This is a genomic window from Serratia sp. BNK-12 (assembly GCF_047456085.1).
Classification (GTDB): domain Bacteria; phylum Pseudomonadota; class Gammaproteobacteria; order Enterobacterales; family Enterobacteriaceae; genus Serratia; species Serratia liquefaciens.
In genome coordinates this window covers 2,010,388-2,068,058 of the sequence record NZ_CP179896.1, presented here as the reverse complement: position 1 = coordinate 2,068,058, position 57,671 = coordinate 2,010,388, and the positions used below count along the sequence as shown (strand labels likewise).

The 57,671-nt window shown below is 57.3% G+C and carries 48 protein-coding genes and 1 pseudogene (2 of these 49 only partly in view); 13 read left to right on the top strand and 36 right to left on the bottom strand.

Annotated elements, in window-relative coordinates; translation table 11 throughout:
• The 6 genes from ACMGG1_RS09445 to ACMGG1_RS09420 form a co-directional block, all read right to left on the bottom strand.
• A protein-coding gene (locus ACMGG1_RS09445) for an ABC transporter ATP-binding protein (RefSeq protein WP_048760175.1) crosses the window boundary here: on the bottom strand, window positions 1-864 show its 5' portion. 105 nt of this gene lie to the left of the window's left edge; only the first 864 of its 969 coding nucleotides appear in the window; it begins with the start codon at window positions 862-864; the stop codon falls past the left edge of the window.
• Complete coding sequence (locus tag ACMGG1_RS09440; RefSeq protein ID WP_020827417.1) at window positions 854-1,840, bottom strand: ABC transporter ATP-binding protein; 987 nt, start codon at window positions 1,838-1,840, stop codon at window positions 854-856. Before ACMGG1_RS09440 ends, ACMGG1_RS09445 begins: the two co-directional genes overlap by 11 nt.
• Window positions 1,837-2,787 carry an oligopeptide ABC transporter permease gene (opp4C, locus tag ACMGG1_RS09435; protein WP_122079649.1) on the bottom strand — a complete coding sequence of 317 codons (951 nt, stop codon included), beginning with the start codon at window positions 2,785-2,787 and terminating at the stop codon, window positions 1,837-1,839. Before opp4C ends, ACMGG1_RS09440 begins: the two co-directional genes overlap by 4 nt.
• A gap of 2 nt (window positions 2,788-2,789) precedes the next feature.
• Window positions 2,790-3,746, bottom strand: a complete 957-nt coding sequence (locus ACMGG1_RS09430) for an ABC transporter permease (protein WP_020827419.1) — start codon at window positions 3,744-3,746, stop codon at window positions 2,790-2,792.
• 48 nt (window positions 3,747-3,794) lie between these two features.
• Window positions 3,795-5,483 carry an ABC transporter substrate-binding protein gene (locus ACMGG1_RS09425; protein WP_129940748.1) on the bottom strand — a complete coding sequence of 563 codons (1,689 nt, stop codon included), beginning with the start codon at window positions 5,481-5,483 and terminating at the stop codon, window positions 3,795-3,797.
• Window positions 5,484-5,636: 153 nt separating this feature from the next.
• Entirely contained in the window at window positions 5,637-7,055 is a 1,419-nt protein-coding gene (locus ACMGG1_RS09420; RefSeq protein ID WP_046373304.1) for a PLP-dependent aminotransferase family protein, read from the bottom strand.
• Window positions 7,056-7,199: 144 nt separating this feature from the next.
• Between ACMGG1_RS09420 and ACMGG1_RS09415 the strand changes: the two genes are divergently transcribed.
• The 3 genes from ACMGG1_RS09415 to ACMGG1_RS09405 are packed head-to-tail and all read left to right on the top strand — an operon-like array spanning window position 7,200 to window position 9,774.
• Window positions 7,200-8,600, top strand: coding sequence for a cytochrome ubiquinol oxidase subunit I (locus ACMGG1_RS09415; protein ID WP_020827422.1), 1,401 nt, complete (start codon window positions 7,200-7,202; stop codon window positions 8,598-8,600).
• A 2-nt stretch (window positions 8,601-8,602) separates the two neighbouring features.
• Window positions 8,603-9,610 carry a cytochrome d ubiquinol oxidase subunit II gene (gene cydB, locus ACMGG1_RS09410; RefSeq protein WP_020827423.1) on the top strand — a complete coding sequence of 336 codons (1,008 nt, stop codon included), beginning with the start codon at window positions 8,603-8,605 and terminating at the stop codon, window positions 9,608-9,610.
• A gap of 14 nt (window positions 9,611-9,624) precedes the next feature.
• On the top strand, window positions 9,625-9,774 hold the full coding sequence (locus ACMGG1_RS09405) for a DUF2474 domain-containing protein (RefSeq protein ID WP_071844604.1): 150 nt from the start codon (window positions 9,625-9,627) through the stop codon (window positions 9,772-9,774).
• A gap of 8 nt (window positions 9,775-9,782) precedes the next feature.
• Here ACMGG1_RS09405 and ACMGG1_RS09400 read toward each other — a convergent pair whose 3' ends face one another.
• From ACMGG1_RS09400 to ACMGG1_RS09355, 10 genes are all read right to left on the bottom strand, one after another.
• The gene (locus ACMGG1_RS09400; protein ID WP_414161323.1) at window positions 9,783-10,049 is read right to left on the bottom strand and encodes a hypothetical protein; all 267 of its coding nucleotides are present in this window, start codon (window positions 10,047-10,049) and stop codon (window positions 9,783-9,785) included.
• A complete protein-coding gene (locus ACMGG1_RS09395) occupies window positions 10,046-10,270 on the bottom strand; it encodes a hypothetical protein (RefSeq protein WP_020827426.1) in 225 nt (74 codons plus the stop codon). Before ACMGG1_RS09395 ends, ACMGG1_RS09400 begins: the two co-directional genes overlap by 4 nt.
• 125 nt (window positions 10,271-10,395) lie before the next feature.
• A complete protein-coding gene (locus tag ACMGG1_RS09390) occupies window positions 10,396-11,490 on the bottom strand; it encodes a fatty acid desaturase family protein (RefSeq protein WP_174574535.1) in 1,095 nt (364 codons plus the stop codon).
• A gap of 2 nt (window positions 11,491-11,492) precedes the next feature.
• Entirely contained in the window at window positions 11,493-12,584 is a 1,092-nt protein-coding gene (locus tag ACMGG1_RS09385) for a fatty acid desaturase family protein (protein ID WP_201896295.1), read from the bottom strand.
• Window positions 12,577-13,695 carry a sterol desaturase family protein gene (locus ACMGG1_RS09380; RefSeq protein WP_414161322.1) on the bottom strand — a complete coding sequence of 373 codons (1,119 nt, stop codon included), beginning with the start codon at window positions 13,693-13,695 and terminating at the stop codon, window positions 12,577-12,579. The genes ACMGG1_RS09385 and ACMGG1_RS09380 overlap by 8 nt, the downstream gene beginning before the upstream one ends.
• Window positions 13,692-14,309 carry a phosphatase PAP2 family protein gene (locus ACMGG1_RS09375; RefSeq protein WP_115058621.1) on the bottom strand — a complete coding sequence of 206 codons (618 nt, stop codon included), beginning with the start codon at window positions 14,307-14,309 and terminating at the stop codon, window positions 13,692-13,694. The genes ACMGG1_RS09380 and ACMGG1_RS09375 overlap by 4 nt, the downstream gene beginning before the upstream one ends.
• Complete coding sequence (locus ACMGG1_RS09370; protein ID WP_414161321.1) at window positions 14,306-15,592, bottom strand: F390 synthetase-related protein; 1,287 nt, start codon at window positions 15,590-15,592, stop codon at window positions 14,306-14,308. The genes ACMGG1_RS09375 and ACMGG1_RS09370 overlap by 4 nt, the downstream gene beginning before the upstream one ends.
• The gene (locus ACMGG1_RS09365) at window positions 15,589-16,395 is read right to left on the bottom strand and encodes an MBL fold metallo-hydrolase (RefSeq protein ID WP_217331354.1); all 807 of its coding nucleotides are present in this window, start codon (window positions 16,393-16,395) and stop codon (window positions 15,589-15,591) included. The genes ACMGG1_RS09370 and ACMGG1_RS09365 overlap by 4 nt, the downstream gene beginning before the upstream one ends.
• Window positions 16,388-17,404 (bottom strand): NAD-dependent epimerase/dehydratase family protein, encoded by a 1,017-nt coding sequence (locus ACMGG1_RS09360; RefSeq protein WP_414161320.1) that lies wholly within the window; start codon window positions 17,402-17,404, stop codon window positions 16,388-16,390. Before ACMGG1_RS09360 ends, ACMGG1_RS09365 begins: the two co-directional genes overlap by 8 nt.
• Window positions 17,401-18,408, bottom strand: coding sequence for a 3-oxoacyl-[acyl-carrier-protein] synthase III C-terminal domain-containing protein (locus ACMGG1_RS09355; RefSeq protein ID WP_262255556.1), 1,008 nt, complete (start codon window positions 18,406-18,408; stop codon window positions 17,401-17,403). The genes ACMGG1_RS09360 and ACMGG1_RS09355 overlap by 4 nt, the downstream gene beginning before the upstream one ends.
• Window positions 18,409-18,852: 444 nt before the next feature.
• Between ACMGG1_RS09355 and ACMGG1_RS09350 the strand changes: the two genes are divergently transcribed.
• From ACMGG1_RS09350 to ACMGG1_RS09320, 7 genes are all read left to right on the top strand, one after another.
• Complete coding sequence (locus ACMGG1_RS09350) at window positions 18,853-19,464, top strand: tyrosine-type DNA invertase (RefSeq protein WP_262244060.1); 612 nt, start codon at window positions 18,853-18,855, stop codon at window positions 19,462-19,464.
• Window positions 19,465-19,893: 429 nt separating this feature from the next.
• On the top strand, window positions 19,894-20,436 hold the full coding sequence (locus tag ACMGG1_RS09345) for a fimbrial protein (RefSeq protein ID WP_259217589.1): 543 nt from the start codon (window positions 19,894-19,896) through the stop codon (window positions 20,434-20,436).
• A gap of 62 nt (window positions 20,437-20,498) precedes the next feature.
• The gene (locus tag ACMGG1_RS09340) at window positions 20,499-21,173 is read left to right on the top strand and encodes a molecular chaperone (protein ID WP_259217590.1); all 675 of its coding nucleotides are present in this window, start codon (window positions 20,499-20,501) and stop codon (window positions 21,171-21,173) included.
• Between the two features lie 57 nt (window positions 21,174-21,230).
• Window positions 21,231-23,756: a fimbria/pilus outer membrane usher protein gene (locus ACMGG1_RS09335; protein ID WP_259217591.1), complete on the top strand. Its 2,526-nt coding sequence runs from the start codon at window positions 21,231-21,233 to the stop codon at window positions 23,754-23,756.
• Complete coding sequence (locus ACMGG1_RS09330; RefSeq protein WP_414161319.1) at window positions 23,753-24,778, top strand: fimbrial protein; 1,026 nt, start codon at window positions 23,753-23,755, stop codon at window positions 24,776-24,778. Before ACMGG1_RS09335 ends, ACMGG1_RS09330 begins: the two co-directional genes overlap by 4 nt.
• Before the next feature lie 36 nt (window positions 24,779-24,814).
• Window positions 24,815-25,330 (top strand): fimbrial protein, encoded by a 516-nt coding sequence (locus tag ACMGG1_RS09325; protein ID WP_414161318.1) that lies wholly within the window; start codon window positions 24,815-24,817, stop codon window positions 25,328-25,330.
• A 22-nt stretch (window positions 25,331-25,352) separates the two neighbouring features.
• Window positions 25,353-25,853 (top strand): fimbrial protein, encoded by a 501-nt coding sequence (locus tag ACMGG1_RS09320; protein WP_262244059.1) that lies wholly within the window; start codon window positions 25,353-25,355, stop codon window positions 25,851-25,853.
• 74 nt (window positions 25,854-25,927) lie between these two features.
• On the opposite strand, the gene narI is transcribed toward ACMGG1_RS09320, so the two are convergent.
• The 19 genes and pseudogenes from narI to ACMGG1_RS09225 all read right to left on the bottom strand — a co-directional run bounded on the left by narI (window position 25,928) and on the right by ACMGG1_RS09225 (window position 52,244).
• Window positions 25,928-26,605 (bottom strand): respiratory nitrate reductase subunit gamma, encoded by a 678-nt coding sequence (narI, locus tag ACMGG1_RS09315; RefSeq protein ID WP_217331357.1) that lies wholly within the window; start codon window positions 26,603-26,605, stop codon window positions 25,928-25,930.
• Window positions 26,606-26,607: 2 nt separating this feature from the next.
• On the bottom strand, window positions 26,608-27,345 hold the full coding sequence (gene narJ, locus ACMGG1_RS09310) for a nitrate reductase molybdenum cofactor assembly chaperone (RefSeq protein WP_414161317.1): 738 nt from the start codon (window positions 27,343-27,345) through the stop codon (window positions 26,608-26,610).
• A complete protein-coding gene (gene narH / locus ACMGG1_RS09305; protein WP_176983429.1) occupies window positions 27,342-28,886 on the bottom strand; it encodes a nitrate reductase subunit beta in 1,545 nt (514 codons plus the stop codon). The genes narJ and narH overlap by 4 nt, the downstream gene beginning before the upstream one ends.
• Entirely contained in the window at window positions 28,883-32,659 is a 3,777-nt protein-coding gene (locus tag ACMGG1_RS09300; RefSeq protein ID WP_414161316.1) for a nitrate reductase subunit alpha, read from the bottom strand. Before ACMGG1_RS09300 ends, narH begins: the two co-directional genes overlap by 4 nt.
• 575 nt (window positions 32,660-33,234) lie before the next feature.
• Window positions 33,235-34,488 carry a hypothetical protein gene (locus tag ACMGG1_RS09295; protein WP_273854422.1) on the bottom strand — a complete coding sequence of 418 codons (1,254 nt, stop codon included), beginning with the start codon at window positions 34,486-34,488 and terminating at the stop codon, window positions 33,235-33,237.
• A 56-nt stretch (window positions 34,489-34,544) separates the two neighbouring features.
• On the bottom strand, window positions 34,545-35,447 hold the full coding sequence (locus ACMGG1_RS09290) for a glycosyltransferase family 2 protein (protein ID WP_273854421.1): 903 nt from the start codon (window positions 35,445-35,447) through the stop codon (window positions 34,545-34,547).
• 103 nt (window positions 35,448-35,550) lie between these two features.
• Window positions 35,551-36,537: a glycosyltransferase family 2 protein gene (locus ACMGG1_RS09285; protein ID WP_046373291.1), complete on the bottom strand. Its 987-nt coding sequence runs from the start codon at window positions 36,535-36,537 to the stop codon at window positions 35,551-35,553.
• A gap of 6 nt (window positions 36,538-36,543) precedes the next feature.
• Window positions 36,544-38,429: pseudogene (locus tag ACMGG1_RS09280) on the bottom strand (carbohydrate-binding protein CenC).
• The gene (locus tag ACMGG1_RS09275; RefSeq protein WP_044551994.1) at window positions 38,426-39,169 is read right to left on the bottom strand and encodes a glycosyltransferase family 2 protein; all 744 of its coding nucleotides are present in this window, start codon (window positions 39,167-39,169) and stop codon (window positions 38,426-38,428) included. Before ACMGG1_RS09275 ends, ACMGG1_RS09280 begins: the two are co-directional and overlap by 4 nt.
• A 1-nt stretch (window position 39,170) precedes the next feature.
• Window positions 39,171-40,232, bottom strand: a complete 1,062-nt coding sequence (locus ACMGG1_RS09270) for a glycosyltransferase family 4 protein (RefSeq protein ID WP_414161315.1) — start codon at window positions 40,230-40,232, stop codon at window positions 39,171-39,173.
• A gap of 1 nt (window position 40,233) precedes the next feature.
• Window positions 40,234-41,139 (bottom strand): glycosyltransferase family 2 protein, encoded by a 906-nt coding sequence (locus ACMGG1_RS09265; RefSeq protein WP_122079671.1) that lies wholly within the window; start codon window positions 41,137-41,139, stop codon window positions 40,234-40,236.
• A 139-nt stretch (window positions 41,140-41,278) separates the two neighbouring features.
• A complete protein-coding gene (locus tag ACMGG1_RS09260) occupies window positions 41,279-42,127 on the bottom strand; it encodes an ATP-grasp fold amidoligase family protein (protein ID WP_122079672.1) in 849 nt (282 codons plus the stop codon).
• Window positions 42,117-43,406, bottom strand: a complete 1,290-nt coding sequence (locus ACMGG1_RS09255) for a flippase (RefSeq protein WP_122079673.1) — start codon at window positions 43,404-43,406, stop codon at window positions 42,117-42,119. Before ACMGG1_RS09255 ends, ACMGG1_RS09260 begins: the two co-directional genes overlap by 11 nt.
• A gap of 4 nt (window positions 43,407-43,410) precedes the next feature.
• Entirely contained in the window at window positions 43,411-45,591 is a 2,181-nt protein-coding gene (locus ACMGG1_RS09250; protein WP_142815060.1) for a polysaccharide biosynthesis tyrosine autokinase, read from the bottom strand.
• Window positions 45,592-45,619: 28 nt separating this feature from the next.
• A complete protein-coding gene (locus tag ACMGG1_RS09245; protein WP_122079675.1) occupies window positions 45,620-46,753 on the bottom strand; it encodes a polysaccharide export protein in 1,134 nt (377 codons plus the stop codon).
• Window positions 46,754-46,798: 45 nt separating this feature from the next.
• Complete coding sequence (gene wecA / locus ACMGG1_RS09240) at window positions 46,799-47,848, bottom strand: UDP-N-acetylglucosamine--undecaprenyl-phosphate N-acetylglucosaminephosphotransferase (protein WP_122079676.1); 1,050 nt, start codon at window positions 47,846-47,848, stop codon at window positions 46,799-46,801.
• Between the two features lie 180 nt (window positions 47,849-48,028).
• Entirely contained in the window at window positions 48,029-48,985 is a 957-nt protein-coding gene (locus tag ACMGG1_RS09235; protein ID WP_122079677.1) for an NAD-dependent epimerase/dehydratase family protein, read from the bottom strand.
• Between the two features lie 183 nt (window positions 48,986-49,168).
• Window positions 49,169-50,068 (bottom strand): winged helix-turn-helix domain-containing protein, encoded by a 900-nt coding sequence (locus tag ACMGG1_RS09230; protein ID WP_122079678.1) that lies wholly within the window; start codon window positions 50,066-50,068, stop codon window positions 49,169-49,171.
• A 781-nt stretch (window positions 50,069-50,849) separates the two neighbouring features.
• A complete protein-coding gene (locus ACMGG1_RS09225; RefSeq protein WP_122079679.1) occupies window positions 50,850-52,244 on the bottom strand; it encodes a NarK family nitrate/nitrite MFS transporter in 1,395 nt (464 codons plus the stop codon).
• A 363-nt stretch (window positions 52,245-52,607) separates the two neighbouring features.
• Between ACMGG1_RS09225 and narX the strand changes: the two genes are divergently transcribed.
• Both narX and narL read left to right on the top strand, forming a co-directional pair.
• A complete protein-coding gene (gene narX / locus ACMGG1_RS09220) occupies window positions 52,608-54,392 on the top strand; it encodes a nitrate/nitrite two-component system sensor histidine kinase NarX (protein WP_410528789.1) in 1,785 nt (594 codons plus the stop codon).
• Between the two features lie 11 nt (window positions 54,393-54,403).
• A complete protein-coding gene (gene narL, locus ACMGG1_RS09215; protein WP_020827456.1) occupies window positions 54,404-55,054 on the top strand; it encodes a two-component system response regulator NarL in 651 nt (216 codons plus the stop codon).
• Here the strand turns inward: narL and ACMGG1_RS09210 are convergent.
• The gene (locus tag ACMGG1_RS09210) at window positions 55,051-56,556 is read right to left on the bottom strand and encodes a YchO/YchP family invasin (RefSeq protein WP_128864754.1); all 1,506 of its coding nucleotides are present in this window, start codon (window positions 56,554-56,556) and stop codon (window positions 55,051-55,053) included. The two genes, narL and ACMGG1_RS09210, sit on opposite strands and share 4 nt — an antisense overlap.
• Window positions 56,557-57,168: 612 nt before the next feature.
• On the opposite strand from ACMGG1_RS09210, the gene ACMGG1_RS09205 reads away from it, so the two are divergent.
• Window positions 57,169-57,671, top strand: the 5' portion of a protein-coding gene (locus tag ACMGG1_RS09205; protein WP_232807797.1) for a prepilin peptidase. It continues 127 nt past the right edge of the window; 503 of the gene's 630 nt are visible here — the first part of the coding sequence; it begins with the start codon at window positions 57,169-57,171; its stop codon lies off the right edge, out of view.

Sequence of the window (57,671 nt, the reverse complement as noted above, 5' to 3'; positions counted from 1 at the left end):
GCGACAGCCCTGCGGCGGTTGGGCAGGGTCAGGTAATTCCCCCCGGGCCATCGCCTGCGGCTGACGGTGCGGGTCCAAACTGGGTACCGCGGCCAACAGTGCCTGAGTGTAAGGGTGCAGCGGCCGACGAAACAGCGCATCGCGATCGGCGCTTTCGACAATCTGTCCGAGGTACATTACCGCTACGTCCTGACACAGATGCTCCACCACCCCAAGATCGTGCGAAATAAACAGGAAAGTCACCCCCTGCTGTTCCTGAAGATCGGAAAACAGGTTGATGATCTGCGCCTGAATAGAGACGTCCAGCGCCGAAATCGGTTCGTCGGCGACGATAAACTCCGGCTGCAGGATCAGCGCACGGGCTACGCCGATGCGCTGGCGCTGGCCGCCGGAAAACTCGTGCGGGAAGCGCCCGTAATGCTGTGCCGACAACCCGCAGATTTCCAGCGTGTCTATCACCCGATCTCGCAGCTCGCTCTTTTGCGCCAAACCGTGCTGCAGCAGCGCTTCGCCAATCGCATCGCCTACCCGCATTCTCGGATTCAGAGAGCTGTACGGGTCTTGAAACACCAGTTGCATCTTCGGGCGCATTGCGCGCCGCTCGCGGGCGCTGAGCGCATCTAACGCCTGTCCTTTGAACAGTACCTCACCGGCGGTCTTTTCATGCAGCCCCAGCAGGGTTCGGCCTACGGTGGTTTTACCACTGCCGGACTCCCCCACCAGGCCAAAAACCGTTCCCCGGCGAATGCTGAAGCTGACATCATCCACCGCCCGCAGTTGCCCGGTGGTCTGACCGAATAGTCCTTCACGCAGCGGGAAATATTTCTTCAGCCCTTTTACCTCCACCAAGGGTTCAGCCAACATGAATACGCCCCCCGGCATTCAGGAAACAGGCGGATTGCCGCCGCCGATCGCCATACAATGGCGGGATACCGTCACGGCAGCGGGCGCTCGCTTTGTCACAGCGTTCGGCAAAGGCGCAGTAGTCCGGCAAACTGGCCAGATCGGGCACCTGACCGGGGATCGAATACAACCGCCGCCGCCGCTGCCCCGCCACCGGCCGCGAGGCCATCAATCCCTGAGTGTAAGGGTGCTGCGGGTTGGCCAGCACTTCATGCGTGGCACCCTGCTCGACAATACGCCCGGCGTACATCACCACCAGCCGATCCGCCATCTGGGCAATCACCCCGAGATCGTGAGTAATCAGCATCATCGCCATATTGTGCTTACGCGCCTGCTCGCGCAGCAGCGCCAGAATTTGCGCCTGCACGGTGACATCCAACGCGGTAGTGGGTTCGTCGGCAATCAGCAACGCCGGCCGGCAACTGATAGCCATGGCGATCATGATGCGCTGCAGCATGCCACCGGAAAGCTGGTGCGGATAGCTGGTCATCAGCTGTTCGGCGCGTGCCAGTCCGACCTCGGTAATCAGCGCCGTGGCCTCCCGCCAGGCCGCTTTTGGCGCAGTCCCCCGATGGCGGATTAGCGGCTCAACCAACTGCTCGCCGATGGTCAGCACCGGGTTCAGCGCGCTCATCGGCTCCTGAAAGATCATCGCCAAACGGTTACCGCGTAAATCGGCCATCTGTTGCGGCCGCAGTTTCAGCAAGTCCTGGCCGTCGAAATGGATTTCACCGCCGTCGATTTGCGCCAGCGGTTGCGGCAACAGCCCCATCAGCGCCATCGCGGTCACGCTTTTACCGCAGCCGGACTCACCGACGACCCCCAGCGTTTGTCCGGCATAAAGGTCAAAACTCACCTGTTGCACCGCACGCACCCGCCCTTGTTCGCCCTGGAAGGCTACCGACAGTTGATTAAAGGCCACCAGCGGTTGGCTCATCGTCTTACCCCGTTCATTTTTGGATCAAGCGCGTCTCGCAGGCCGTCGCCGAGAATATTAATCGCCACCACGGTGATGAAAATCGCCAACCCCGGCGGCATCCACAGCCAGGGGCGGCGTTGAAAATCGATCAGGCTGTTGGCGGCGTCCATCATGTTGCCCCACGACGGCATTGGCGGCACCACGCCCAACCCCAGATAGCTCAGGGCCGATTCACTGAGAATGGCATTAGCGACGCCCATGGTGGCCACCACCACCAGGATCGGAATGGTATTGGGCAGCAGGTGGCCGAAGATACGCCGCCGGGTGGATAACCCCAGCACCTCAGTGGCCAGCATGAAGTCACGCTCGCGCAACGACAAAATTTGCCCGCGCACCAGCCGCGCCAGCGACGGCCAACCCAGCAGGCTGAGCATGATCATCACCATGTAAATACGGTAGTCCGGCGAAACGTCCAGCTCCGACAGCATCGCTCCCATGATGATCAGCAGCGGCAGGCTGGGAATGGTCATCAACAGATCGGCAAAGCGCATAATCAGCTTATCCACCACGCCGCCAAGATAGCCGGACAGCGCTCCCAGCAGGTAGCCGAGCGTGACCGACAACAGCATCGACACCAGGCCAATGGTCAGCGAAATACGCCCCGCCAGCAGCAGGCGGGTATAAATATCGCGACCGAGAAAATCGGTGCCCAGCCAGTGTTGTGCGCCGGGTGCCTGATTGATATTCAACGCATCGCCGGCATCGTCCTGCCAGGGCGACAGCATCGGGCCGAACAGGCACAGCACCGCCATCAACACCAACAGCAGCAGTGAAATCATCGCCAGGCGGTGACGCCGCAGCCGCTGCCAGGCCTGGGCGGTCGGCGGTGGTGATAGCTGCGCCAGCGCCGGGAGTTGCGCTTGCCGCCAACGGCGACGACGCCCGAAAAACAAGGATGCCAACATAGTTACCTCAAACGAATGCGCGGGTCGGCATAGGCGTACAAAATGTCCGCCAGCAGATTGCCTAAAATGGTCAATACCGCCAGAAACAGCGTAAAGCCCATCAAGACCGGGTAGTCGCGCGCCGCCAGCGAATCGAGATGGATGTGCCCGGCGCCCGGCCAGTTGAAGATTTTTTCGGTGATCAGCGCACCGGAAAACAGCGCGGGTAGCTCAAAACCCAACAAGGTGATGATCGGCAACAGCGCATTCCGCAGCGCATGCCGCAGGATCACCGTCTTTTCCTTCAGCCCCTTGGCGCGTGCGGTACGGATATAATCCATGCGGATCACGTCCAGCATGCTGGCGCGGAAATAGCGCGTCAGGGTGCCGGCCTGCAGCATCACCAACGCCAGCACCGGCAGCAACAGGTGCGCCGCCACGTCCAGTGCCCACGCCAATCCGCTGGCTTCGCTACCGGTGCGCAGCATGCCACCCGCAGGCAGCCAGTGCAGATCGACGGCGAACCATTTGATCAGCAACAGACACAGGAAAAAGGTGGGAAACGACATGGCACCGAACACCGCCACGGTCACCAGATGATCGAACAGCGAATAGGGTTTCATCGCCGAGGCGACACCTACCGCCAGCGCAATGCCCCAGTACAGCACCAGCGCCACCGACGCCAGCAGGAAGGAGTTCCAGATGTACTGATTCAACAAGGTACTGACCGGGATCTGGTATTGCAGCGAGAAACCGAGATCGCCCTGCAGCAGTTGACCGAGCCAGTGCAGATAACGGCTGAACAACGGCTGATCCAGCCCGTAAAGCGCCCGCAGCTCAGCCGCGCGCTGCGGCGTCAGGTTGATGTTGCCGTCGATAAAGTCACCGGGGGTCAGCGCGAAAATAAAGAAAATCAGCAGCGATGCCAGCAGCATCATCGGAAGGGTTTGCAGCAAGCGGCGCAGGATAAAATTTCTCATGGTGTTTTCCGTCACCGCTGCCCAAACCGGCGCAGCGGTGCCTTACCGTTACTGAGCGATCTTGACGTCCGGCAGGCTGCCGGTCAGGCCGTTGTATACGTCCGGTTTAAAGCCGGTGACGCGTGCGCTGCTGGCGCTGAGCACTTTACGGTTCCCCAACAGGATCACCGGCGGATCTTCAGCCAGCACCTGATACAGATGGTGATACAGCGGCTTACGCTGCTCGATGTCCAGCGTGGCGTTAGCCTCGCCAATCAGCTTGTCCACCTGCGGATTGCTATAGCCGGTTTCACTGACCTGACTGATGAAATCGCGTACCCCGTCGTGCGGATCATTCAGCCCGCTGGTACTGAGCGACGCCAGATCGTAATTACCGGCCTTGCGTTGCGCCAGCAGCGCATTGAAATCCAGCACCTGCGGCTTCAACAGCACGCCAATCTGCCGATAGTTATCTTTGGCAATCGGCACCAGCGCGTCGTTAATCAGCTTTTTGGTCACCAACAGCGTCAGCTCCAGCTTTTTACCGTCCTTCTGGCGAATGCCGTCCGCTCCCGGTTTCCAACCGGCCTGATCCAGCAGTTGCTTGGCTTTGTTGACATCGTAAGCATAGGGGTTGATCCCCTTGGGATCATAAGCCCAGGAAACGGGTGAGATCGGCTGATTGGCGACCGAACCGTAACCCTGGTAGACCACGGTGATCAGCTTTTGCCGATCCAGCCCGTAAATCAGCGCCTGACGCACACGCGCATCCTGCAGTGCCGGGCGTTTAAAGTTGAAATCCACCCGGCTGTAGTCGCTCGAGCTGTACAAATTGATATTGGCGAAGCCGAGCAGCTTCAGCTGTTCAATATCATCCGGTTTGGAAGTAAAGGCATCGTAGTCGGTTTCACCGGTCTGGAACAGCTGGAAGTTGGTAGAAGGGTTGGTCACGCGGTAAATAAAACGCGCCACCGCTGGCTTACCGAGATAGAAGTTCGGGTTGGCGTGAAAACGGATCTCCTGACCCGGCACGTATTTGTCGTAAATATAAGGGCCATTGCCTAACGGCTTGCCGTTCAGCGCACGCACGCTGTCCAGCTTACCGCGCTGATACTCCTTGCCGTAATAGGCTTTCGACAGCACCGGCCCGCCGATCAACTGCAGCGTAGTCGCCCCCGGCTGGGTGGTGGTGATTTGAAGCGTACGATCGTCGATCACCTTTAGCCCGCTGATGCTGGGGGCAGTTCCGTTCTTGTACTCCGCCCCGCCCTGAATGTGCGCCGGAGTAATGTCGGTCTCTCCGTCATAGGCCGGGTCATGCAGCAGCGTCAGGGTAAAGGCAATATCTTCGGCCTTGATTGGCGAGCCGTCGCTGTTGACCAGATTAGGCCGCAGTTTAATGGTGTAGACCCGGTTGTCCGGGCTGACCTGCCAGGACTCTGCCAGCCGCGCCACAGGCTTGCCCTGGCTGTCCAGACCAATCAGCCGGGTAAAGATCACGTCGGTGACGTTCTCATCCCAGCCATTGCTGAACAGATAGGGATTGAAGTTACCCTGAGGTTCAAGAATACCGGCCACCACGGTGTCTTTACGCAACTTGGCCGCCGCCGGCACCAGGCTGGCATCGCTGGCCGGGGTAATACCTTCCGCCAAGGTTTCCGCCTGCACGCTAAATGCCAGCCCCACGGCACAGGCGATCGCCAGCGTAACCAGCCGCTTTTGTAAAGGTTTGATTGCCTTGTTTTTTATTTTTCTCACCCACTGCCCCTCGTTTACCCGTTGATAAATGTGACAAAATTTATCGCAGAGTAATCGGCGGCCGGGAGGCTGTCTAACAACGAAACCGGCATTCTATTGCCGGAAATCGCAATATGAATTTTTCTATTGCGATAGCCGGCCGTTGGGTGGAGTTTAGCCTGCCGGCTCGAGCTGCCGGATAAGTTTGGCTAAGGTCTGGATAGCCGCTTCATGCTTGTCGCTCCAGTCGAAAGAGGCGTTCAGTCGGAAGCAGTGGTTGAAATGGTTGCCGGTGGTGAACATCCTGCCCGGCGCGATACTCACCCCCAGCGCCAGCGCGCGCTGATACAGCTCCATCGACGACAACGCCGGATCCAGCTCTACCCACAAAAAGTAACCGCCATCTGGCTGGCTGACCTTCACGGTCGGAGGGAAGTGGTGAGCAATCGCCTGACGCATCATGCTCTGACGCTGAGCCAGCAGCCGACGCAAGCGCCGCAGATGGGTATCGTAGCCACCATGCAACAGATAATCAGCGATCGCCAGCTGGGTGGGCACGCTGGTGGATACCGTGCTCATCAGTTGCAAACGCTGGATCTGCTGTGCGTAGCGCCCGGCAGCCACCCAGCCCACGCGAAAGCCCGGCGCCAGACATTTGGAAAACGACGAACAGTGCAAAATCTGTCCGCCCTGGTCTAATGCCTTGGCCGGCTGAGGGCGCTCAGCGCTGAAGTACAGTTCACCGTAAACATCGTCCTCAATCAGCGATATCTGCCGCTCGCGCAGCATGCCCACCAGCCGCTGTTTATTCTCTGCCGGCATCGAGGCGCCCAATGGATTCTGGAAGTAGGTCATCAGCCAGCAGGCCTTGATCGGGTACTGTTCCAAGGCATGTTCCAACGCATCCAGATCGATGCCGTCCTGCGGATGGGTCGCGATCGCCACCGCCTTTAACCGCAGCCGCTCCAGTGCCTGCAACGCCCCGTAAAAGGCCGGGGACTCGATCGCCACGTAATCCCCCGGCTGCGTCACCGCCTGCAGGCTAAGGCTCAGCGACTCCATGGCTCCGGCGGTAATCACGATTTCATCCGGGGCCACCTGCATGCCGCTTAAAGCATAACGCTGGGCAATGTTGCGGCGCAGCGCGTCGTTGCCGGGCGGCAGGTTAGCCAGTGAACTGTGCGGGGTAAATTTGCGCGCTACGCTGCTCAGCGCCCGCGCCAGCTTCGGCTGAGCAAACAGCGTGGCATCGGGAAAGGCCGAACCGAACGGGACAATGCCTGGGTCTTTGCACGCCTGCAGCACGTCGAAAACAAAGGTGTTGATGTCTACCTGCTCGCTCAGCAGCAGTTTCTCCCCGCGTGCCGGCTGCGGCAGCGGCTGCGGACGCGCCGCCACGTAATAACCGGACTGCGGGCGCGCAACGATCCAGCCCTGGCTCTCCAGCAGTTGATACGACTGCACCACCGTCATCAGACTCAGGCCTGCGCGTTTACCGCTTTCCCGCAGCGAAGGCAGCTTGTCCCCCGCCCGCCATACCCGGTTCTGGATCTGTTCACGAATTTGTTGTGCAAGCTGCTCGTATCTGGTCATAGGCCTTAACTGTTATATGAAAAAGTGAAATAACTGTCACTATTATAGTCACTGTACTCCGTGCTTAACTTGACGCCAAGCTTTCCACAAAAAAATTACAGCTATACTGAAGAGGTTATTTTATGTCCAACCCAAGGAGGCGCCATGCTGGGTCTTGATGCACTGGAACTTGCCAGAATACAGTTCGCCTTCACCGTTTCTTTCCATATTATTTTTCCCGCAATCACCATAGGTTTGGCCAGTTATCTGGCGGTGCTGGAAGGGTTATGGCTGAAAACGCGCAATGAAGCCTATCGCGATTTGTACCATTTCTGGTCAAAAATTTTCGCCGTCAACTTCGGCATGGGCGTGGTTTCCGGGCTGGTAATGGCCTATCAGTTCGGTACCAACTGGAGCTTCTTCTCTGAGTTTGCCGGCAGTATTACCGGCCCGTTGCTGACCTATGAAGTGCTGACCGCCTTCTTCCTCGAAGCCGGTTTCCTTGGGGTGATGCTGTTCGGTTGGAACCGCGTCGGGCCAGGGTTGCACTTCTTCGCGACCTGCATGGTGGCGCTGGGCACCCTGATTTCCACCTTCTGGATCCTGGCTTCCAACAGCTGGATGCAAACGCCGCAGGGCCACGAAATCATCAACGGCCAGGTGGTACCGGTCGACTGGCTGAAAGTGATATTCAACCCGTCATTCCCCTACCGTCTGTTGCACATGTCGACCGCCGCCTTCCTGTCTTCGGCCTTCTTCGTGGGCGCTTCCGCCGCCTGGCACCTGCTGCGCGGGCGTGATACGCCGGCAATGCGCAAAATGCTGTCAATGGCGATGTGGATGGCGCTGATCGTCGCGCCGGTACAAGCCCTGATTGGTGATGCGCACGGCCTGAATACGCTGAAGTACCAACCGGCGAAGATTGCCGCCATTGAAGGCCACTGGGAAAACCCGCCGGGAGAGGCCACGCCGCTGATCCTGTTCGGTTGGCCGGACATGGAGCGTGAAGAGACTCGCTTCAAGCTGGAAGTGCCCTATCTTGGCAGCCTGATCCTGACTCACAGCCTGACCGAACAGGTCCCGGCGCTGAAATCCTTCCCGCCGGAAGATCGCCCCAACTCCACCGTGGTGTTCTGGTCGTTCCGCATCATGGTGGCGCTCGGCATGCTGATGATCCTCGCGGGGGTGTGGAGCCTGTGGCTGCGCTGGCGCGGCGGGCTGTACCAGTCGCGTCCCTTCCTGTACTTCATCCTGTGGATGGGGCCATCGGGGCTGCTGGCGCTGCTGGCGGGTTGGTTCACCACCGAAATCGGCCGACAGCCGTGGGTGGTCTATGGCCTGCTGCGTACCAAAGATGCGGTCTCTGCGCACGGTGATTTGCACATGAGCATCAGCCTGCTGGCGTTTATCATCGTTTACTGTTCGGTGTTCGGCGTGGGGTACTCCTACATGATGCGCCTGATCCGTAAGGGACCGCAGCAGCATGAAAGCCATGAAGACGACACGGACGGCAGACCGGCTCGCCCGCTGTCTGCGGTAAAAGAAACTCTGGATGACAGGAGCTGAGCATGGGCATTGATCTTCCGTTGATTTGGTTTGTGATCATCGTGTTCAGCACCATGATGTACGTGGTAATGGACGGCTTTGATTTGGGTATCGGTATCCTGTTCCCCTGGGTCAAGGACAGCGGTGACCGCGATGTGATGATGAACACCGTCGCACCGGTGTGGGACGGTAACGAAACCTGGCTGGTGCTGGGCGGTGCGGCGCTGTTTGGCGCCTTCCCGTTGGCCTACGCGGTGATCCTCGATGCGCTGGCCATCCCGCTCACCCTGATGCTGTTCGGGTTGATCTTCCGCGGCGTGGCCTTTGAATTCCGCTTCAAGGCCAAGGAAGAAAAGCGGCATATCTGGGATAAGGCGTTTATCTGGGGCTCTCTCTTCGCCACCTTCAGTCAGGGGGTGGTGGTGGGCGCCATCATCAACGGCTTCCCGGTCAACGGCCGCAGCTATGCCGGTGGTGCTTTAGACTGGCTGACGCCGTTCGCGCTGTTTTGCGGGTTGGGGCTGGTGGTGACCTATGCACTGCTGGGCTGTACCTGGCTGGTGATGAAGACCGCCGGGGATCTGCAGGCACGCATGTATCGGTTGGCGACGCCGCTGCTGATCACTTTGCTGCTGGTGTTGGCGGTGGTCAGTATCTGGACGCCGATTGCCCATCCCGAGATCGCCAGCCGCTGGTTTACGCTGCCAAACCTGTTCTGGCTGCTGCCGGTACCGGTATTGGTGTTGCTCAGCGCCTGGGGCATCCAGCGCGGCGTGAAAAACGCGGCGCACTATTCGCCGTTCTTGCTGACCCTGCTGCTGGTGTTCCTCGGCCTGAGCGGCTTGGGCATCAGCATCTGGCCGCTGTTGATCCCACCGTCCATCACCCTGTGGGACGCCGCTGCCCCACCGCAAAGCCTGGGCTTTATGCTGGTCGGCGCGCTGTTTATCATCCCGATTATCTTGGTCTACACCTTCTGGAGCTACTACGTGTTCCGCGGCAAGGTCAGCCATGAACAGGGTTACCACTGATGAGGGAAGACATTATGCAAAATAAAACCGCATCCGCTCCGGCCCCCTGGTGGAAGCGCGTTGGCTGGCTGGTGATTATCTGGAGCGCCAGCGTACTGGGGCTGTTCCTGGTCGCCTCGATGTTCCGCCTGCTGATGACCGCCGCGGGCATGAAATCGGAATAAGTTGAGCGCTATCTGGCCGAAGTATTGGGGAAGTAGAAGGAAATAACCAGCGTTACCAAGGGTAGCGCACCAATTTTCAACAGCTTGAACACTTGCCTGATAGGCTCGCTTTGCTCCCAATAAGCGTGGGCGGTAAAAACGCCCACGCTTATCACGAAGATCCCGCACAGCACCTGACGCGCCAAGCGCAAACGTTCCATTTCATCGAAGACCAATATCTCCTTCAGGTACCCCCTGGCGGCCTCATCGTGCAGGTTTGCATTTTCGGTGCTCATGGGAAGATCCCCACGACTCGCCCCACGGCCTCCAACTCTTTGCCATTCTCCCGCACGATGCCAAGGGACGTTCCGTTCTGTTTCATCCAGTGCTTATCGGCTATGGCTATCAACGCAAAGGCCATCTTGATCACCTCGGTTTTCTCCATCCCATGGCGCCGGGCTATATCATTCAGATCGTCATCAATCTTATTGGATAAACGGATCGGCAAACTGCGCATACTCCACCTCCTGTGGCTGGCTGTCAGTGAGATAGAGTTTACGTGAGCCGCACGGCCTGTTCAATTAGTGAACTGCGTAACGTCTCGCAAATTCAATATGTTGCAAGACTTGCGTTTAGCAACGATCAGCTGGGCTTACGCCCCATAGCGCTGAGAAAACGTTGCTGTAACCGCAGCAGCTCCCTCAGTTCAAGGACCCGATAATCAATGCCAAAACGCGGGGCAACCTCTTCAATGATGCGACTCAATGCCGGGTAGTGGCGGTGATTCCAATGGGGAAACAGGTGGTGCGTCAGGTGCAGGTTAGCCCCGCCAAGCCAATACCCCAGCCACGCCGGTGAAGCTTGCCAGTCAAAGGTGGTGGCAAAAACGTGCTGATACCAACCGTGCGCCAACCTTCCCTGTTCGGGGGCCTGATAAAAGTTGGCTTTGGCCCAGTGAGTGCCGACAATCAGCATCACAAACACCAGCGACGACAGCATCTGGCTGAGCAGATAGGTCAGTAACACCGTGCCGACACCGATCGTCGCCGGCGTGAGCCACAGCGGAATGGCCAGCGCCAGGGAAAAATGCGCCAGCTTGCCCAACAGGAAAATCCCCCACCCCTTCCGGCCCTGGAACATCATCTTTGGCGTCATGCGGGTTTTACCGGCGCGATCCAACCAGTCGAACAACCAGATGTAATAAGGGAAAGTCAGCGCCGCGACGATCGGCCAATAATAAGGCTGAAGGCGCATAAACGCCTTGCGGCGCTGGAACGGCGTTTGCCGCAACACCCCGTTGGGTTCAATGTCCGGATCGTAACCTTCGATGTTGTTATAGGCGTGGTGGAAAATGACATGCCGCACTCGCCAGCAGTCGGCATCCAGCCCCAGGGGCATACTGACAAAGAAGTTAAGCCAGTGATTTAACCGTGCGCGTTTGAAAACGGCATTATGCGAGGCGTCGTGTACTACATTCACCGTTAGCATCATGGCGGAAAAAATAAAGCCGACGTAACAGCCGAAATAGGCCCAGAAATGTTGCTGCTGCAGGCTCAGCGCGTAAAAACCGGCGCACAGCAGTATTAGCGCCAACAGCTTGGCGAACATTCTGCCGTCGGCAAAACGGTGATCGCCGCGCGTCGCCAGGTAGGCCTGGCTGGCCCGCATCAGCTCCTGATGGATCTCACTCGCCTCTCGCTGGAACGCCAAAGGCGGCAGCGGTGTGGTATCCGGCATTTTCATTGTGGTGGCTGCCCCATAGCACGTAAAAAACGTTGCTGCTGTCGCAACAATTCACGATAACCGATACAGCGATAATCCATGCCGTGTCGCGCCGCCGTCTCAGCCAATATGGCAGCCAGCGCCGGATAATGGCGATGATTCCAGCCTGGGAACAAATGGTGAGTAAGATGATAATTCAACCCGCCGGTCAGATGGTGCAAGCTCTTCGGCGAAGTTTCCCAGTCGCAGGCGGTGGCGAAGTTATGCCGATACCAGCCCTGCGGCATCTGGCTGCCTGCCGGCACCGCATAAAATTCGGCTTGCGCCCAGTGCGTGCCCAACAGCAAAAAAACCACCAGTAACGAGGCCAGCATTTGGCTAATCAAATAGGCAATCAGTACCGTTTGCCAGCCGATGCCATTTTGTTGTGCCACCACCAACGGGATCACCAGCACCAGCAACAGGTGACACAATTTCCCGGCAATGAACATTGCCCAGCCCTTACGGCCCGGCAATACGCCCTTGGTCGCCAACGGTGTTTTGCCCAAGCGATCCGACCAATCGAACACCAGCGCAATGTACGGCAGCGACAGCGCGGCAATCAGCGGCCAGTAAAGATGTTGATAGCGCATATAAGCCCGCCAACGTTGGAACGGGGTTTGGCGGAAAAAGCCGTTCTCTTCCGTATCCAGATCGTAATGTTCGACGTTGGCATACACATGGTGATAGCTGACGTGCCGGGTTCGCCAGTAATCCGGATCGACGCCCAGCGGCAAAGTCACCAGCCGCCCGGCCAGACGATTGACCCACGGCGTGCGGGCGAAGGCGTTGTGTGAAGCATCGTGATTGACGTTGACGTTCAGCAACATGCCCATCATGACAAAAGCGAAGTAACTCAGCATAAAGGCCAGAGCCTGGTGCTGCATCAAACTGAGCAGGTAGAAGCCCACGCAAAGCAGCAGCAAAATCGTGGCCTTGGCCCAACGGGCCGCATCGGCAAACCGGTGATCGTCGCGAGCGCTCAGATAAGCATGCGCCCGTCGTTTCAATTCCCGATGAAACGCCTGTTCCCCCGCAGCGGGGAAACTCAGCGGCGGCAAATCAGCCATACGCGGCCTCCTTTTGGCGTCCCCAACCGACCGCGACAGCGCAACCGTGCAACACCATGCCACCGGCTACGCCCCACCAGAGAGCAGACTGCCCATCGGGCACGCTCAATAACCACAGGGAGAATGCCAACGTCACCAACAGCCAAACGCCTACGCCCCAGCGGCGACCTTCAGCCATCCCACCCAAGGCTATCGCCCCGGCCGCCAACAGCACAAACAACGCCGCCTGCTCGGCGGTCACCCCGCCATACCCGTAACCAAAACGATAAACATAACCCAACACCAGAGCGAACAGTAGCATCGCCCCGCTTACCAGGCAGCCGGCGGAACAGCGGAAATGCCCGCCCTTTCTCGAAGGCTGGAAAGGCAGCTTGAAGTAGCGCATAAACGGCAGGTTACTGGCCCAAAACGGGTTGGCGGAAGATTTGTCGCCACGCACGCCATAGGTAAAGGGCTCCGTCGGCAGCGCCGGGCAAAAGGTGCCAAACAGCTTGTCCCAGAAGATAAAGCTGCCGCCGAAATTCCGGTTGGAATAGGCCAAATCTTTAACGTGGTGCACCCGATGATGCGCCGGTGTCACCAGGATGTGCTCCAGAAAACCGAGTTTGGGGGTCACCGAATTATGGTTAAACAGCTGAATACTGTAATGCAGGATAGAAACGGTGATGAACACCGACAGCGGGACGCCCGCCAATGCCAACAGCATAAAGAACGGGATCGAAGTCAGTGACGAATACCACGAGTTGCGCACGCCCAGCGACAGATTGAAATGCTCGCCCTGGTGATGCACCACATGCACCGCCCACAGCAGGCGGAAACGGTGGTGTAACCGGTGCAGCCAGTAAAAGCCGAAATCCCACGCCAGTATCGCAAACAGCCACATCAGCACCGGCGGCCAACCGTCCAGCCAGCCTTGATTAAAATGTGTGGCCACGTAGCCGTAGCAGGCTATCTCCAAACCGCGAAACAGCCACAGCATGATATGTCCGGAGTTGAGGTTGAAAATCACGTCATGCCAATCCACGCTGCCCTTGCGCCGCCACTGTAGCCACAGGGCTTCCCCCAGCACCACCAACAGCATAAACACGATAGGTATCACCAGATCGATCATGACTCTTCCCCCTGCCGTACGCCCCAGCCAATCCCTTGAACTCGCCGGCAGACGTAGCCCACGCCCCATGCCAACGCCGCCCCACTGAGCAAATCCACAAACAGGTGCCGACGCAGTTGCAAGATAGAAAAGGCAATCGCCAGCCCCCAGACGATCAGCAACGCGCTGCGCAGTTTTTTGCGGCTTTCCGCCGCTGCCCACACCGCCAATACCGTCAGGGCGATATGCAGCGAAGGCAGGCAGTTTTGCGACGAATCGACGCTGATCAACCTCGCCAGTAAATCGCCGCTCACCGAATCGGACGGAACGATCGGATAGTTCATCGTCGTCGGCCACAGCAGATAAATGGCTCCCGCCAGCAAGGCGCTGAGCTGCATGGTACTTCTGAGCCATTTTAGCCGGTTTAACGGGCAAAGCAGATAGCACAGCGGGATAATCAGGAAAAACGACAGATACAGCCAGATGGCGTGCGGGCTGAACGGGATCGCCCGGTCGACCCAACCTGGCGTCAGCAGGTGGCCGGCACCTTGCCAGCGATCGCTACCGTGGTAGATGACCCCGACAAATCCCCACCCCAACAGCATCTGCCATAGGCGATAAACAACGAGTTTCATCCGGCCTCCGGCATGCGAACAATGCGGCGACGCTTGGCATCAAACTGCGGCATGATCGCCTGCGCTTGCAGGCGCCACGTCAGTTGCTCCGTGGCAATACCTTGCTGTTCGAACAGCGCGATCAATTGCCGTTGGCAATTCGCCAACGCCTCCGGGCTGCAATCGGCCATCAGATGCAGCTCGCTGTCGCCCCGTTGCGTCAGCCGATAATCCGCCACCGCCGGCAACGCATTGGCTATCACGCGGCGACACAGGTCGGCGAAGACCCGCTGCATTGCGCCCTGCCTGGCCGGTAACAGCAGTTGGTCATCGCAGCGCCCTTCGATACGATCCAATGCCATGGTCGCCAGCCCGCAGGAACAGGGCTGTTCGCGCATCACCAGAATATCGTCCAGCCGATAACGCACTATCGGTTGGGTACGGCGGGTAAAATCGGTAATCAACGGGATAAAACGCCGCTCGTCGATCCACTGCGGTTCGACATGAATAAACTCTTCGTTCAGATGCAAAGTGCCGTGGCTGCAGGTCGCGGCCAAAAAACCTTCGGTGGCTTGATACACTTCCCCCACCTGCGCAAACGCCCGCTGCAGGCGCTGGCGATCCTGCGGTTCCAGCACTTCGGCCACTGAAATCACTTTTTTGACGCTGAGCTTGAGTTCGCCGCGTTCAACGGCATCAGCCAGGGCGCACAATACCTGGGCCGGGGCCACGATAATCGTCGGCTGTTCACGTTCAATCTGCGGCAAATGTTCGGCAAAGGGAGCGAACAGATCGTAAAACGACAGGCTCAGCCAACGGTTATTGACGCTGTGGTACAGGTTGTTGTCGGCCCGTAGGAACAGCGCGACCTTCTCCCCGGCAAACACCCCCTGCGGCAACATTTTTGCCAGCATGCCCCCGGCCCAAATCTGCTGCTCTTGCGGGCTGACGACGAACACGCCGCGCCGCCCAGAGGTACCGGTAGATAAACCGACGCTGTAGTTGCCCACTTTAGGGCTGAAATCGCGATCGCTTTCGCTGCGCCGGGCACAGGCCAAAAGCGCCTCCAATCGCAGACCGGCGGTGTTCATCCGATCGAAATTGGCCATCATCACCGCCTTGTCCATCGTTGGCCACGCGGTCAGAGGCAATGAACTATAGGGCTGAAAATAGGGACTGTTCGCCAATACGCGCTGGGCAAACCGCTTCAGCTGGCGCGCCTGATAGGCCTCCAGCGCCGCCCGTTGGGTAAAGCGCAGTCGCCGCGCGCGCAGGTAGTGCCATAGCGTCATCAGCGGGATCATAAATCCCCCTCATGACACAGGCGGATCTCCGCAGCGCCGCCAAGATAGAGCTGGTTGAGCGCGCCCAGGGTGTCGTAATAGCTGCGCGGATTGTCCATGATCAGGTTAGCCAACCGCGAAGGGCCACGCAGTTGCTGATAGTTCAGCGGCGACCAGGCGGCATCGCTGGCCAGCAGCGTCCAACCGGCATCGGTCAGGACAAAGGCCCCAAGGTGCCCGGCGGCGTGCCCCGGTAGCGGCACGATAACAATTTCTCCACCGCTGCCCGGCAGCACATAGCCCTGTTGGAAGGGGGCCAATGCGGCAGGCAGGCTTTGCTGCGGAAATGCCTCGACGAACTGCAGCACAGATTCAAAACCTTCCGGGATCAATCCTGGCACAAACGCCCTTTTCAATGCGGCAAAACCGCGCAGCTCTCGGGTTTGCTGCCACCCTTCGCCGGAGCAAATCATCTTCAGGCTGCTGAAGTCTCGCAGACCGGCAATGTGGTCCGCATGAAAGTGCGAAATGATCACCGCCTCGATATCGCCTGGGTTCAGCCCCAGACTGCCCAACTGTTCCAACAGTGCCTGCTGCGGACTGAAATAAACCGGCGTCACCTGGCGATAAAGCCGAAAAATGCCGCTGGCGGTGTAATGTTCAAAATGGCTGGCATAACCGGTATCCCACAGCCAGCGGCGCTCGCCGACTTCCAGCAGATAGGCCCGGGAAGGAAATTTACAGGTGCGCATCGCCGAACCGCGCAGCGCCATGCAGCCCAGATGAGTGCAATAACCGATTTCAAAGGTCGTGATATTAGCCATCTGCGCTCATCCCCTGCTGCTTTAACCATTGCGCCGTCAGTTCGATCCCCTGCTCCAGGCTGTAGCGTGGCCGGTAACCCAGCACCTCTATCGCCTGGGTGTTATCCAGCGTCATGTCGAAATAGGCTGCCGCAACGCTATAGCGGGTCAGCATCGGTTCTTTACGCGTGACGTGCGCCAACAGCTCCATCCCCGCCGCAACGCCCGACAATAAGGGATAAGGCACCGCTTTGACGGCGTATTGCCAGCCCAGCTGCCGGTTGAGCAACTGGTGCAACATATCGGCCAGCCGCTGCGGCTGTTGGTTGGTGATATTGAAAATGCTGCCGGACGGCAAACCCGGTTGACGGCTGGCGAGATCCATCGCATGCACCACGTTGAGCACAAAGGTAAGGTCCAGATAAGCCGAACCCCCGTCCGGCAAACGCAGCAGGCCTTTATCGCCCTGCAGCTGCGCCAGTATCCTGGGCACAATCACCCGGTCATGGGGTCCGAACAGGCCGCGAGGGCGCAAGATCAGGTAGGTGGTTTGCGGATAATCAGGCAGCAGCGCCGCAATACGTTGCTCGGCAGCAAACTTGCTGGCGGCATAGTGATTGGCAAAGCGGGGGGAAACATCCGCTTCGGTCACGTTATGACGGTGGCTGAAATCGAAATAAACCGCCGGCGTCGAAATATGAATGAACCGCTGCACTGCGCAACGTCCGGCGGCATGGGCCAGTTTTTCCGTCACGCGGGTATTGGCTTGATAAAATGCCTGGCGACTCCCCCAGGGAGAAGATTTTGCGGCGCAGTGCCAGACAATATCGTAGCCCGCCATTAACTGCTCACACTGCCCGTCGTCGGCGAGGGTCAGATCCAGCGCGGTAAACTTGGCGCCCCGTGCCGCCAACTGCCGCCCCACGGCGATATCACGCCCGGTGGCATGCACCTGATGCCCGGCGTCCAACAGCCACTCGGCGGCGTTGCGCCCCAGCCCGCTGGTCGCTCCGGTGATCAACACTCTCATGGCAGCAGTACCATGCCGCCCAGCGTTAAACCGGCGGCGGTGCCGATCAGCATCACCGGACGTCCGGGGTACAGCCTGCCGGTGATCGCCGCTTGGTGCAGGGTCGAAGGGATCGAAGCCGCCACCTGATTGCCCCGGTACCGATAGATATCCACCAGGGCCTGCGGGGAAACGTGCAGCCGCTTGCGCATATGTTCCAAAGAGAGATGGCTGGCCTGATGCGGTACCACGGTGGCGATTTGCGCCAGGTTTAGCCCCGCAGCCGACAACAAGCGGCCAAGGAAACTTTCGATCAGCGCCGACGCCTGGCGGAACAGCTGTTTGCCCTTCATATGGAACAGAAAGTCACTGTCGTTCATGCCGGCACGCGGATTACAGCGCGTCCCCCCAGCCCTGATTTCACACAGATCGCTGCCTTCCGGGTGGGTTTCCATCAGGTAGGACAAAATACCGCTACGCCCGTCACCGCGTTCGACAATGGCACAGGCCGCGCCATCACCGAAGATCAATGAAGACTCTTCGTCCTCCCAGTCGATACCGCGCGAAGCAATATCGGCAGAGACAATGGCAATACGCCGATAAACGCCGGTATTGAGTAACCCCGCCGCCACCTGCAATGCGGAAATAAAGCTCACGCAGCTGGTGTTGATATCAAAACCTGCAATACCCGGCCGCAGTCGTGCCAGTTTAAGAATATGGGCGGCGCTGAAAGGCAATGCCTGCACCGCGATGGCCGAGGCAGAGATCAGCAGATCGATGGAATCTCGCGGGATCGCATGGCGGGCAAGAGCATCATCCAGCGCGGCAACGGCCAGTTCGGCCTGGCTGGCATCATTGTCGGCATGGAAACGATGAATAATGCCCGAACGTTTTTCTACGTAACCGGCCGACTTGTTCAAGCGACGATCCAGCGCCGAGGATTCGACGCACTGCGGCGGCAACGCCGCGCCAGTCGCAATAATTTTAAGAGGCAATAAGCTTTGGGAAAGGCTATTTAGGGTCATTATCGTTGTTCAGCCTGTGGTCCATTATTCCGTTGGCCGACTCTCAAGCGCGGTTAATGATTCAAACCCCGCTATCCTCAGCCACACCCTTGTTTGACATCAGTATAAAGAAAAACCTAAGTGGCATTCTTACTGATTGATTCCGTTCATTTAACTGAGCCGATAAATCACGTCTGTTTATCCGGCCACAGCCTAGAGCAAGGTCGAACGGAGATCTACAGGAACTCACTCAGGGGGCGATGAATTAAGAATAGGTGGAAAACAACCGGGGAGCCCAAAAGCGGATAAGACATCGTAAAAATCGTTAAAAACAGGGAGTTTCAGCGCATCCCCGATAGCCTCCGTTGACTCAACTTGCACTATACTCCCTGCGCATCATCTGTTATTAACTGGCCTCGCCAGGGGCCGGCCTCTTGCTCGTCCCTGTCTTTTGGAGAACACACCGTGCAAAAAAACCACGCTCACCGTAAACACCTGACCCGCACCGAGGTCGACCGCCTGTTGCAACAGGCCGCCCTTGGCCGCGCGCCCGAACGTGACAGCTGCCTGATTTGGATGGGTTTCATCCACGGCTGCCGCGTCAGCGAACTTAATAGCCTGCGCATCAACGACCTGGACATGGACAGCGGCAGCCTCTACATGAACCGCCTTAAAAACGGCCTTTCCACCATCCACCCGCTGGAAGCCATCGAGAAAACCCTGCTGGTCCGCTGGCTGGAAAAACGTCAGTCGTACCGCAACCTGGAGGACCAGGAGTGGCTGTTCCTGTCGCAAAAGGGCTACCGCCTGTCACGCCAGCGCATTTACCGCATGCTGCAGGCCTACGGCAAGCAGGCCGGGCTGAGCGTCGCCGCCCATCCCCATATGCTGCGCCATGCCTGTGGCTATGCCCTGGCCGATAACGGCGCCGACACGCGGGTGATTCAAGACTATCTGGGCCACCGCAATATTCAGCATACGGTGCTGTATACCGCCGCCAATGCCGGACGATTTAAACATTTGTGGCCGGAGGAAAAACCAGAGGAAAAACCGGGGAAAAACGAGGAAAAAATGTAACTTTTTGAACCAAACTGACACATAAGCTATTCATCCCCTGAAAAAAAGTCAATATCTGTTTTCCCTTCCTGTGAGTCATACCCTCAAATTACCCAGTATCAATCAGTTACCATGATATTTACCACTCATTCAATTCCCCTAATGAATATTTAAGCACCAGCCCCTGCTGCCTCTTATGTCGACACCACCCCGCCCCCATAGTCAAGACCCGGCCATCTATGCCAAATATTCGACGTTAGTGGTGTTTCATGCTGTCCGTTGAGTGTAATGACGCCACTTACCACATGAAACACTTAATGCAACACTTTGGTTCAAAATGTCTCCTTTTTATCAGGGAAAAACAGGTCGGCCAAACGACAAAAAAGGGAACCCGGTCAATGGGTTAATGGAAACGCTGTGCTGAGTCACAGGCATTAAGGAATTATGCTCATGAAAAAAACATTGTTGGTCACCACCCTGGCTGCTACCACCTTCCTGTCCGCCTCTGCGGCCTTCGCCGCCGACGGCGTCATCAACTTCACCGGCTCCATCACCGCTACCGCCTGCGTGGTCGACATGGGCGGTGCCGCCCTGACGGTGCCGCTGGGTAAAATCAGCGCCACATCCTTCAGCGCCGCCGGCACCACCGCCCCGGCCACCAAATTCACCCTGAAGGTCAAATCCTGCCCGTCAGCCCTGAGCGCCAGCGTCAACTTCGACGGTATCCCCAGCAGCGGCGATGACAAGGTGCTGGCCCTGACCGCCGGCGCCACGGCCACCGGGGTCGGGATCCAAATCTCTGACAAGGACGGCAAAGCGGTGCCTATTCGCGGCCTGTCCGGCAGCTATGCCCTGGCCAAGGGCGACTCAGCGGATGTCACTAAAGACATCACCAACAATCTGGACTTCACCGCCCGCTATATCTCCACCGCCGCCACCGTCGGTCCGGGTACGGCCGACGCCACCACCAACTTCACCATCGTTTACAACTGATTGTTCTGCCAGGGCGGCCCCGGCCGTCCTGGCTTGACCTTCCCCCTTCTGGAGACTCCAGCATGAAATACCGGTTTGCCGCGCTGTGCAGCGGCGTGATGATGGTCAGCAGCCTGGCGCAGGCCGGCGTGGTGGTCGGTGCCACCCGGCTGGTGTACGAGGGGGACAAGAAAGAGTCCTCCCTCAGCGTCAATAACCCGGATGCGATGCCGTACCTCATCCAGTCCTGGGTCGAGCCGCCGGCGGGCCGCACGGAAAAGGCCCCCTTTATCCTCACCCCGCCGCTGTTCCGCCTGGATGCGGGCCGCCAGAACGTGCTGCGCGTGGTGCGCGTCGGCGGGGCCCTGCCCGAGGACCGCGAAAGCCTGTACTGGCTGAATGTCAAAACCATCCCCTCCACCGAGCGGCGCGACAATACCCTGCAAATTGCCGTCAAGACCCGCATCAAGCTGATTTACCGCCCGGCCGGCCTGAAGGGCGTGCCGGAAAGCCAGGCCGACCAGCTGACCTGGCGTCGCCAGGGCACCGGGCTGGCGGTCAACAACCCCACGCCGTTTTACATGAACTTCCAGAGCCTCAAGGTCAACGGCCAGGAGGTGAAGGACGCCACCTATGTCGCGCCGTACAGCACCGCCACCTTCACCCTGCCGGCGGCGGCGGGCAGCGCCGTGAGCTGGCGGGTCATCAATGACTTTGGCGGCCCCGGCACGCTGAAACAGGGCCGGCTGCAAGGGTAAGCGACCGGGAGACCTCACCCACGGGGCGCAGCAGGGCCCAATTAACAAGGAAGTGACGTGAGCAGACAACATCAACGGAATAAACGGAAGGCGGCTGTCCCCCGCCGGCTGGCGCTGCTGATAGCGCTGGCGCTGGCCGGGGTGCTGCCGGCACAGGCCCGGGACTACTTCAACCCGGCGCTGCTGGAGCTGGACGGCCCGCAGCGGGACGTCAGCAGCCTGGCGGCCTTCGAAGAGCACGGCAAACAGCTGCCGGGCGACTATCAGGTCGATATCCTGGTGAACGACCGGCAGGTCGACAGCCGGATGCTGACCTTTACCGCCGGGGCCGACGGCCAGGGGCTGCAACCCTGCCTGAGCCTGGCCGACCTGGCCCACTACGGCGTGCGGGTGGCCCAGTTTCCGGCCCTCGGAGCCCCCGGGGCGGCCTGCACCAACCTGGCGGCCATCCCCCAAGCCGGGGCCCAACTGCGGTTCGACAGCCAGCAGCTGATGCTGAGCATTCCCCAGGCGGCCCTGGCCCAGCCGCCGCGCGGCTACGTGCCACCGTCACAGTGGGACGAGGGCATTCCCGCGCTGATACTCAACTACAGCCTCAGCGGTGACAACAACAATACCCACCACGGCAGCCGTAACAGCCAATACGCCAACCTGCGCCCCGGCCTGAATGCCGGCCCCTGGCGGCTGCGCAACTACACCACCTGGCGCCGCAGCAGCGACGGCCAGGACCGCTGGGATACGGTATACACCTATGCCCAGCGCAACCTGATTGGCCTGCGCAGCCAGCTGACCCTGGGGGACAGCACCGCCCCGGCCGAGGTGTTTGACGGGGTGCCATTTCGCGGCGTGCAGCTGGCCTCCGATGACGAGATGCTGCCCGACAGCCTGCGCGGCTACGCGCCGGTGGTGCGCGGTATCGCCCGCACCAACGCCCAGGTGGTGGTGCGCCAGAACGGCTATGAAATCTACCGCACCTTTGTCGCCCCCGGGGCCTTTGTCATCAACGACATGTACCCCACCGGCGGCAGCGGTGACCTGCAGGTGACCATCAAAGAGGCCGACGGCAGCGAACAGCACCTGGTGGTGCCCTTCGCCTCCCTGCCGGTACTCCAGCGTGAAGGCCGGCTGAAATACAGCCTGACCGGCGGGCAATACCGCAGCTATGACCGCAGCGTGGCGAAAAGCGCCCTGGTGCAGGGCACCGCCATCTACGGCCTGCCGTGGAACACCACCCTGTATGGCGGGGTGCAGGCGGCACAACATTATCAGTCGGCGGCGCTGGGGGTGGGCAACAACCTCGGCGACTGGGGCGCGCTCTCGCTGGATATCACCCAGTCACGCGGCCAGCCCAAGGGCAAGGCCAGTGCCAGCGGCCAGTCCTGGCGGGTGCGCTACAGCAAGAACCTGGTGCAAACCGGCACCAACTTTGCCATCGCCGGGTACCGCTACTCCACCGCCGGGTTTTATTCCCTGAGCGAAGTCCTGGACGGCTGGCGCAGCGGGGCCGCGCCGCTGTGGATGAACGAACGGCGGCGCAACCGGGCCGAGCTGAGCATGAACCAGCAGCTGGGGCAAAACGGCGGCACCCTGTCGTTCAGCGCGGTGCGCGAAGACTACTGGAACAGCGAACGCAGCCTGGCGTCGCTGGGGTTGGGGTACAGCAACGGCTGGCGCGGCATCAGCTACGGCATCAACTGGAGCTATAACCGCAATACCCAGGGGACGACCCGCAGCAACGACCAGCAAATCAGCCTAAACCTCAACGTGCCGCTCAGCCTGTTTGACAACAACAGCGCCTGGGTCAACTACAGCCTGAACAACACCCGGGGCGGGGCCAGCAGCCACAACCTGGGGGTCAGCGGCATGGCGCTGGCGGACAACAACCTGAGCTGGGGCCTGCAGCAAACCTATGGCACGCGCGAGCAGGGTTATGGCGGCAACGCCACTGTCAATTATCGCGGCACCTACGGTGAAATGACCAGCGGTTACGGCTATGACAAAAACACTCGCCGGCTGAATTACGGCCTGAGCGGCAGCCTCGTGGCACACGCCAACGGCATCACGCTGGGCCAACCGCTGGGGGAAACCGCCGTCCTGGTGGCGGCACCGGGGGCGGCGGGGGCGAGAGTCACCAACCAAACCGGGGTGCGCACCGACTGGCGCGGCTATGCGCTGGTGCCGTACCTGTCCGCCTACCGGCGCAGCGAAGTGGCACTCAGCCCGGAGACGCTGCCGGACGAGGTGGACCTGCCGCAGAGCAGCCAGCGGGTGACGCCAACGCGCGGTGCGCTGGTGCGGGCGGACTTCCGGCCACGGGTCGGCGCGCGGGCGTTGATAACCCTGCTGCGGACCAACGGGCAGCCGGTGCCGTTCGGTGCCACGGTGAGCGATGCCGAACCCAACGCAACGCAGGGCAGCATCGTCGGCGACGGCGGCCAGGTGTACCTGAGCGGCCTGAGTCCGCAGGGCCGCCTGCAGGTGAAATGGGGCAATGGCAGTGCTGAACAGTGCCGGGTGGATTACCGGTTGCCCAGCGCACCGCAACCGGGCGGGGTAGTGCAAACCAATGGAGTATGCCAATGAGAGGAAAAATGAAAACGTTACCTGGGAAAAACGGGGCAAAACAAAAAAGGGGGCCAGTCCCGTCCTTGTTAATTCTCTGCATACTGGGGTTAGGGGGAATGAGCAGTACCCGAGTGACAGCCTGCAGCCCGGTTAATGGCTGGAAAGACAAGCAGCAAACCGTCAGTTTTGGCGATGTCATCATCCAACGAGACACGCCTTTAGGCACTGTGCTCGCCAGTAAAATGGTGGCTATCAATACTTCAAGGGAAAATGTAACGGATGGCTATTGTCAGGGGTCAATATTCTCAGTCAATTATACCAATGGCTGGATCCCGCTCAACGGCATTGCCGCCACCAATGTTGCGGGCATCGGAGTCCGGCTCAGTTTTCGGCAAACTCCGCCCCTCACTGACTTGGTGTACATAGCCAACCAAACAGCAGGTCCTAATACTGGCAATGTTTGGTACGTAACGCAGGTTATCTGGCTGATTGAGTTAATTAAAACTGGGCCAACATCATCCGGTCATTTGACAACAGGCACCTGGGCTAAGGTCAGCGTTACCCCCGCCGCCGAGCCCCCCTGGACGGCTACTAGCCTGACAGCAACGGGGGTCAATAACATCACCTCCGTCGCCTGCTCCCTCAACAGCACCAGCATCAATGTTCCGCTGGGCGACGTTCTTGACATCAAATTCACCGCTATCGGCACCACCGTCGGCGACAAAAGCTTCGATGTCGGCCTGACCTGCGATAAAGACGCCAGAATCAACGTTGCCCTGGCCGGCACCCAGAACAGCGACACCACCGACACCAGCGTGCTGGCCCTGACCAACACCGGGCAAGCCGGCACCGCAGGCGGCATGGGCGTACAGCTGCTGTACGGCGGCACCCCGCTGAAAATCAACAACAATATTGTGCTGAAAACCACCCCTGGCGGCCAGGAAACCCTGCCGTTCACCGCGCGCTATTACCAGACCAATAAAGTGGTGACGCCCGGCAAAGCCAACAGCAGCGCCACCCTGAATATCACCTATCAATAATGGTGCGTCTAGCGTATGGAACCCAAGGAAATGGATATGCCTAACATGATGAGTAACACCCTGCTCTGGCTGGGGCTGACCGGCCTGCTGATATCCCCGCTGACGCAGGCCGATTCCGTGGCGGTCAATATCAGCGGCAACGTCGTTGCCAGCTCCTGTACCGTGAAAAGCGGCAGCTCATTCAGCGTGCTGTTACCGGATATTGATGTGCTTAAATTAGCAAAAAATGGCGACACCAGCCCGTTTGTGGATTTTGACCTGGATCTGGAAGGTTGCTCGGCGGGTGTCACCAAAGTCACCGCCACCTATGGCGGCGAGGTTTCGCCCTTGTCAGCAAACAGTTTCAAAAATACCGGCAGCGCGACCCAGGTGGTTCTCTACCTGCTAGATAGCGCCGGTGTCGAGATTAGGCCTAACGCCACCCGGCAAGTAGCCGTCGATAGCGTGGCGCGCACCGCAAAATTTTCCCAGAAGGTTCAGATTTACGCTATAGGCGCGTCGACGCCCGGCACCGTCAGCGGCAATATCATCGTGTCCTTCACCTACCAATAATTCAGTTGCAAGGAGCTATCCGATGAAAACCCGCATTATTACGCTGGCGTTGCTCAGCGCTGTCTGGGGGCCATCGTTGCCGGCCGCAGAAGTCACCATCAGCGGCAGAATCACGGCCATGCCGTGCACGGTGGATGCCAGCGTCAACCAGACGCTGGATTTGGGTAAGGTTCAACGGCGAGATCTGCAGCAGGCCGGCACCGGTAGCCCCTGGAAGCCCTTCAGCCTGACGCTGAGCAGTTGCCCCCCCAGCACCAGCACGGCCACCGTGACTTTCACCGGCACGCCAGACAGCGCTGACAGTAACGCCTTTATCAGCAGCGGAACCGCAACCGGCGTGGCCTTGCAGCTCAGTAAGGCCGACGGCAGCCTGATACTGGCCAATAACGCCAGCCTGTCCGTGACTATCGACAGCGCCCGCAAAGCGGCGTTTCCACTGGCCGCGCGGATCTACAGCCCCAAGGGCCTGAGCGGCAGCGGCACATTCAGCAGCGTTGTGCAGGTCAACCTGAGCTATCAATAATCCCATCAGCCATAAAAAAGCCCATCGGTGAAGTTCATTTCGCCAGATGGGCTTTTTTTCAGGGCCAATTGCCTTTAGCGGCGGTTACGCACCAATTGGTAGCGACGGGTCAGGTATTCCACCGGCACGCTCCAGATATGCACCAGGCGGCAGAACGGGAACAGCACGAACAGCGTCATGCCCAGCACCATATGCAATTTGAAGATCAACGCAACGCCGGCCAAATGCTGTGACGCTCCGGCGTGGAAGGTCACCACCGCCTGCGCCCAGGCCACCAGCTTCATCATTTCGCTGCCGTCCATATGCTGGGCGGAGAACGGAATGGTCAGCAGCCCTAAACACACCTGCACCACCAACAGCGTCAGGATCATGATGTCGGCAAAGCTGCTGGTGGCCCGCACTCGTGGGTTGGTCAGGCGGCGTTTCAGCAACAGCGCCCCGCCAACCAGCGTCATCACGCCGCAGGCACCGCCGGCGATCATCGCCAGTTTCTGTTTCACGTCGATCGGCAGGAAGGCTTCATACATCCAGTGCGGCGTCAGCATGCCGAGGAAGTGCCCGGCGAAAATACCCAAAATACCGATATGGAACAGGTTGGAAGCCAACCGCATGCCCCTTTTATCCAGCATTTGGCTGGAGCCGGCACGCCAGCTGTACTGCCCGTAATCGTAACGCAACCAGCTGCCTATCAGGAAAATCGCTCCCGCCAGATAGGGGTAAATATCGAAGAAGAATTGATTTAAAAATTGCATGATTAGCGTCCTTTGGTTCCGGTTAGCGCATCCGTCAGGTCCAGGTACTGTGGCGCCACCGCGCCGGCAAAACGCCGCTGATGCGCCGTTTGCTGTGCCGAAGCGCAGCCTTGCTCACCGGGACTGCCCTGGGAAGTGAATCGTATCTGCTCCTCTTCCCAGACCGCGTCCAGCGCCTGCGGCGTGTCGTCCCTGGCTTCTCCCGCCACCTGGCTTTCCAGGCTGGCGCTTTTCACCTCGGTACCGGACAGCACCAGCAACAGGTCAAACAACAGCGCGTACGGGCTTTCTCTCTGCTGCAACCGGGCTCCCAACAGCGCCAGGATCGGCGCGATGTCCTGCAAGCCACCGCGCGCCTCCGCCGGGCTGCGGCTGGCCAGGTATTCCAGATACAGCGGCAGGAAATCCGGCAATTCACGGCTGTCGATCTCCAGGCCCGCTTCACGGTATTGCGCCATCAAATCGACCATCGCCTGGCCGCGATCGCGCGATTCACCATGCACGTGCTCAAACAGCAGCAGCGAGGTGGCGCGACCACGGTCAAACAGTTCGCAGTATTTGGCCTGCACGTCCAGCAACGGGCGAGCGCAAAATCGACGAATAAACAAGATCAACTGCGCGCTGTGGTGCAAATCCAGTTCGCTGGCCGGCTCCAGTGCCTCTACCAGAGCCTGCTGATGGTCAAATAACGCCTGCTCCGGATAATCCAGCAGGCGGGCAATCACTTTCAGGCTGATCATGAGGCATCCTCCTGACGGGCGGTTTTTTGCGTCACATCAATGGCGTCAATACGGCGGCTGTTGAACAGGTTGAATTTACCGTCGCTGCCGTGGCAGCCGTCACCAAAGCTGAAGCCGCAGCCTTTGCTTTCCGGGAAAGCCTCACGCGCCAGTTCACGGTGGCTGGACGGGATCACAAAGCGATCTTCATAGTTGGCGATCGCCAGATAACGGTACATCTCCTGCGCCTGCGCTTCGCTCAACCCCACCTGCTCCAGGGCACTGGTGTCCAGCACGCCGTCAACGGTTTCCGCCCGTTTGTAGTGGCGCATCGCCAGCATGCGTTTAAGCGCCAACAGCACCGGCGCGGTATCCCCGGCAGTCAGCAGGTTGGCCAGATATTGCACCGGAATACGCAGGCTCTCCACGTCCGGCAATACGCCGTTGTGTGCCAGCTCACCGGCATCGGCGGCGGATTGGATCGGTGACAGTGGTGGCACGTACCACACCATCGGCAGCGTGCGGTATTCCGGGTGCAGCGGCAGTGCCAACTTCCAGTCCATCGCCATTTTATACACCGGCGACTGCTGTGCGGCTTCGATCACCCCTTGTGGAATGCCATCCTGCAACGCCTGGGCAATCACCGCCGGGTCGTGCGGATCCAGGAAGATATCCAACTGGCGCTGATAGAGGTCTTGTTCGTTTTCGGCGGCGGCGGCCTGCTCAATGCGGTCGGCGTCATACAGCAACACGCCAAGATAGCGAATACGGCCAACGCAGGTTTCCGAACACACCGTCGGCTGGCCGGATTCGATACGCGGGTAGCAGAAGATGCACTTTTCGGACTTGCCGCTCTTCCAGTTGAAATAGATTTTCTTGTACGGACAGCCGGTCAGGCACATGCGCCAGCCGCGGCATTTATCCTGATCGATCAGCACAATGCCGTCTTCGCCACGCTTGTAGATGGCACCGCTTGGGCAAGTGGCGACACAGGCCGGGTTAAGGCAGTGTTCGCACAGGCGCGGCAAATACATCATGAAGGTGTTTTCAAACTGGCCGTACATCGCCTTCTGCATGTTGTCGAAGTTTTTGTCCTGCGAGCGTTTTTCGAATTCACCGCCGAGGATCTCTTCCCAGTTCGGGCCGCTTTCAATCTTCTTCATGCGCTGGCCGGTGATCAGCGAGCGCGGACGGGCGATCGGCTGATGTTTCCCCTGCGGCGCGGTATGCAGGTTCTGATAGTCGTAGTCGAAAGGCTCGTAATAATCGTCCAGCGCCGGCACGTCCGGGTTGGCGAAAATCTTCGACAACAGGCCGACGCGGCTGCCCATGCGCGGTTCCAGCTTGCCGTTGATTTTACGGATCCAACCGCCCTTCCATTTTTCCTGATCTTCCCAGGCGTGCGGGTAACCGACGCCGGGTTTGCTTTCAACGTTGTTGAACCAGGCGTACTCCATGCCCTCGCGGCTGGTCCAGACGTTCTTGCAGGTCACCGAACAGGTATGGCAACCGATGCATTTGTCCAGGTTCAGCACCATGCCGACTTGTGAACGAATTTTCATTTTGCTTTCTCCTGCTGGCTGCCCTGCGAGTTGTCGTTGCCTTCACCGTCTAACCAATCGATGCGGTTCATTTTGCGTACCACCACAAACTCGTCGCGGTTGGAGCCGACGGTGCCGTAATAGTTGAAACCGTAGGCCAGCTGCGCGTAGCCGCCGATCATATGGGTCGGTTTCGGGCAGACGCGGGTCACCGAGTTGTGAATACCACCGCGCTGGCTGGTGATTTCCGAACCGGGGATATTCACGATACGTTCCTGCGCGTGGTACATCATGGTCATGCCTGCCGGAATACGCTGGCTGACCACCGCCCGTGCGGTCAGTGCGCCGTTGGCGTTAAAGGCCTCGATCCAGTCGTTGTCCTCAATGCCCAGCTCTTTGGCATCGTCTTCACTCATCCAGACAATCGGCCCGCCGCGCGACAGGGTCAGCATCAACAGGTTGTCGCTGTAGGTGGAGTGGATACCCCACTTTTGGTGCGGCGTCAGGAAGTTCAACGCCTTCTCCCTGTTGCCGTTCGGCTTCTGGTTCAGCAACGGCTGCGCGGCGCGAGTATCGATCGGCGGACGGTACACCAACAAACTCTCGCCAAAGGCGCGCATCCACTCGTGGTCCTGATACAGCTGCTGGCGGCCGCTGATGGTGCGCCATGGGATCAGCTCATGCACGTTGGTATAACAGGCGTTATACGACACATGTTCGTCTTCCAACCCTGACCAGGTAGGGCTGGAAATGATTTTGCGCGGCTGGGCCTGAATATCACGGAAGCGAATTTTTTCGTCTTCCTTGTTCAGCGCCAGGTGGCGGTGATCGCGACCGGTCATTTTACCCAGCGCGTCCCACGCCTTGACCGCCACCTGCCCGTTGGTTTCCGGCGCTAACGCCAGGATCACTTCGGCCGCATCGATAGCGCTTTCAATCTTCGGCCTGCCCACTGCCGGGCCGGCGGTTTTCACGTAGTTGAGTTTTTTCAGGAAGTCGACTTCGTCCTGGGTGTTCCAGCCGATGCCTTTACCGCCGTTGCCCAGCTTATCCAGCAGCGGCCCCAGCGAAGTGAAACGCTCATAGGTGGCCGGATAATCGCGTTCTACCGCCATAATATGCGGCGCGGTTTTGCCCGGGATCAGGTCACATTCGCCTTTTTTCCAGTCTTTGACGCCGTAAGGCTGCGCCAGCTCTGCGACAGAGTCATGCTGGATCGGCAGCGTCACCACGTCGGTTTCCTGCCCCAAATGCCCGATGCAGACTTCGGAGAAGGCTTTGGCAATGCCCTTGTAGATTTCCCAGTCGCTCTTCGAGTCCCAGGCCGGATCGACTGCCGCCGACAGCGGGTGAATAAACGGATGCATATCCGAAGTATTCATGTCGTCTTTTTCGTACCAGGTGGCGGTCGGCAGCACGATGTCGGAGTACAGGCAGGTGCTGGACATACGGAAATCGAGGGTCACCACCAGATCCAGCTTGCCTTCACCGCCGTTTTCCAGCCATTCCACTTCCTGCGGTTTGGCACCGCCCTGTTGGCCCAGATCCTTGCCCTGAATGCCGTTTTCGGTGCCCAACAGGTATTTGAGCATGTACTCATGGCCCTTGCCGGAGGACCCCAGCAGGTTGGAGCGCCAAACGAACAGGTTACGCGGGAAGTTCTGCGGGTTGTCCGGCTGCTCGGCGGCAAAGCCCAACGTCCCTTTTTTCAAGGCATCGACGGTGTAATCCACCGGCGATTGTCCTGCGGCTTGTGCCTGCGCCGCAATATGCAGCGGGTTAGTGCCCAGCTGTGGTGCGGACGGCAACCAGCCCATGCGCTCGGCACGCACGTTGAGATCGATCAGGCTACCGCCAAAGCGTGATTTGTCCGCCATCGGCGACAACAGCTCTTCGGTGCCTACGGTTTCGTAGCGCCACTGGCTGGAATGGTTGTAGAAGAACGAGGTGCTGTTCATATGACGCGGCGGACGTTGCCAGTCGAGGCCAAACGCCAGCGGCAGCCAGCCGGTCTGCGGCCGCAGCTTTTCCTGGCCGACGTAGTGCGCCCAGCCGCCACCGCTCTGGCCGACGCAGCCGCAGAAGATCAACATGTTGATCAGCCCACGGTAGGTCATGTCCATGTGGTACCAGTGGTTGACACCGGCACCGACGATAATCATCGAGCGACCATGGGTTTTTTCGGCGTTGTCGGCAAATTCGCGCGCAATGCGGATGATGTTGTGGCGGGAAACGCCGGTGATTTGCTCGGCCCAGGCCGGGGTATAGGCTTTGATATCGTCGTAGTCGGTGGCACAGTTGGCGTCGTTCAGGCCGCGCTCGAGGCCGTAGTTGGCCAGGGTCAAATCATACACGCTGGTCACCAGCGCTTCGCTGCCGTCCGCCAGGCGCAGGCGTTTGACCGGCAGTTTGTGCAGCAGGATCTCGTCCAGCGCCACGCTGTTGAAGTTCCCGCCCTCGGCAGCGCCGCTTTTGATGCCGCCAAAGTAAGGGAAACCCACCTCGGCCACGTCGTCATGCGCGCCCAGCAGGCTGAGTTGCAATTCAACTTCCTGCTGGTCCTGCCCGGCGCGTTGTTCCAGGTTCCATTTGCCCTGTTCGCCCCAGCGGAAACCGATCGACCCCTGCGGAGCAACCAGCTCGCCGCTGCGTTGATCTATGGCGACGGTTTTCCATTCAGGGTTATTTTCTTCCCCCAGGCCGTCAACCAAATCGGCGGCGCGCAACAGACGACCGGCGGCGTAATGCCCTTCTTCGCGCGGCTCCAATATGACCAGCATCGGCATGTCGGTATAACGACGCACGTAATCGCGGAAATAACCCACCTCACGATCCAGGTGGAACTCTTTCAGCATCACGTGGCCCATCGCCAGCGCCATCGCGCTGTCGGTGCCCTGCTTCGGATTCAGCCACTGGTCGCACAGCTTGGCGACTTCGGCGTAGTCCGGCGTGACCGCCACGGTCTTGGTGCCTTTGTAACGGACTTCAGTGAAGAAGTGCGCGTCCGGGGTGCGTGTCTGAGGCACGTTGGAACCCCAGGCGATAATGTAGGAAGAGTTATACCAGTCGGCGGATTCCGGCACGTCGGTCTGTTCGCCCCAGGTCATTGGCGAGGCCGGTGGCAAGTCACAATACCAGTCGTAGAAGCTCAAGCAGGTGCCGCCAATCAGCGACAGATAACGGGCGCCGGCGGCGTAAGACACCATCGACATTGCCGGGATTGGCGAGAAGCCGATGATGCGATCCGGACCGAAGGTTTTGGCGGTGTAGACGTTGGAAGCGGCGATCAGCTCGTTAACCTCCTGCCAGCTGGAACGCACAAAACCGCCGCGCCCGCGCGCCACTTTGTAGCTTTTGGCTTTTTCAGGATCGCTGACGATCGAGCCCCAGGCATCGACGGGATCGCTGTGCAACGCCTTGGCTTCGCGCCACAGTTTGATCAGGCGTTTGCGCATCAACGGGTATTTCAGGCGGTTAGCGCTGTACAGATACCAGGAATAGCTGGCGCCACGTGGGCAACCGCGCGGTTCATGGTTTGGCAGATCGGGACGGGTACGTGGGTAATCGGTCTGCTGGGTTTCCCAGGTGACCAGGCCGTTTTTCACATAAATTTTCCAGCTGCAGGAGCCGGTGCAGTTGACCCCATGGGTGGAGCGCACAATCTTGTCATGCTGCCAACGGCTACGGTAGCCGTCTTCCCAGTCGCGGTTGGTGTTCAACGTCTGGCCATGATCGCCAGAAAAGGGTTCCGCCAACTGCTTAAAATAGCGGAATCGGTCTAGAAACTTGCTCATCCGGAATTCTCCTGAGGGCTTTTTAATATTTTTTACCCTATGGATTTCAAGTCGCAGCCAGGCGGCCAGTTCGCTCATCTCCAGGCGCTTACTCAAGTAAGTAACTGGAGTGAGCTAACGCAGGTAACAACGCTGCGGCTTGAAATACGGCGGGTAATGACGTTGCTCAATCTGCCGCCAGCCTACTGAGGCCAGAAGTTGGGCAAATTGATTGCGATCAAGAGAACGGGGGAGAATAACGGCGGCAACGGCAAGCCTACCCCTAAAGTATCAGTGCATGAAATTGATTTAATTACCTGAAAATAATGTAGAAATTTCGATGGAGTTATTCTGTGACGGAGTGTGCTGAACGAGGTGGGGTATTTGGGGGTAGGAAGCGGACTGATGCCCGCTTCAGACTGCTGACAAACCAGCGAAAGGGCTAAACCGGTAGGGGCCGAACATGTTCGACCCAATTTAACCCATTGATGATGCTATTGGGCGCAGCATGCTGCGCCCCTACCATTAAATTTTGTCAACGGCCTCAAACGGGCTGAAGCCCGCTTCCGATTCGGTGAAGTGATTAAAAAGGCGCATTAGCCTAAATCCATCTCATGCCCTATCCACTCGCCGCTGTCGCGGTTGATAAATTGCAGATACTGCTCATATTCCTGTTCGCCATAGAACAGGTTCAGCAGCGGCGTTTTATAGAATGACTGCCACATCTGCCCCAGCATGATCGGGCGACGCGGAACGTAAATGTTCTCTATCAGGTTATAACCGGTGGCCATCAGCATAAAGCACAGGAAGAAGTAGTTGAATCTGCCGCGGATGAACGATCCCCGATGAGCCACGTAATAAAACAGCAAGAACACCGAGGCCACGCTGGCATAACGGCTGGCCGCCTGCAGCGAGCTGGAACACAGGAACACAAACACCACCAGCCATGCCGCGTAGTTTTTGATGTCCCCCGTCTGGTTGCGCATCGGGTGAGCGAGCATAAACACGCCGAGAAACAGCGCCGGGAATAACACAATCAGGAAGTTAATCATGCCGTTGGCGTTGCCGGATGTCAGGTAGTCGCTGGCGTACATGCCGGAGGTATAGACGTCGGAGTAACTGTTGATGCCGGAGATCGTAATATGGGAAACGATAAACGGCAGCGCAAACTTGGCGGTCAGAAAGGCGATGGCGCTGAACACCACCGTCAGCAGGCGGTTCAGGCGCATCACCCGGCTGCACAAAAACACCCCCACCAGCAGCATGCTGGAAAAATGGGTCAACATGGCGAACAGCATCAGGCCCGCGGCAAGCGGACGGTTAAGCTTATGGCAAAACAACACCATCGCCAGGGTCATCACCGCCATCGAGAAGCCAAAGCGCAGCCCCATGGCAATGATAAACGGGTTAATCAAAAACAGCACCGCCAGATGCAGCAGCACAAACTGCCGCGCCGTGAACACCTTGCCGGAATGCAGCATGACGATATTCAGCGCGCTGAGATAGCAGTAAACCGACAGCGCGACGTACAGCCCCGGAATAATGAAAAAGGGGATCCCCAGCGTTTTGAAAATATAGAAATTGGCGTACAGCACCACGTCCACCTTGCCCTGAATGACATCACTCAGGCGGGTCGCCGAATTGATGGCATCGTAGTTGGCAAAGTGGCGGTAAAGGTCTGCCAGCGGCGGAATTTTGATGAAGAAAAAGAAAAAACACAGCGCAATCAGCACATAAGCCGCCGAGTTTTTCTTTCCTGCCCTCAGCGTACCTATGCTGTGCAACAAGGCGAAAAGCGGTACCGTCAGCAACAGTACGCTGCCGATCAGCGTCGAACGTTCAAAGCGCATAATCATCCTCTGAAAGGGGGAATCTCTTAAGGGTAACGGAGTACGCGAAACGCATCTCAGAACGGCACGCCGCGGAAAAACACATTGCGGATGATATTTTTCATATACACCCCCGCCATCAAGCCGCTATTAACGTAAACAATGCCCTTCAGCCCATAGAAAACGCCTGCCAGGCGACTCTTGCCGTCGGTAATGATGCGCGAAGTAATGCAGGTATGGCGCAGACGCATGATCTTGCGTGCCCGGGGTGATACCTGCGGCATCAGCCGCTGCTCAAACTGCATTTTGTTGCGGTAGCCAATAATGCCCTTCGGACTGGAGGTGATGCGTTCGCCGTCATGGTCGTTGTGCACCGCCAGTCGTTCGTGCAGCGTACCGATCTTCGCTCCGGCCGCCAGCAGCCGGTAGAGGAAGATATGATCCTGGTAGCGAGGAGTGTTGAAAAAACCCCGTACCGCAATCGCCGTGCTACGGCGCATCATGATCATCGGCGTGTAGGCTACGCCGGCCAGCATAAAGTCCTCCAGCCCTTCGCAACGCGCGCGGTAGTAATGCTCGGCGCTGATCTGCCCGTTTTTCAGAATATCCATATCGCACAGGCTGACGTCGTAATCGCCCTGCTGCATAAACGCCAGTTGACGGGCGATTTTCTGTGGGTGGTAGTAATCATCATCATCCAGAAAGCTGATGTACTGACCGCTCGAACGCAGGATCCCGCTGTTACGTGCCAGCGCGCCGCCGCCATTGCGCCTGCGCGGGTAATAGATAATCTCACCCCGCTCAATGTAGCCGGCCAGGCGCTCGCGGGTCGTCAGGCGATGGGCGTCGCCCTGCGGGTTGTCATCCACCACGATGATTTCCAACGGGCGATGGGTTTGTGCCAATACGCTATCGATGGCGCGTACCAGCAGTTCGCTGCGGCCATAGGTGGGTATGATGACGCTGACGGTGATACTCATAGTTTTATTCTGCCTGTTGGGGGCGAGAGGGCTCGCCCCAATTGACATGGGTGCAGCATGCTGCTGCTTTGACGAAAACGGGAAAGAGGCGAATGCTGTGCCGCTAGCCGCGCAGGTTGTACAGCCGGGCCATCAGGTAGTAAGCCAGCGGGCTACGGTAAAACAGCCGGTTTTTACGGCTCAGCATTTTACGCTCCTCGCCGCGCAGGCCGGAATAACGGCGCTTCAGCTCGCGGGTTTCGCGCAACGCATCACGCGGCCCGAAAAAGTCCAACCCCACCAGCAAGCGCGCTTTCAGGGTGGTGACGTAGAGAATCGAGTAAAGTCCATGCCCCAGTCCCTGCCGTCGCCCGCTGTCAGCGCCGTCGAGTGCGTAATCCAGATCGTCCAGATCGCGTCGCTTGGGCGCGCGCGTAATGCCATTCGGGTTGGCGCGGTATCCCACCAACGGCGTATCGCAGACCACGATGCGATCGGCCTTCAGGTAAAGCTGCGGGATCAACTGAATATCCTCAAAATTGCGCCCCGCCGGGAAGCGAGCCTCATCGAACAGCGTTTTGCGATAAATCCTCGCCCAGGCGTACCACATGCTGCGGTTAAAGCTGTCTGCCAGCAGCGCCATATGCTCATCACGCTGCTGCGGAGCCGCATTACCGGGCACGATAGCCATGGTTCCGTCCGGTTGGATCTTGCCGTTATTGAAGGTCGAAAAGCGCTGGGCGTTGAAGGCCACAATATCGGCCAACGGATTATCCGCCAACAAACGCCCCAAAATGCTGAAGTAGCCCTCCAGCAGTACGTCGTCGGAGTCCAGGAAGCCAATGTAGTTTCCCTCGGCATGGTCAATGCCGTTGTTGCGCGCCTGGCTTAACCCCTGATTTTCCTGGCGCAGAATGCTGACCCGCCGTTTGTGCTGCGGGTAGCGACACAGCATCTCTTCGGCAATGCCGATGGCACCGTCCGGGCTGCCGTCATCCACGATGATCACTTCCGCCCAGTCAGGCAGCTGTTGCAGCACCGAATCAAGGCACGCCTCGATATAAGCCTCAACCTTGTACACAGGAATAATCAGGCTCAGGGTAATATTCATGACCGGTTATCCTTTATCTTCTGTTTGACGTTGCACCCATACCGCACGGCTGCCCATCGAAGGCAATTCCGCCTCAATCTGCCGTTGCCCCTGAGCCTGCCAACCGGCAGGCAGATCAAAACGTGCCGACATTTGACGGTAATAAGGGTTGGCTATCAGTACCAGGCCGCGATCGCCGCGGATAAACAGCCGGGCCGGGATGGCGGTATTGTTGCCTTGCAACAACCGGCTTTCACCTGAAAGCAGGTAAGGCTCAAAGCTGACAATCTGCTGTGCTACGCTGGCGACGCCACGCCAGATAGCATCGAACTCCTGCTGACTGAAGCCGCCACGCTGGCGCTTGTAGAACAAGTCGGTATAGGAATAAAACAGGATGCCTCTGGCCCCGCCGATCAGCCCTAACCAGGCCTGATTGCGGATCTCCGCCTCGGTAGGCTGACGCGGCTTACGGCCGGGGGCGTAAGCGGCATGATCCATAATTTGCATCACCAACCAGGCTCCTTTTGCCTGGCGCGCCACCTGGCTGGTAATACGGCTGTACTCCAGCGTTCGCGTCAGATCGGCGTCTCTGCCGACCGGATAAGGGTCGCTGGCCAATACGTCCGAACTGTTGAAATAGGCATTGAGCGTCCCGGTCTTGTCCAACACCTGGAACGTCAGGTGATCCGGATCCAATTGCTTGACCTGCAGGTGCTTTTGCTCAATCTGCGGCACATATTCCGGGCCCAGTTCGTCGTTGATGTACCAGGCGAGCAGGTTTGGTTGATGCTTGAACTTCTCCACATAGCTGGCCGTCAGCTGCGGATAGCTCATTTTGGTTTCCGGCGCAAAGCGGGTGCCGGCGTACATATCCTTGAGCGAAAAAATCACCTGCAAACCATACTGCTGGGTTTTGCGGAAATAGTTATAGGGGTCGCGGCCGGTGCCGTAGTTGTAATTGAGCAGGGTATTGAAACCGGCATCGCGGATGCGCGCCAGATGCTCATCCGTCGCCATCTCGCCGTACATGTAGATGCCGAGCGGGAAGAAGCGCTTGCCTTGCTTCAACACGTAACCCTGAGCATCCAGCGCTACCTTGGGCTGCGGGCGACCGACGCTGATCGGCATTTCGCTGCGCTGACTGCGTTGCGTGGCCACGTCCGTCACCTGCTGCTGCAAACGATACTCGCCGGCGGCCAGATCGGCCGGCAGCGGAAATTCCACCTTTTGCTGCCCGCTGATGGCATAACGGCGGCTGTCACGTTTCACCGCGGTGTTTTTGTCATCGACCAGGGTACTGTCCACCTGCACCTGCTGCGGATCCACCACTTCAATCAGGCTGGAGGCCGCGCCGTTACCGCTGCGCATCTGGTACAGCTCCGGCGCAACGGGTTGCAGGCAGGCGTAAACATCGTCAAACCAGGCATTGCCGGTGGTGCCCTGACGCAGATAAACGCCCAGCACCACTTTCACCGCCCGTGGTGGCACCCGAAAATCGCCGGTCACCGGCTGCCAGCCGCTGGTGCCCAGCAGCCCCTGCGGATAGCTGCCCGCCAAAAAACGCCCCTGGTCGTCATAGCTTTCGACAAAAACGCCGGCGCCCTGATTTTCGCCCTTGCCCCTGAGATTTTCACCGCGAACCCAGGCACCAAAAGCCAGCTGTTGACCCGGTTTGACCGACAGGGTTTGCAGCATGTTGTGGTAGTTGGCCGGGTTGTGATTTTGATAAAACAGGCTGCTCTGACCGCCGTGGCCACCCGCGACCACCTGCGCCGAGGCCAGCGACCACCCGGCCCCCCCTGCTCGAAGCCGGGATCCTTGAGCAGGTTGCTGTCGCAGCCGGCCGCATTGGCCAGCCCCGCCCAGCCGGCGCTCGCCAGCAGGCAGGCCGAGGTTAGTTTGCTGAAATTCATTGTCTTTTCATCACCGCGCTGTACAGATAGGAGAAGAACAGATAACAGGACTTCTGATAGGAAAGCCCCAGATGGCGGCGATATATCTGCCACTGCCAGTCGGCCGCGCGGAATTTATTGCCGGACAGCGACTGCGCCGACAGGCGATAAAAGGCCAGGGGTTCGGGGATGCAGTAAGCCATGTGGTTCCGCGCCTTCTCCAGCACCGACAGCCACATCACGTAGTCCTCATGGCCCACTTTGCTCTGGTACACCTTGCCGACCTGTCGCTGGTTGTACATACCGGTCAGATTGCCGATCCAGTTGCTTTTCAACATGTCTTTATAGGCGATGATTTCGCCGGCGCCGCGGTAGTTTTTCACCCGCGTCGGGTCATCTTCAAAGGTGTAATAATGGGAGCACACCACGTCGTAGCGGTTGGTCTTGAGGATCCCGACCTGGCGCGCCAGCTTGTTCGGGTGCCAGACGTCATCGCTGTCGCAAAACGCAATATAATCGCCGCGTGCGGCTTCAATCGCGATGTTGCGGGTCTCGGCCACGCCCTGATTGGTGTCGTTGCGGATGTAAGTCAGACGATCGTGGATGAACGGTTTCACCACCTCGGCGGTATGGTCCGTAGAAGCATCGTCGATCACATACAGGTGATAATCCTGGTAAGTCTGGTTCAACACCCCGAGGATCGACTCTTTGATAAAGCCCGCTGCGTTGTAAGCCGGCATGATAACTGAAACTTTTTCCATCTTAACCTCCAGCGATAAGCTGTTGCCATTGGGGATAAATACGCTCGGGAATGTACTGCTGCGCCCGCGCCAACGAGTGCAGAGAGAAGCGCTGACGCAACTCGCCGTCGCCTATCAGCGCCAGCGTTCGTTGGCTGAAGGCCTCGATGTCACCCTCTGGAACCAGATAACCGTTTTTACCGTCATCAATCAGTTCCGCCGGGCCGGTCTGGCAGTCAAAGGCCACCAGGGGCAGACCAAAACTCATCGCTTCAATCAGCACCATCGGCAAGCCTTCGTAACGCGAGGTCATCAATAGCATCGCGGCCTGACGGTAGTGGCCGGCGATGTCCGCCGTCGCCGGCAACAACTTCACCTGATCACCCAGACCGGCGGCGTCAATCTGCTGTTGCAGTGCCCCCCGGTCCGGGCCGTCGCCGACGATATGCAGTTGCCAACCCAGCGCTTGCGGCGCTATCTGCTGCCAGGCGGCGATCAGGCGGTCAAACCCTTTCTGTCGGCATAACCGCCCCACCGCCAGCGCCACCGGCTGTTGCTGAGCCGGTTGCGGCGGTTGCACCGGGAAGGGTGAAACGTTCTCAATCACCCGACATTTGCGGCCGGGCACCCAACGGCTGATGGTGGCCAAATCTTTCTTCGTCAGCAGTACCGTGCGGTCACCGAGTCGGTAGACCAGCACCTTTAGCCACTTCATCGGCCAGGCATACTGGTGAAAACTGACGTGCTCACTCAGCAACAGCCGGCTGTTCGGACACAGCAACCGCAGGTACGGCACCATGATCGACGACAGTTTGCCCATCGAAACGGTGATAATTACGTCATAGCGGCCGCGCCGTAAAAACCATGCCAATCGCCAGGGCCACAACAGCGTTCTGCCAGGCATAAAGCGTAAACTCACTGACTCCTCCAGCAGGTAAAATGCCCGGTCGCCGCTGATCGACACCAGATCCACCTGATGCCCCAAACGCGTCGTCAGCGCATTTGCCAGGCTGCTGGCCACCCGCTCGGTACCGCCTTTTTCGGCGATGTTCTCAATCACAATCGCTACTTTTCGTTGCTGCATGTCATCTCCGAAATCCCTCGCGGGCGGTACGCAACAGTCGCCCGCCCAGTGGAAACAGCCCCAGTCTGGCCAGACAGTCGCCGTACAGTTTGATCGCCCTGAATTTGCTGCTCAGGGCATCGCGCTCGGTGCGCGCTGAGTAATAGGTGAAGGCCTGCAGGTTTTCGCTGTACAGCGAGGCCAGCAGGTGTTTGCAGGCAAAACCGCTGATATAGCGGCCGCTGGCATGAAGGTAAGCATCGATAAACTGCTCGCTGGCATCGATATTCATCCGGCAACGATCGGTATCGGCATCGCCGCAGCGGATAAACACGCCGCGCCCCTCGTCGAAGGCCACCCTGGCCCCCAGATTGGTGGCGTTGACCAAAAATCCCCAATCTTGATACTTGTAGAGAAACTCCGGAAATAAAAAACGCCGGTCTTCCTTTTTGCGCAGGCTGATGGTTGAGGTGCGAATATCACCCATATCAAGAAATAAAAAATCCGCTCCCGCCACGCCCTCTTTATAATCGAAACGATAACTGCGAATATTCTTATCACTTACCGTGACGTAGTTGCCGAAGATAATGTCTATTCGGGGGTCCTGATGACGTTTCAGGCGGCGGATAATATAGTTGGTATTAAACGAATCCTCCGGCTCCAGAAAAAAAACCACGTCCGAGCGCGCTAAACGGAACCCGGTATTGCACGAGGCCGCCGTATTACGCCGCACTTTACTTTCGTGCAGCCGCGCCCGACGATTGGCGACCAACAGGCTGCGCATATTATCCAACTCTTGTTTGTCCGACGCATTATCAACCACGATAATTTCGTAGTCGAAACCGGAGCAGGCATTAGTCATCCTGACTAATGTGGTGGCCAAACTGGCTGAGTTATTAAAAACGGGAATGACAATCGATAAGTCCATTTATTACCTCAACAATATATTATCATTTGGCAAAACAATGCTAATGCCAACGGAATAGCTTGTTATCCCAGAATATCCTTGTCCGGTTACTTCCCCCCGTCCTGACGCGGTAAATACGCGCAGCCTACCGGTTACTCAACTACTCCTGGAAATAACCTCCCCACTCTTGTTCAATAATTTCCGGTGTGAATCGTTGCAGGCCGGCTCCGGGAGTAAATGTTAACTCGCCAAAATAGATCCGTTCCTGCACCTGATAAAAATCCACCCTTACGTAAGAGAACTGTTCTGCCACCTGGCGTGCCAGCTGCAGCATCTGATCCAGGCGACAGGGTTTCTCCATCGGCACTTCGCTGTTGGGCACCCCCATGCGGATTTCGGTGCGGTTCCATTGGGCATCGAAAAAATCACGACGGTGGTCGATAAAGCGCTGGTAATCAATCTGGATGAAAAAACGCACTTCCCCGTTGCGGTTAAAACAGTGGATCTTGATGTCATTCGGGGTTTTGCCGTCTTCCAGCAACATTTTTTCCACCATGATGCACGGCGAAATATCCTTATAGTGACGCTCGCGATAGACCTGATAAAAATTCTGTCGCAGCCAGCTGTTGGTCAGCACCCTCAATTCATTAAAGCTGGTCTGGCTTTTATCAAACACCAGCTTGTTATAACCGCTGCCGTGATTCGCCTTAATCACAAAGGCGTCAGGCAATGACTGGTACATTTCCTCAGTTAATTTCTCACCCTGAGCATAAAGTTCAATCAGGTATTCTTTCCCCCACAGCTTTTCAATATATTCCCTGACCAGATACTTATCGGACAGCTGAGTATACATCGCCAGAGGATAGACTTTCCTGCGCATCAGTTTCTCGCTATACCCCATCGGTTTAGCCAGATGCGGTAGCTTGCGAAAAAACAAAGCGTATTTTAGCTGATGATATAATGCGTCGGGTATATTACGGTAAAAACCCTTCACCAGATTATTTAGCATAAAGTTCTCGCACCTTCCCTATTAGTTGCGGCAAACAGCGGTAGCAGGTGACCTGCAGCCGGGTAATTTGTCCTTTTCTAAAAAAGCCATTAAGTACAAAAAATGAAATAAATTCGGTAATCAACGTTGATATCGCCGCGCCCAAAATGCCATAGCGCGGGATCAGCACCAGATTCATCAGCACGTTGACCAAAGCGGCCAAAGGCATTTTTATCGCGATAAACCGATAACCGCCAAACAACACGATCGCCCGGTAAGAAACAGTGCCCATCACTGAGAACAGTGAAGTCACCGAGCACAGCGCCAGAATGGTGGCGGTTTCACGGTAACTGTCGCCAAACATCAGCTTCACTATCGGGCCCGGGAACAGCGACAGCAGTAATATCACCGGCATAGAAAGCAGCAGAACCACCAGATACAGCAGTCGGATCCGCCCTTCCTGCTCGCTTACGGAACCGGCGTTGGCCACCCCCGGCATCATCGAGGTAATCAGCGCAATGGGCACAAAGACCCACCCCTGGCTCAGGGTGATGGCGGCGCTGTACAGCCCAACGCTGTGTTCCCCGAGGTAGTTACCGATCATGATCTGATCGATACGCGTATAGATGACAATCGATAGTCCGGACACGGCCAGCGGCAGCCCCACCTTCAGCAGATAGCGGCCATAGCGCCGTTGATGACGCAGGCTGATGGGCCGCATGCCCCCTTTCTCGCGGCGAAACAGCAGCCAACGTACTCCGTAGGGGATCAGGCTGCTCAGCACATAGGGCACCGCAAACCATTCCAGCGGCAGTTTGGCATGCACCAGCGCCAGCCGCACAACAATCGACAACAGCAGCGCCACATTGTTGATCAGCGTGTTCAGCTTCGATTTCAACAGGGCGTCGTAATAGATTTTATAAACGTCCTGCACCGAGAAATACGCGCTGGCCAGCATCAGTGCCATCATGATCTGGCTGGTGCGATCCTGCGTTAACATTGCCCAGGCCATCAGCGGCACCGCGATCAGCGCAAAGAGTTGCCGCCGCAGACGCATCGAGGCCAGCATCAACCGAATGCCACTTTGCCGTTGGCGGGCGACGCGGTTGAACAACACCGCGTCGGCCCCCAATTGCACCAGCGGAACCGCAATGGCAATCACCGACAACAAGTAGTTAATCAGCCCGTACTGCGCCGGCCCCAGATAGCGCGCGACGTAAACCGAAACGAAAATCCCCGACAGGCTCAGCGATACTCGCTCCAACATTAACCACAGGGAGTTCATCAGCATCGCTTTCATAGGGTTACTGGACCTTTTCCTGATGGCTCGGGTAAGCAAAGGCATAGTAACCGGCGTCGGTAGCGGTTTTCTTCACCATGCCGTTGAGGATCACCCCTTTAATGGTGACACCATTTTGTTCGAACCGGCGGATGCTGGTCTCAATCTGCCTGACGGTGTTGACCTCGAAACGCACCACCATCAGTGCCGTACCGGCGTGATGCCCAACAATCGCCGCGTCGGTCACCGCCAACACCGGTGGCGTGTCGATCAGCACCAGATCGTAGTTCTGGCCCGCCCAGCGCAAGAAATCGGCAAAGCGCTGGTGCATCAGCAGTTCGGACGGATTGGGCGGTACCTGGCCACGCGGCACGAAATCCAGATTGGCAATGTCGGTCTTCTTCACCGCCATTTCTGGCGCAATCAGCCCGGACAGCATATCTGACAAACCAGCCTTGGCGCTGTTGTTCAACCAACGGTGCAAAAAGCCTTTGCGCATGTCGGCGTCGATCAGCAACACCCGCTGCCCTGCCTGAGCGATCACCACTGCCAGGTTGGTGCTGGTAAAACTCTTCCCGCTGGCCGGGCTGGCGCCGGATACCATCAGAATATTGTTCTTGGCCTCCATCATGGCGAAATGCAGGCTGGTGCGCAGGCTGCGGATAGCCTCAACGGATAAATCTTCCGGTTCTTCCTGCGCCAGGATCGGCAGTTTGCCGCTGCTGTGTTTGGTCAACAGCTGCTGCTGAACTCGATTGCGCTTTTGCTGCCAGGGCGAAAGCGGCACCGTGGCATACACGCTGATACCACGCTTTTCCAGCGTATCGGTATCGCTGATGCCACGATGAAGCGCGGCACGCAACACCACCACCGACGCCGACAGCACACCGCCCATCAGCAGAGCGAAGAACACGATCATCGCTTTTTGTGGCTGTACCGGCCGCAGACCGGTTTCGGCCTCATCGATGATGCGGATGTTGCCCACGGTACCGGCCTTGCTGATGCTCAGCTCCTGCTGCTTGTTCATCAACTGCATGTAGACCTGCTGATCCACCTGCACGTCGCGGGTGAGGCGCAAAATTTCCTGCTGGGTTTTCGGCAAGGTTTGTACCTGTTTACCGAGTCGCGCCTTTTCAGCTTCCAGCGTGGCGCGCTTTTCCAACAAAGCACGGTAGGCCGGGTGTACCCGGGTATAGAGCTTGGAAATTTCCGCCTCTTTGAAGGTCAACTCATTGAGCTGCCCTTCAAGTTGCACCTGGGTGTCCAGCACCGACTTGGCCTCCAGCGACAGGTCTACCGAGTCGTTCTGCTGGCGGAATTGATTAAGCTGATTCTCGGCGTTATTGAGCGAAGTCTGGGTCCGTGGCAACTGCTCATGCAGGAAGGCCAGCATGCGCTGAGCTTCTTCAGTTTTGCGATCCACATTCTGCTGCAGGTAGTTATCGGTGATGCTCTTGAGCACCGCTTCCGCACGCTGCGGATCCTCCCCCGCCAGGCTGAAGGTCATGATGCCACTTTCCTTGCCGCCAGGCGCGACATCGAGAATATTGCGCAGATCGTCCACCGCTTTTTGGCGCGGTACGTTAACCACGGTGAAGGTGGTGCCCGGCTGCGCTTCAAGCTCGCTCACGTTGACCGACCAACCGCCCTGCTGCAGCGTTTGCCCCACAACGCCGCTGAACAAGGTTTTGCCGTCATGACTCAGGCTGTAATGCTGCGGATCATCGACGGTCAGGGTCAGTTCCTGGCCCTGCATCACCGCCGGCACCTTCATGGAAGAAATACGCAGTACCGGCGTCACTTCGCCACTCAGGCGAGCGATGCCCTTGCCGAACAGCGGGAAATAGTCCGGGCTGATGCGCACCGTCAGGCCGAGGTCGTCGACGGTTTTGCCAATTACGTAACGTGATTTCGCCAGCGAGACCTCGTCCTGGGTCGCCGAGTTCTGACCGACTCCGCCGATCGAACTGTCCAGCGTTTCGCGCAGCAGCGAGTCGCCCGAAAGTTGTTTTTCCACCTGCACCAAAGCCGTGGCCTGATAGATTGGCGTTGCCATCAACGCATAGGCACAGCCCAGGATCCCGGCTACGCCGGTCACCAGCAGAATGCGCCAGCGGTTGTCCCACAGCGGGCCAATCAGGCGCTCCCACTCCAATTTGTCGTCCTGCTCGGCCATCACAATCGGCAATGCATTGTTCTTCATCATCGGTCTTCCTTTAGTCACCGTTACGGGGTTACCAGTTACGTACCCGCAACGTGGCCTCACTGAGGTCGTTGAAGCTGGAAATGGTCGGTACCAGCTGGCTAATCAAGCGGTTCCAGCGTGCGACCGGTGCCGCGGTGACGTACACCACGTCATAAGGCTCCAACTGGAATTCGGTGCCCATCGCCAGTGCGGCGGCATCAGACAGGTCGAACTGGTACAGCGACGCCAGCCGTTTTGGCTGCTTGCCGCCGTTTGGACGGATCACGAACACCCCGGTGGCATCGGCCACCGTCTGGCTGATCCCTTCGGAACTGCCCAGGGCCTCGGTCAGGGTCATGCCGCTGCGGTCCATTTTCAGCGTCGACTGCTTGCCAACCTCGCCCATCACAAACACTTTCAGTTCATCGTTACGCGGCACATAGAGGATGTCGCCGGGCGTCAACAAATGGTTCTGGCTGATGTCGCCGCGCTGCATCAATGCCTGCAGCGAAATCGGCTGTTCTTTGCCCTGGTGCGTCAGCACCACGTTGCGCCAGTCGGCGTTATCGGTCAGCCCGCCGGCGGCGTTGATGGCATCCAGAATGGTCAGCGGCACGTTGGTCACGGCCTGCTGCCCAGAAGTTTTCACCTCACCGGTGACATACACCTTTTGCGAGCGGAACGCGGCGATGCTGACGTCCACCTGCGGGCTTTCCACATAGGTCGCCAGGCGGCTGGCAATCTGGTTGCGCACTTCGGTAACGGTTTTGCCCACCACCTGCACCTTACCAATGTACGGATAGAAGATGGCGCCATCGGCATGCACCCAGTTACCGGTATCACTGGCGCTGCGGTATTGCCCTGCCGGGGTGGTCAGCTCCGGGTGATCCCAGACGGTAACGTTGAGCACGTCACCAACGCCGATGCGGTACTGATAGCTTTGCAACCGCTGATCCAACGCCAGGTTGGGTCGCGCTACCGGTTCTATGCGACGCATTTTTTCCAGCAGCATCGGCGTGACGCGATATACCTGAACCTGTTTGTTGAGGTCGAAATCTTCGTCCTGTTGAGTCACTTTTTCTTTGCCCTGGGTCGGCAGGTGTGAACCCGGAAAGGCGGTGCAACCACTGAGCAGCACGCTGGACAGCACCAGTGGCATCAAATGAGGCAAATGAAGGTTCATAACGGTACCGTGAAAAACGGGCCGCCGTTGCGGCCCGTGGGAGGATTAACGATCGGCGGTAGGGTTATCGGTAAAAACTCTGCCCTGACGAGGTTCGTGCAGCAGGGCAAAATAACCGAAGAAGCAAAATACAAAGGCCAGCAGCATCAGGTGATCGGGCAGTTGCAGCACTTCGCTGCAGATGCCGACGCAGGCCAGCGTCACCGCCAGCATGCAGCTCATACTCAGCGCCTGACGCGCATTGAGGCCACGACGCATCAGAATATGATGCAAATGATCGCGCCCAGCCTTGAAAGGACTCTGTCGACGCAGCAAACGACGCGTCATCACCGTTACCATGTCCATCAGCGGAATGGCAATCAGCCACAGTGCGGTCACCGGTCGCATCACGGCGTCTTCGCCCTGGGTGGCGGCTATCAGCAGCCACAGCACGCTAAACCCAATGACCATGCTGCCGGCATCCCCCATGAAAATCTTGTTGCGCGCACCGAACAGACTGAGGTTGAACAACAGGTAGGCCGCCAGGGCCGCAATCAGGCTCAGACACCACAACGCCTGCTCTTCATGCCCGGCCAGGCCGAACAGGATGGCCAGCGCCATAAACGTGACGCAGGACAGCGCGCCCAGTTGGCCGTCGATGCCGTCAACCATGTTGTAGGCGTTGATCGCCCCCCACACCGCCAGCGGCGTGATCAACAAGGCCGCGTAGCCCAGCTGCAGTTCTTGATGACCCCACAGGTAACCAAAGGAGGTGAGTTGCATCCCTGCCGCCAGCATCATCGCCAGCGCAATCCCTCCCTGCACGATGACGCGTGGCGTCACCGGCAGATCAAAGCGGTCATCCAGAACGCCCAGCAATACCAGCGCCGTAATGCTCAGCAAGAAGGTGGTACTGTGCGGCAACCATTCGGGCTGCCAAAAGGTCACCAGCGTCATAATGAGGTAAATGACGATCCCGCCGACCAGCGGAACATGCCCCTGATGACGCTTGCGCGCATTGGGTTTATCCACTAACCCCACCGCCAACGCAGCGCGGCGGGCAATAACCACCAGCACCAGCGCCAAAATAAATATCACGCTCAGTTGATATAACATTGTTCCTCCAGCGAATAAGCACGCTACCGCCCTTGAGTTACAGCTCCCAATGCGCTATTAACAAAAATAAAATTGACAGTCCCAGGATATAAGTCAGCATGAGCCAATCCCGTTTAATACAGATTTATCTGCTTGTCAGAGATGAAAAATAAATAACCCTAACCCGTAATAAAGTTATCTCTAGGAAAACTCATGCTTAATTGTTTTTTCGATTGCCGAATCAAGTTCGACTGGCGCCACGAAATCACATTGAACATTGCTTTTAAATTGTGTTCTGGCACAGAATTTCTGCACCCGCACGCGGCTAATAGGAAATTTTCGGTGACTTATTTTACTCACCACATCTAATGCCGTTGCCCCGCAGATCCCAAATAGATAAGGAATGCGAATAGTCTTATTATTTCTGCCTAATGAAGAAGAAATAACGTCTACCAGCTGATTCATGGTGAAGTCGGGTTTATCAACATAATTGCTGACCTGATAAGTGGCCTGTTGATCCAGTGCATACTCGAGTCTGGCGGCAATATTCTCAACGTAGGCCATGGACTTCATATTATTGCCGCTGCCGATCATCACAAAGCGACCGCTGGCAATTTGGCGGAACAGGTTATAAACGTTGCCGCGATTGTTTTCACCAAACACTACCGTCGGGCGAATGATGGTTAATTTGTTACTGCCATCGGCTTTACGCCAGGCCTCGTAGACATACTCCGCTTCCAACTTGGATTTGCCGTAATGGTTAAAGGGCTCGAAAACCCCTTCTTCGCCGGTTTCCCGTGTCACGAAGCCATAGACCGCCACGGAGGAGGTAAAGATAATCTGTTGGATATTCAGCGCCGATGCCGTCATGCAGACATTGCGCGCCCCATCAACGTTAACCTGGTAATACAGTGAGATAGGATCGACATTATCCTGATGCTCAGCGGCAAGGTTGATCACGGCGTCACACCCGGCCAACGGCTCCTGCAATGTCTGGGGCTGGGTTACATCGCCAAACTGATAAAGTTCGGGAAAATGCTCACTCCGCTTTTTATCCACGATGGTCAACACCAGGTCGTCACGCGCACTCAGACGCTTAACCAAACGCGTTCCGATAAAGCCGGAACCCCCGATGATCGCTACTTTACGCTTATCCATAATTTGTCACTCAGCCCGGTTTATCCATTATTCCCCACCACACCATTGAGGCAGGACGCTAATTCGCGTTAGAACATGGAAACCAGACTGGACAAAACGGACCCGGCTTTCAAATAACAAATAATGAAATAAAAATATGTGCCAAATGTAAAATTATCGACAAAGGTGAAATATCATCGCGTGCTAATTTTTAACATCATAAGCGACCTGATATTCCATGGTTTTATTCGGCAGTATGAGATTAATCTTACCCGTCCCTTGCGCATCTGAAGTTTCGTATTTCACCGGCTGTTTCAACCTTCCTTGCTTAGGGTCGACGCACTCGATGGTTGCCTGTTCCAGACTTTCGCCCTGATACAGACAAAGCAGGGTTTGCGGGCTGTTGGTACGGGCGTTATTCAGCGTCAACGTCAGCACTACGCGGGTATTGTTTTGAATATCATTGATAATCGGCGGGCGGGTTTGATTCCCCAGCACGTAGGAGAAATGTGAAATAATGAGCAACGACACGAATACTGACAGGTATTTCACAACTCTGACGGCAGGCACAGAGAAAAAACCCGCCGAAGCCGGTATCTTTTTTCTGATTGACGTATTTTTAAGCGTTACTGGTACGACAGGAGGATCAACGGGAGCCATGTTTTCATCATTAAGCTCTATTTCTTCAGCAAGAGTTTCATCCGGCTTATCGTTACTTTCAGAAAGTTCCGCTTGAATATCTTTATTATCGTCAGTGTCGCCACCCCATATTTCATCGTCGGCATATTCTTCCTCTTCAGAAATAAAGTGAAAAACGGCCTTGTTTTCCACCTTATAACCTAAGCGAGGAATGGTTCTGATAAGCGTATGCTCGGCATCACCGATCTTTTGACGAATTGATTTAATTGTTTGATTTATCGTTGAATCCGAACAATAAGTTCCTTTCCAAATGTTTTCTATAATTTCCGTACGGCTAACCAGTTCTGGGGATCTGGCGACAAGAAGTGAAAGTATCTGATACTCCTTCCAACGTAGGCGGAATTTTTCCCTGGACGGTGTCAGAACATCTAGATTCCTAATCTTTATTCTTTTATCAAGATTCACTTTTAATTTCCTTAGCGTGCCTGTCCTGCACACTTTGTATAGAAATATGAAAAAATGTTCAAGAAATTAAATGTAAACTCAACAGGTTGCATTCATGGGATATTTATTTTTATAAAAAATTACTGATTTCATTTTTTACAACATCGCTCAAAAGGAGGCTATGTTTCTTTGAATGACTTTATTTCCCTGTTGGAAACATGGTTTCTCATCATGATTTCCGGCAATAAAACTCAACTATCTTATTGTTTTAAAACAAAAAATATAAAAATGTTAAACAAATGTTAGTTAAATGAAATTATGAAATTTCATCCTGACATCAAACAATATCATCTGTTTTTCCACCTAATCTGATTGTCAGATAGCCTACAAAAAGCCTGCTAAAACAGAATGAGAGTTATCTGATTTAGCCTCTCTCCGAATGCTTGGTTAAAATATAGCATCAAATACAAAGGCGTATTGTTAACTTGATGAAATGAATCTCTGCCAGCCTGAAGAAACAGAATTTCATTGCCGTACAAGGCAGCATTCACGGTGCGTTATTTTCGTAAGGAATTCGACGTAAAAATGAAAAAATAATGTCGGAATAACATTTTTCGCAAAGACAGGAAAAAAATCAAAGTGGGAGAGATACATCTATAAACAAAGGAAAAAGCAGTGCGTGATAATAAGAATATTACCTAAAACTACGAGGATTTCACTGGGGAAGTAAAAAGCTTCACTTAAAGCGAGGGATAAAAAGCGCCTCCCCTGACGAGCAGGCGCAGAAATTGTCAGTAGCTGGCTATCTTTTACGGCCATAAACGAACCAGGTCACCAACACGCACACCACATAAAACACCAGGAAGATTTTCATGGCGCCCGCCGGCGAACCGGTCAGCGCCAATGAGGTACCGAAGGCCTGTGGAATAAAGAAGCCACCGGCGGCGCCAATCGCTGAGATGAAGCCCAATGCCGCGGCAGAGTCGGTGACAGCTTCGCGCTGAGCACTTTCGTCACTGCCCCCGGCCGCCTTAACCCGATCGACGGTGATTTTGCGAAAGATAACCGCAATCATCTGGAAGGTAGAACCGCTGCCCAACCCGGCGGTGAGGAACAACAGCATAAAGACGCTGTAAAACGCGATAAACGATCCTGCGTGCCCTGCCCCCGGCAAAGTGAGGAACAACATGGCGGCGAACACCGCCATCAGCACAAAGTTAATCAGCGTGACGCGGATACCGCCAAAGCGGTCAGATAACGCGCCGCCTACCGGCCGGGCCAGCGCCCCCAGGAATGGCCCAAAGAAGGCATAGTGCAGAATGACCACGTCCGGGAACTGGGTTTTAGACAGCATGGCGAAACCGGCGGAAAAGCCGATGAAGGAACCAAAGGTGGCGAGGTACAGCAGGCTCAGTACCCACAGGTGACCCCGTTTGAGTACCGGCAGTTGCTGACGCAACGACGCTTTAGAGGCCGCCAGATCGTTCATGCCGAACCAGGCTGCCAGCGTGCCGACCAACAAGAACGGTACCCAGATCCAGGCCGCATTCTCCAACCACAGTGAACTGCCGTCCGGCTGCTGCTGTGCCGTCCCGCCAAACGCGCCAAAGACAGCGACGGATATGACCAGTGGGGCCACCAACTGCATCACACTCACGCCCAGGTTGCCTAACCCTCCGTTCAGGCCTAAAGCACCGCCTTGTTTAGCCTTGGGAAAGAAGAAGCTGATATTGGCCATGCTGGAAGCAAAGTTGGCACCGGCAAAACCACACAACAATGAGATAATGACAAACACGCCATATGGGGTAGTGGCATCCTGTACCGCGAAACCCAGCCACAGGCAGGGTACCAGCAGGAAGCAGGTACTGATGGCCGTCCAGCGACGCCCGCCGAACATCGGGATCACAAATGAATAAGGCACACGCAGGATGGCACCCGAAACAGAAGGTAACGCGGTAAGCAGGAACAGCTGATCGGTAGTGAAATTGAAACCTACCTTGTTCAAATTGACCGCCACCGCGCTAAACAGCATCCAGACGCAGAAGGCCAATAGCAGGCAAGGAATGGAAATCCACAGGTTGCGGTTAGCGATACGTTGGCCACGTTGCTGCCAAAATGCGGCATCCTCAGGCTGCCAGTCCTGAATAACCGCGCCTGTTTTTTTTGATTTTGATAATGACGTTGCTGATTGCGACATAAAAAACCTCAGACACAGGGTGATAACTTCGCTCACCCTAGGCGGCGCCCCCTACGGCAAAGTTGATGTAAATCAACCCGGATGCAGGTAGCCAGTTGCCGGAAAATGCTCGCCATCCCTTTATGAGTAAGCCGCTAACGCCGCTAAAAGCAAAACAAATCAAGCGATTGAAAATCACCCCATACCGCTGCCACGGTGCCATATTGCCGAGCGGAAACTAATGGGTACTTCGTTAGAGGTATGGGGTTATGCCTGGGTATGATGAAAAATAACGCGGAATCGTTACCACCTTCGCTGGCACCACCCGCTTTCGCCCTCTGGTTTCCAGCCGTTGTTTTGCTATGCGCCGGGGATCCAAAGCCTATGAAACGCCTGTTAGCTCCACTTTCCATCGTTAACCAGGTGGCCATTTTGATGTTGCTGCTCGGCATACTGGGCGTGGCTGGCATGAGCATTTCCGCCTGGATGTCACAAAGCATTCAGGGCAACGCCCACGCCATCAACAAAGCCGGTTCACTGCGGATGCAGAGCTATCGCCTGCTGGCCCAGGTGCCGCTGGATGCGCGCAGCGAATCCCTGATACGCGAGCTGGACCAGGATGCCAACAGCCCCGACCTGCAACGCCCGCTGGAACAAGAAGGCTTAACCGAACAGTTTCAGGCGCTGCACGACTACTGGCGACTGACGCTGCTGCCGCAATTGCACCAGGCCCGCCAACCCGCCGACGCTGCGCCGCAGGTAGCACATTTCGTCACCCTGCTGGACGCGCTGGTCTCGGACATCGACCGTCATACCGAACGTCGGTTGTTGACGGTGACGCTGGTGCAGGCGGTGTTTATTGCCCTGACGCTGCTGCTGTTGGTAGGTACCATTTGTTACCTGCGCCGGCGCCTGCTGCATCCCTGGCGGCAATTGGTGGCGATGGCGCTGTCGGTGGGCCGCGGCGATTTCAGCCGCCGCTTCACCCAACGTGGCCACCAGGATGAAATGGCCTCACTGGGTGGCGCGTTAAACACCATGTCCGACGAACTGGCCACCATGTACAGCGGGCTGGAGCAACGGGTGGCGGAGAAAACTGCCGATCTGCAGCAAAAAAATCAGGTATTGAGCTTTTTGTACCGCGCCAGCCGGCAACTGCACGCCAATGAACCGCTGTGCAGCCGCCTGACGCCAATACTCAATCAATTGCAAACCCTGACGCCATTGCGCGCCATTCAGGTGCGGCTGTATGAAAACAACAGCCAGGAGCAGTTTGTGCAGTTGAGCGGCAACCAGCCTCTGCGACCGGAGTACTGCAATAATCCGGTGTGCAGCGCCTGCCTGAACGACGACGAGCAACAGCATGCCAGCCACCCATCGCTGAGCTGGAGCCTGAGCGACAAGCTGGGAGATTATGGGGTGATTGTCGCGCAACATCCGCCACAGCGCCCGCTGAATGACGACCATAAACAGTTGATGAACACCCTGGTGGAGCAGTTGACCAGCGTGCTGGCGATTGAACGCCAGGTTGATCACCAGCAGCAACTGATGCTGATGGAAGAGCGTGCGGCGATAGCGCGTGAACTGCATGACTCTATCGCCCAGTCGCTGTCGTGCCTGAAGATGCAACTCAGTTGCCTGCAAATGCAGGGCGCGGAACTTTCCCCCGCCAACCTGGGGCTGGTGCAACAGATGCGAGAGGAACTTAACATTGCCTATCGCCAACTGCGCGAGCTGCTGACCACCTTCCGCCTGAGGTTGACAGAACCGGGGCTGCTGGCGGCGCTGCAATCAACGGTGCAGGAGTTCAGCCAACGGCTGGGCATTCCCATCAGCCTCGACTATCAGTTGACGCCGCGCACCGTGCCCACTTATCAGGCTATCCACCTGCTACAGATTGCCCGTGAAGCGCTCAGCAATATCCATAAACACGCCCAGGCCAGCCAGGTGAGCATTCAGGTGATCAATCAACGGGGCGAAGTCACCCTGAGCGTCTGCGATAACGGCTGCGGCCTGCCTCAAGATACTCTTCGCCCCGATCACTATGGCCTGATCATCATGCGCGATCGCGCCAAAAGCCTGCACGGCCGCTGCGAAATTTTGCCCCGCAACGGCGGCGGCACCGAAGTCCGGGTGGTATTCAAGCCGGACAACCACGCCATCGACTAATGGGAGAAACCATGACGACCGAAACTGCCGCCACCATTTTATTGATTGACGATCACCCGATGCTGCGCAACGGCGTAAAACAGCTTATCGGCATGGACCCGCGCCTGCAGGTGATTGCCGAAGCCGGCAACGGTGAACAAGGTGTTTCGCTGGCCGAGGAGCACGATCCTGACCTGATCCTGCTCGATCTGAATATGCCTGGCATCAACGGGCTGGAAACGTTGGATCGCCTGCGCATGACCGCGCTTTCTGGCCGCATTGTGGTGTTTAGCGTGTCGAATCACGAAGATGACGTGGTCAGCGCGCTAAAACGCGGCGCAGACGGCTACCTGCTAAAAGACATGGAGCCAGAGGAACTTTTGAAGGCGCTGCACCAGGCTGCAGCAGGCCAGATGGTATTGAGCGAGGCCTTAACCCCCATTCTGGCCGCCAGCCTGCGTGAAAACCGCCCGAGCGCCGAACGGGATATTCAGCAACTGACACCGCGCGAGCGCGATATTCTCAAACTGATTGCCCAGGGTCTGCCGAACAAGATGATCGCACGCAGGCTGACCATCACCGAAAGTACTGTCAAGGTGCACGTCAAACACCTGTTGAAAAAAATGAAGCTGAAATCGCGCGTTGAGGCCGCCGTGTGGGTACTGCAGGGCAAAAACGGCTAGTCAGCGCCGTTCAACGGCCCGGTCTCTGCCGGAATGGTGGGCGTTTGCAGCGTTTTTGGCGGCGGCAAACCCTCGCCCTCCCCGGAAGAGGCGGTCAGCGGCGGCGTCACCTGCAGTTGGATCCAGTTGGACGTCACCAATTGCTGCTTGTCATCTTCCAACGTGACCGATAAACGGTAGCGGTTTTCCGCCCCCGGCGTGTCATCCCACTGCGGCACAATCAGGCTCCAGCCGTGTGGATCGTTGCTGTTTTGCGACGACGTCAGGCTAAGTGCCTGGGTATCCCCCTGCCAACTGACGCGGGTGATTTTATTGGTGGTTTTAATCTCCAGCTTCAACGGCAGCGTTTCCCCCGGTTGCAGGCTCCAGGGCGGCGTGGCCAGGAAGACCTGCAGCGTTTTACGCTGGCGGAATTCCATTACCGGGACATTTTTCCGTTCGATATTGTCATAGCGGCTGCCGCGCAGCGATTTGGCCTGGGCCACATACTCCGGGGATATCTGCTTTACCAGCGGCACACCAAGGCGATAGCTCAGCGCCAGTTCGACCTGATCCTGGCTCACCCCGCCTTCCCCCATCTTGTGCAGTGCTTTCACCGTCACCAGCGGCACCGGCGTGTAATTCACCCCCAGTTGCATGGCGCGCGGGTCGTTTTGTTTTTTACCACTGCCAAACAGGTTGACGTTCTCCCCCCAGTACTGCTCGTAGCTGAGAGAGCCGCCGATCTGGCGGTAAAACGGCAGGTAGCCCTGGGTGGTGATGTCGTAACCGCTTGCCGGACGACTGAGAAATTCGGCGTTATCCTTCTGTTGCGCCAGTGCCGATAACGGATAGTAATAATTGGCGGAAAAACGCAGGAAGTCACCCCAGGCTTCGGCCCCCAGGCTGGCGCGGTTTTGATTGCGCTTGAAGTCGCTGTCGAGCACCGTGTTATACCCCAGCAGCCAATCACCGGCGACCCAACGCTGCCCAAGGCCAAAGTTACCCAATGAACCTTGGCTTTGCTGCAGCAGACCGAGCTGGCTGTAGGTCAGCAAGCCGTTAACGTCATACAGAGGGCTGAACAGCTGGCCGCTGCTGCCGGAAAAATCCCCCTGGTCGGACATTACCAGCGACAGTTTGGCGGTGCCCAGCGGTGACAGCAGCTCTTGTGCCTGTTGTTGCAGCACCTCACTGGCTTGCCCTACCGCGTAACTCTCGGCGCGGGTTCGCACCTGCTGGCCGGAGACATTATTCAGGTTACGCTCACCCAGCTGTTTGGCCATGGTGGCCCACTCTTTCTCTCGCTCTGCGTCATTCGAGGCGTTGCCCCCCAGCTCGGGCAAGTTGTCGTTTGCGTTCGCTTGATGGCTAACCGAGGGCGGCGCAGGGGGAGATTCGGCACCGGCGGGCAAGCTGCCCAACAGCCACGCCAAACCCACCGCCGGTAAACGGGCAGGGAGTGAGAGGAAATCAACGGCTTTTTTCAATCTGTTACGCGCTTTAAGAATAACGTCAGTCATTACACCACCGCCGTTCCCTCATCCCGAGAGTGGGCGGAAAAACCTTTTTTGCTGCGGCCACTCCAGGCAGCAGAACAACGACCTTTGCACAGCGAACAACCGGGGTATTGCCCCTGTCGGGTACCGGGGCGCCAAAGTGCATCATGAACCCCAAATTCTAATCGGTTTCTGATGATAAACCATCAGATAAACCTCAGTTTATTATGTGACAACGTCACAATTGCGGTTGATATTGCCTTGCAAAGCGTGGTCATTCCCGAACGCGCCGAACACTCTCCGTCGGTCAGGATAAATTCACTAAATTTCATCGCAGATTTTGCCTGATTAATCGGCATTCATCTTTTCATAAAACGCAGTAATACGTTGATTATGCGCGGAAACTCTCATTTTCAATGTATTTTACCTGGCTATAAACAATGCTTTGCGAACGCCTGCGCAAAGCGCGTCATTACCTGGCACCTGCTCTGCTGTAAAACCCATTTTGCCGCTATTTTGAACGTTAATTTCAGTTCAGCAAGGATGCTTATGTTTAACGAACCGCAGGGGGACCTCTGGTTTCGCGGCCTGTTTATTATGGCCATGTTACTGTCGGCGGTCCTCGCCAGATGGCTTATGCATTCCGTGCCTCAGGACGTGGGGCAACGCCTGCCGCCGCTAAAAACCCGCACTCTGATGTTGATAGCCGCCTGCGCCGGACTGGCGGCATTGCCTTTTAGCCTATCGCCGCTACAGCGAATCAGCTTGCTGCCGGTGGCGACCCTGCTGCTCGCGCTGGCGCTTATCGACTGGCGGCACAGGCTGTTACCGGATCGCCTGACGCAACCGCTGTTATGGGCCGGACTGCTGGCCAATCAGCAAGGCTGCTTTACCTCGCTCGACGAAGCAGTGATCGGGGCCGTCGCCGGCTATCTGTCGCTATGGTGGCTTAACGCCCTTTATCGCCTTCGGCGGAAAACGGAGGGTATCGGCCAGGGCGACTTTAAATTGCTGGCGGCCCTGGGGGCCTGGAGTGGCTGGTCTGCCCTGCCGATGTTGGTGACCGGCGCAGCCACGGCAGGCTTATGCGTTGCGATTGTGGCCCAGTTACGCCGCAGCACCGGCAGAGATGCCCCGCT

Bases quoted from the DNA above. Each gene is read 5' to 3' on its own strand.
- ACMGG1_RS09440 (WP_020827417.1), bottom strand. From the start codon at position 1,840: ATGAGCCAACCGCTGGTGGCCTTTAATCAACTGTCGGTAGCCTTCCAG.
- opp4C (WP_122079649.1), bottom strand. From the start codon at position 2,787: ATGTTGGCATCCTTGTTTTTCGGGCGTCGTCGCCGTTGGCGGCAAGCG.
- ACMGG1_RS09430 (WP_020827419.1), bottom strand. From the start codon at position 3,746: ATGAGAAATTTTATCCTGCGCCGCTTGCTGCAAACCCTTCCGATGATG.
- ACMGG1_RS09420 (WP_046373304.1), bottom strand. From the start codon at position 7,055: ATGACCAGATACGAGCAGCTTGCACAACAAATTCGTGAACAGATCCAG.
- ACMGG1_RS09415 (WP_020827422.1), top strand. From the start codon at position 7,200: ATGCTGGGTCTTGATGCACTGGAACTTGCCAGAATACAGTTCGCCTTC.
- cydB (WP_020827423.1), top strand. From the start codon at position 8,603: ATGGGCATTGATCTTCCGTTGATTTGGTTTGTGATCATCGTGTTCAGC.
- ACMGG1_RS09405 (WP_071844604.1), top strand. From the start codon at position 9,625: ATGCAAAATAAAACCGCATCCGCTCCGGCCCCCTGGTGGAAGCGCGTT.
- ACMGG1_RS09400 (WP_414161323.1), bottom strand. From the start codon at position 10,049: ATGAGCACCGAAAATGCAAACCTGCACGATGAGGCCGCCAGGGGGTAC.
- ACMGG1_RS09395 (WP_020827426.1), bottom strand. From the start codon at position 10,270: ATGCGCAGTTTGCCGATCCGTTTATCCAATAAGATTGATGACGATCTG.
- ACMGG1_RS09390 (WP_174574535.1), bottom strand. From the start codon at position 11,490: ATGCCGGATACCACACCGCTGCCGCCTTTGGCGTTCCAGCGAGAGGCG.
- ACMGG1_RS09385 (WP_201896295.1), bottom strand. From the start codon at position 12,584: ATGGCTGATTTGCCGCCGCTGAGTTTCCCCGCTGCGGGGGAACAGGCG.
- ACMGG1_RS09380 (WP_414161322.1), bottom strand. From the start codon at position 13,695: ATGATCGATCTGGTGATACCTATCGTGTTTATGCTGTTGGTGGTGCTG.
- ACMGG1_RS09375 (WP_115058621.1), bottom strand. From the start codon at position 14,309: ATGAAACTCGTTGTTTATCGCCTATGGCAGATGCTGTTGGGGTGGGGA.
- ACMGG1_RS09370 (WP_414161321.1), bottom strand. From the start codon at position 15,592: ATGATCCCGCTGATGACGCTATGGCACTACCTGCGCGCGCGGCGACTG.
- ACMGG1_RS09365 (WP_217331354.1), bottom strand. From the start codon at position 16,395: ATGGCTAATATCACGACCTTTGAAATCGGTTATTGCACTCATCTGGGC.
- ACMGG1_RS09360 (WP_414161320.1), bottom strand. From the start codon at position 17,404: ATGAGAGTGTTGATCACCGGAGCGACCAGCGGGCTGGGGCGCAACGCC.
- ACMGG1_RS09355 (WP_262255556.1), bottom strand. From the start codon at position 18,408: ATGACCCTAAATAGCCTTTCCCAAAGCTTATTGCCTCTTAAAATTATT.
- ACMGG1_RS09345 (WP_259217589.1), top strand. From the start codon at position 19,894: ATGAAAAAAACATTGTTGGTCACCACCCTGGCTGCTACCACCTTCCTG.
- ACMGG1_RS09340 (WP_259217590.1), top strand. From the start codon at position 20,499: ATGAAATACCGGTTTGCCGCGCTGTGCAGCGGCGTGATGATGGTCAGC.
- ACMGG1_RS09330 (WP_414161319.1), top strand. From the start codon at position 23,753: ATGAGAGGAAAAATGAAAACGTTACCTGGGAAAAACGGGGCAAAACAA.
- ACMGG1_RS09325 (WP_414161318.1), top strand. From the start codon at position 24,815: ATGCCTAACATGATGAGTAACACCCTGCTCTGGCTGGGGCTGACCGGC.
- ACMGG1_RS09320 (WP_262244059.1), top strand. From the start codon at position 25,353: ATGAAAACCCGCATTATTACGCTGGCGTTGCTCAGCGCTGTCTGGGGG.
- narI (WP_217331357.1), bottom strand. From the start codon at position 26,605: ATGCAATTTTTAAATCAATTCTTCTTCGATATTTACCCCTATCTGGCG.
- narJ (WP_414161317.1), bottom strand. From the start codon at position 27,345: ATGATCAGCCTGAAAGTGATTGCCCGCCTGCTGGATTATCCGGAGCAG.
- narH (WP_176983429.1), bottom strand. From the start codon at position 28,886: ATGAAAATTCGTTCACAAGTCGGCATGGTGCTGAACCTGGACAAATGC.
- ACMGG1_RS09300 (WP_414161316.1), bottom strand. From the start codon at position 32,659: ATGAGCAAGTTTCTAGACCGATTCCGCTATTTTAAGCAGTTGGCGGAA.
- ACMGG1_RS09295 (WP_273854422.1), bottom strand. From the start codon at position 34,488: ATGCGCTTTGAACGTTCGACGCTGATCGGCAGCGTACTGTTGCTGACG.
- ACMGG1_RS09290 (WP_273854421.1), bottom strand. From the start codon at position 35,447: ATGAGTATCACCGTCAGCGTCATCATACCCACCTATGGCCGCAGCGAA.
- ACMGG1_RS09285 (WP_046373291.1), bottom strand. From the start codon at position 36,537: ATGAATATTACCCTGAGCCTGATTATTCCTGTGTACAAGGTTGAGGCT.
- ACMGG1_RS09275 (WP_044551994.1), bottom strand. From the start codon at position 39,169: ATGGAAAAAGTTTCAGTTATCATGCCGGCTTACAACGCAGCGGGCTTT.
- ACMGG1_RS09270 (WP_414161315.1), bottom strand. From the start codon at position 40,232: ATGCAGCAACGAAAAGTAGCGATTGTGATTGAGAACATCGCCGAAAAA.
- ACMGG1_RS09265 (WP_122079671.1), bottom strand. From the start codon at position 41,139: ATGGACTTATCGATTGTCATTCCCGTTTTTAATAACTCAGCCAGTTTG.
- ACMGG1_RS09260 (WP_122079672.1), bottom strand. From the start codon at position 42,127: ATGCTAAATAATCTGGTGAAGGGTTTTTACCGTAATATACCCGACGCA.
- ACMGG1_RS09255 (WP_122079673.1), bottom strand. From the start codon at position 43,406: ATGAAAGCGATGCTGATGAACTCCCTGTGGTTAATGTTGGAGCGAGTA.
- ACMGG1_RS09250 (WP_142815060.1), bottom strand. From the start codon at position 45,591: ATGATGAAGAACAATGCATTGCCGATTGTGATGGCCGAGCAGGACGAC.
- ACMGG1_RS09245 (WP_122079675.1), bottom strand. From the start codon at position 46,753: ATGAACCTTCATTTGCCTCATTTGATGCCACTGGTGCTGTCCAGCGTG.
- wecA (WP_122079676.1), bottom strand. From the start codon at position 47,848: ATGTTATATCAACTGAGCGTGATATTTATTTTGGCGCTGGTGCTGGTG.
- ACMGG1_RS09235 (WP_122079677.1), bottom strand. From the start codon at position 48,985: ATGGATAAGCGTAAAGTAGCGATCATCGGGGGTTCCGGCTTTATCGGA.
- ACMGG1_RS09225 (WP_122079679.1), bottom strand. From the start codon at position 52,244: ATGTCGCAATCAGCAACGTCATTATCAAAATCAAAAAAAACAGGCGCG.
- narX (WP_410528789.1), top strand. From the start codon at position 52,608: ATGAAACGCCTGTTAGCTCCACTTTCCATCGTTAACCAGGTGGCCATT.
- narL (WP_020827456.1), top strand. From the start codon at position 54,404: ATGACGACCGAAACTGCCGCCACCATTTTATTGATTGACGATCACCCG.
- ACMGG1_RS09210 (WP_128864754.1), bottom strand. From the start codon at position 56,556: ATGACTGACGTTATTCTTAAAGCGCGTAACAGATTGAAAAAAGCCGTT.